General features: G+C 63.6%; 54 protein-coding genes (1 of these 54 running past the window's edge). 18 read left to right on the top strand and 36 right to left on the bottom strand.

Annotated features, from left to right (window positions below):
- Positions 1-139 precede the first annotated feature (139 nt).
- The 12 genes from MB84_RS02360 to MB84_RS02305 all read right to left on the bottom strand — a co-directional run bounded on the left by MB84_RS02360 (position 140) and on the right by MB84_RS02305 (position 13,522).
- The gene (locus tag MB84_RS02360; protein WP_046293321.1) at positions 140-1,489 is read right to left on the bottom strand and encodes a sigma-54-dependent transcriptional regulator; all 1,350 of its coding nucleotides are present in this window, start codon (positions 1,487-1,489) and stop codon (positions 140-142) included.
- Positions 1,489-3,489, bottom strand: coding sequence for a sensor histidine kinase (locus MB84_RS02355; protein WP_046290613.1), 2,001 nt, complete (start codon positions 3,487-3,489; stop codon positions 1,489-1,491). The genes MB84_RS02360 and MB84_RS02355 overlap by 1 nt, the downstream gene beginning before the upstream one ends.
- A gap of 209 nt (positions 3,490-3,698) precedes the next feature.
- Positions 3,699-4,985, bottom strand: coding sequence for a dicarboxylate/amino acid:cation symporter (locus MB84_RS02350; protein ID WP_046290612.1), 1,287 nt, complete (start codon positions 4,983-4,985; stop codon positions 3,699-3,701).
- Positions 4,986-5,029: 44 nt separating this feature from the next.
- Positions 5,030-5,824: an ABC transporter ATP-binding protein gene (locus MB84_RS02345; protein ID WP_046290611.1), complete on the bottom strand. Its 795-nt coding sequence runs from the start codon at positions 5,822-5,824 to the stop codon at positions 5,030-5,032.
- Positions 5,825-5,834: 10 nt separating this feature from the next.
- The gene (locus MB84_RS02340) at positions 5,835-6,671 is read right to left on the bottom strand and encodes an ABC transporter permease (RefSeq protein WP_046290610.1); all 837 of its coding nucleotides are present in this window, start codon (positions 6,669-6,671) and stop codon (positions 5,835-5,837) included.
- 14 nt (positions 6,672-6,685) lie between these two features.
- A complete protein-coding gene (locus tag MB84_RS02335; protein ID WP_039395321.1) occupies positions 6,686-7,654 on the bottom strand; it encodes an ABC transporter substrate-binding protein in 969 nt (322 codons plus the stop codon).
- Between the two features lie 409 nt (positions 7,655-8,063).
- On the bottom strand, positions 8,064-8,843 hold the full coding sequence (locus MB84_RS02330) for an IclR family transcriptional regulator (RefSeq protein ID WP_046290609.1): 780 nt from the start codon (positions 8,841-8,843) through the stop codon (positions 8,064-8,066).
- 1 nt (position 8,844) lies between these two features.
- Complete coding sequence (locus tag MB84_RS02325; RefSeq protein ID WP_046290608.1) at positions 8,845-9,729, bottom strand: N-formylglutamate amidohydrolase; 885 nt, start codon at positions 9,727-9,729, stop codon at positions 8,845-8,847.
- 467 nt (positions 9,730-10,196) lie between these two features.
- Positions 10,197-11,204 (bottom strand): lipoyl synthase, encoded by a 1,008-nt coding sequence (gene lipA, locus MB84_RS02320; RefSeq protein WP_039402093.1) that lies wholly within the window; start codon positions 11,202-11,204, stop codon positions 10,197-10,199.
- Between the two features lie 24 nt (positions 11,205-11,228).
- A complete protein-coding gene (lipB, locus tag MB84_RS02315) occupies positions 11,229-11,942 on the bottom strand; it encodes a lipoyl(octanoyl) transferase LipB (RefSeq protein ID WP_046290607.1) in 714 nt (237 codons plus the stop codon).
- Between the two features lie 109 nt (positions 11,943-12,051).
- Positions 12,052-12,987, bottom strand: coding sequence for a DMT family transporter (locus tag MB84_RS02310; protein WP_084009569.1), 936 nt, complete (start codon positions 12,985-12,987; stop codon positions 12,052-12,054).
- 214 nt (positions 12,988-13,201) lie between these two features.
- Entirely contained in the window at positions 13,202-13,522 is a 321-nt protein-coding gene (locus MB84_RS02305; protein WP_169834974.1) for a DUF2917 domain-containing protein, read from the bottom strand.
- A gap of 112 nt (positions 13,523-13,634) precedes the next feature.
- Between MB84_RS02305 and MB84_RS02300 the strand changes: the two genes are divergently transcribed.
- Positions 13,635-14,675: a transcriptional regulator GcvA gene (locus MB84_RS02300; protein ID WP_046290605.1), complete on the top strand. Its 1,041-nt coding sequence runs from the start codon at positions 13,635-13,637 to the stop codon at positions 14,673-14,675.
- A 64-nt stretch (positions 14,676-14,739) separates the two neighbouring features.
- On the opposite strand, the gene MB84_RS02295 is transcribed toward MB84_RS02300, so the two are convergent.
- From MB84_RS02295 to MB84_RS02245, 11 genes are all read right to left on the bottom strand, one after another.
- Positions 14,740-15,009, bottom strand: coding sequence for an HP0495 family protein (locus tag MB84_RS02295; protein WP_046290604.1), 270 nt, complete (start codon positions 15,007-15,009; stop codon positions 14,740-14,742).
- Positions 15,006-15,854 carry a D-amino acid aminotransferase gene (locus MB84_RS02290; RefSeq protein ID WP_046290603.1) on the bottom strand — a complete coding sequence of 283 codons (849 nt, stop codon included), beginning with the start codon at positions 15,852-15,854 and terminating at the stop codon, positions 15,006-15,008. Before MB84_RS02290 ends, MB84_RS02295 begins: the two co-directional genes overlap by 4 nt.
- A 19-nt stretch (positions 15,855-15,873) precedes the next feature.
- Entirely contained in the window at positions 15,874-17,061 is a 1,188-nt protein-coding gene (locus MB84_RS02285; protein WP_157122617.1) for a D-alanyl-D-alanine carboxypeptidase family protein, read from the bottom strand.
- A 258-nt stretch (positions 17,062-17,319) separates the two neighbouring features.
- Positions 17,320-17,958 carry an alpha/beta hydrolase gene (locus MB84_RS02280; RefSeq protein ID WP_046290602.1) on the bottom strand — a complete coding sequence of 213 codons (639 nt, stop codon included), beginning with the start codon at positions 17,956-17,958 and terminating at the stop codon, positions 17,320-17,322.
- 83 nt (positions 17,959-18,041) lie between these two features.
- Positions 18,042-18,374, bottom strand: coding sequence for a (2Fe-2S) ferredoxin domain-containing protein (locus MB84_RS02275; protein WP_046290601.1), 333 nt, complete (start codon positions 18,372-18,374; stop codon positions 18,042-18,044).
- Between the two features lie 155 nt (positions 18,375-18,529).
- The gene (locus MB84_RS02270; RefSeq protein WP_084009568.1) at positions 18,530-20,071 is read right to left on the bottom strand and encodes an MFS transporter; all 1,542 of its coding nucleotides are present in this window, start codon (positions 20,069-20,071) and stop codon (positions 18,530-18,532) included.
- A gap of 275 nt (positions 20,072-20,346) precedes the next feature.
- On the bottom strand, positions 20,347-21,519 hold the full coding sequence (locus tag MB84_RS02265) for a VanZ family protein (RefSeq protein WP_046290599.1): 1,173 nt from the start codon (positions 21,517-21,519) through the stop codon (positions 20,347-20,349).
- A gap of 15 nt (positions 21,520-21,534) precedes the next feature.
- Entirely contained in the window at positions 21,535-22,356 is an 822-nt protein-coding gene (locus tag MB84_RS02260) for an ABC-type transport auxiliary lipoprotein family protein (protein WP_052652873.1), read from the bottom strand.
- The gene (locus tag MB84_RS02255) at positions 22,353-23,318 is read right to left on the bottom strand and encodes an MlaD family protein (RefSeq protein WP_046290598.1); all 966 of its coding nucleotides are present in this window, start codon (positions 23,316-23,318) and stop codon (positions 22,353-22,355) included. The genes MB84_RS02260 and MB84_RS02255 overlap by 4 nt, the downstream gene beginning before the upstream one ends.
- The gene (locus tag MB84_RS02250) at positions 23,308-24,243 is read right to left on the bottom strand and encodes an ABC transporter ATP-binding protein (protein ID WP_245725466.1); all 936 of its coding nucleotides are present in this window, start codon (positions 24,241-24,243) and stop codon (positions 23,308-23,310) included. The genes MB84_RS02255 and MB84_RS02250 overlap by 11 nt, the downstream gene beginning before the upstream one ends.
- Complete coding sequence (locus MB84_RS02245; protein WP_046290597.1) at positions 24,243-25,364, bottom strand: MlaE family ABC transporter permease; 1,122 nt, start codon at positions 25,362-25,364, stop codon at positions 24,243-24,245. Before MB84_RS02245 ends, MB84_RS02250 begins: the two co-directional genes overlap by 1 nt.
- A 228-nt stretch (positions 25,365-25,592) precedes the next feature.
- On the opposite strand from MB84_RS02245, the gene MB84_RS02240 reads away from it, so the two are divergent.
- The 5 genes from MB84_RS02240 to MB84_RS02220 all read left to right on the top strand — a co-directional run bounded on the left by MB84_RS02240 (position 25,593) and on the right by MB84_RS02220 (position 29,874).
- Positions 25,593-26,609: a biotin--[acetyl-CoA-carboxylase] ligase gene (locus MB84_RS02240; protein ID WP_046290596.1), complete on the top strand. Its 1,017-nt coding sequence runs from the start codon at positions 25,593-25,595 to the stop codon at positions 26,607-26,609.
- A 65-nt stretch (positions 26,610-26,674) separates the two neighbouring features.
- The gene (locus MB84_RS02235) at positions 26,675-27,724 is read left to right on the top strand and encodes a type III pantothenate kinase (RefSeq protein WP_425415898.1); all 1,050 of its coding nucleotides are present in this window, start codon (positions 26,675-26,677) and stop codon (positions 27,722-27,724) included.
- Position 27,725: 1 nt separating this feature from the next.
- Positions 27,726-28,430 (top strand): SPOR domain-containing protein, encoded by a 705-nt coding sequence (locus MB84_RS02230; RefSeq protein ID WP_046290595.1) that lies wholly within the window; start codon positions 27,726-27,728, stop codon positions 28,428-28,430.
- Positions 28,431-28,462: 32 nt separating this feature from the next.
- Positions 28,463-29,683: an ISL3 family transposase gene (locus tag MB84_RS02225; protein WP_046289972.1), complete on the top strand. Its 1,221-nt coding sequence runs from the start codon at positions 28,463-28,465 to the stop codon at positions 29,681-29,683.
- On the top strand, positions 29,680-29,874 hold the full coding sequence (locus MB84_RS02220) for a hypothetical protein (RefSeq protein WP_046290594.1): 195 nt from the start codon (positions 29,680-29,682) through the stop codon (positions 29,872-29,874). Before MB84_RS02225 ends, MB84_RS02220 begins: the two co-directional genes overlap by 4 nt.
- 111 nt (positions 29,875-29,985) lie before the next feature.
- Here MB84_RS02220 and MB84_RS02215 read toward each other — a convergent pair whose 3' ends face one another.
- From MB84_RS02215 to MB84_RS02200, 4 genes are all read right to left on the bottom strand, one after another.
- A complete protein-coding gene (locus MB84_RS02215; RefSeq protein ID WP_046290593.1) occupies positions 29,986-30,993 on the bottom strand; it encodes an asparaginase in 1,008 nt (335 codons plus the stop codon).
- Positions 30,990-31,493 (bottom strand): D-glycero-beta-D-manno-heptose 1-phosphate adenylyltransferase, encoded by a 504-nt coding sequence (gene rfaE2 / locus MB84_RS02210; RefSeq protein ID WP_046290592.1) that lies wholly within the window; start codon positions 31,491-31,493, stop codon positions 30,990-30,992. Before rfaE2 ends, MB84_RS02215 begins: the two co-directional genes overlap by 4 nt.
- Before the next feature lie 204 nt (positions 31,494-31,697).
- Entirely contained in the window at positions 31,698-32,567 is an 870-nt protein-coding gene (locus MB84_RS02205) for a ferritin family protein (RefSeq protein WP_174984604.1), read from the bottom strand.
- 580 nt (positions 32,568-33,147) lie between these two features.
- A complete protein-coding gene (locus MB84_RS02200; protein WP_046293183.1) occupies positions 33,148-34,170 on the bottom strand; it encodes an IS110 family RNA-guided transposase in 1,023 nt (340 codons plus the stop codon).
- A gap of 641 nt (positions 34,171-34,811) precedes the next feature.
- Here MB84_RS02200 and MB84_RS02195 point away from each other — a divergent pair.
- The 3 genes from MB84_RS02195 to MB84_RS02185 all read left to right on the top strand — a co-directional run bounded on the left by MB84_RS02195 (position 34,812) and on the right by MB84_RS02185 (position 36,499).
- Complete coding sequence (locus tag MB84_RS02195; RefSeq protein WP_046290590.1) at positions 34,812-35,321, top strand: chalcone isomerase family protein; 510 nt, start codon at positions 34,812-34,814, stop codon at positions 35,319-35,321.
- Positions 35,322-35,345: 24 nt separating this feature from the next.
- Positions 35,346-35,783 (top strand): nuclear transport factor 2 family protein, encoded by a 438-nt coding sequence (locus tag MB84_RS02190; RefSeq protein WP_046290589.1) that lies wholly within the window; start codon positions 35,346-35,348, stop codon positions 35,781-35,783.
- A 128-nt stretch (positions 35,784-35,911) separates the two neighbouring features.
- Positions 35,912-36,499, top strand: coding sequence for a LysE family translocator (locus MB84_RS02185; RefSeq protein ID WP_046290588.1), 588 nt, complete (start codon positions 35,912-35,914; stop codon positions 36,497-36,499).
- A 29-nt stretch (positions 36,500-36,528) separates the two neighbouring features.
- On the opposite strand, the gene MB84_RS02180 is transcribed toward MB84_RS02185, so the two are convergent.
- The 7 genes from MB84_RS02180 to MB84_RS02150 all read right to left on the bottom strand — a co-directional run bounded on the left by MB84_RS02180 (position 36,529) and on the right by MB84_RS02150 (position 44,627).
- Positions 36,529-37,395, bottom strand: a complete 867-nt coding sequence (locus MB84_RS02180; protein ID WP_046290587.1) for an AraC family transcriptional regulator — start codon at positions 37,393-37,395, stop codon at positions 36,529-36,531.
- Positions 37,396-37,455: 60 nt separating this feature from the next.
- Positions 37,456-38,742, bottom strand: coding sequence for a patatin-like phospholipase family protein (locus tag MB84_RS02175; RefSeq protein ID WP_046290586.1), 1,287 nt, complete (start codon positions 38,740-38,742; stop codon positions 37,456-37,458).
- Positions 38,743-38,819: 77 nt separating this feature from the next.
- Positions 38,820-39,815, bottom strand: a complete 996-nt coding sequence (locus MB84_RS02170; RefSeq protein WP_046290585.1) for a PhaM family polyhydroxyalkanoate granule multifunctional regulatory protein — start codon at positions 39,813-39,815, stop codon at positions 38,820-38,822.
- An 87-nt stretch (positions 39,816-39,902) separates the two neighbouring features.
- Positions 39,903-40,724 (bottom strand): enoyl-CoA hydratase/isomerase family protein, encoded by an 822-nt coding sequence (locus MB84_RS02165; RefSeq protein ID WP_046290584.1) that lies wholly within the window; start codon positions 40,722-40,724, stop codon positions 39,903-39,905.
- Between the two features lie 25 nt (positions 40,725-40,749).
- A complete protein-coding gene (locus MB84_RS02160) occupies positions 40,750-41,970 on the bottom strand; it encodes an ISL3 family transposase (protein WP_046289972.1) in 1,221 nt (406 codons plus the stop codon).
- A gap of 224 nt (positions 41,971-42,194) precedes the next feature.
- Positions 42,195-43,346 (bottom strand): ABC transporter substrate-binding protein, encoded by a 1,152-nt coding sequence (locus MB84_RS02155; RefSeq protein ID WP_046290583.1) that lies wholly within the window; start codon positions 43,344-43,346, stop codon positions 42,195-42,197.
- A 294-nt stretch (positions 43,347-43,640) separates the two neighbouring features.
- On the bottom strand, positions 43,641-44,627 hold the full coding sequence (locus tag MB84_RS02150) for a fumarylacetoacetate hydrolase family protein (protein ID WP_046290582.1): 987 nt from the start codon (positions 44,625-44,627) through the stop codon (positions 43,641-43,643).
- 187 nt (positions 44,628-44,814) lie between these two features.
- Between MB84_RS02150 and MB84_RS02145 the strand changes: the two genes are divergently transcribed.
- The 4 genes from MB84_RS02145 to MB84_RS02130 all read left to right on the top strand — a co-directional run bounded on the left by MB84_RS02145 (position 44,815) and on the right by MB84_RS02130 (position 48,591).
- A complete protein-coding gene (locus tag MB84_RS02145) occupies positions 44,815-45,699 on the top strand; it encodes an IclR family transcriptional regulator (protein WP_046290581.1) in 885 nt (294 codons plus the stop codon).
- Between the two features lie 268 nt (positions 45,700-45,967).
- Positions 45,968-47,053 (top strand): DUF3108 domain-containing protein, encoded by a 1,086-nt coding sequence (locus tag MB84_RS02140; RefSeq protein ID WP_211279336.1) that lies wholly within the window; start codon positions 45,968-45,970, stop codon positions 47,051-47,053.
- Positions 47,054-47,342: 289 nt separating this feature from the next.
- Positions 47,343-48,137: a 3-oxoadipate enol-lactonase gene (gene pcaD, locus MB84_RS02135; protein ID WP_046290580.1), complete on the top strand. Its 795-nt coding sequence runs from the start codon at positions 47,343-47,345 to the stop codon at positions 48,135-48,137.
- 196 nt (positions 48,138-48,333) lie between these two features.
- A complete protein-coding gene (locus MB84_RS02130; RefSeq protein ID WP_039395232.1) occupies positions 48,334-48,591 on the top strand; it encodes a BTH_I0359 family protein in 258 nt (85 codons plus the stop codon).
- 55 nt (positions 48,592-48,646) lie between these two features.
- Here the strand turns inward: MB84_RS02130 and MB84_RS02125 are convergent, their stop codons facing one another.
- Positions 48,647-49,039, bottom strand: coding sequence for a rhodanese-like domain-containing protein (locus MB84_RS02125; RefSeq protein WP_046290579.1), 393 nt, complete (start codon positions 49,037-49,039; stop codon positions 48,647-48,649).
- Positions 49,040-49,183: 144 nt separating this feature from the next.
- Between MB84_RS02125 and MB84_RS02120 the strand changes: the two genes are divergently transcribed.
- The 4 genes from MB84_RS02120 to MB84_RS02105 all read left to right on the top strand — a co-directional run bounded on the left by MB84_RS02120 (position 49,184) and on the right by MB84_RS02105 (position 54,675).
- On the top strand, positions 49,184-50,275 hold the full coding sequence (locus MB84_RS02120; RefSeq protein ID WP_046290578.1) for a homocysteine S-methyltransferase family protein: 1,092 nt from the start codon (positions 49,184-49,186) through the stop codon (positions 50,273-50,275).
- 54 nt (positions 50,276-50,329) lie between these two features.
- Positions 50,330-53,035, top strand: coding sequence for a methionine synthase (metH, locus tag MB84_RS02115; RefSeq protein WP_084009982.1), 2,706 nt, complete (start codon positions 50,330-50,332; stop codon positions 53,033-53,035).
- Between the two features lie 404 nt (positions 53,036-53,439).
- Positions 53,440-54,150 carry an MgtC/SapB family protein gene (locus MB84_RS02110; RefSeq protein ID WP_157122852.1) on the top strand — a complete coding sequence of 237 codons (711 nt, stop codon included), beginning with the start codon at positions 53,440-53,442 and terminating at the stop codon, positions 54,148-54,150.
- Positions 54,151-54,348: 198 nt separating this feature from the next.
- Complete coding sequence (locus MB84_RS02105; RefSeq protein ID WP_157122615.1) at positions 54,349-54,675, top strand: hypothetical protein; 327 nt, start codon at positions 54,349-54,351, stop codon at positions 54,673-54,675.
- A gap of 241 nt (positions 54,676-54,916) precedes the next feature.
- Here MB84_RS02105 and MB84_RS02100 read toward each other — a convergent pair whose 3' ends face one another.
- The gene (locus MB84_RS02100) at positions 54,917-55,234 is read right to left on the bottom strand and encodes a DUF1840 domain-containing protein (RefSeq protein ID WP_046290574.1); all 318 of its coding nucleotides are present in this window, start codon (positions 55,232-55,234) and stop codon (positions 54,917-54,919) included.
- Positions 55,235-55,397: 163 nt separating this feature from the next.
- On the opposite strand from MB84_RS02100, the gene argS reads away from it, so the two are divergent.
- Positions 55,398-57,108, top strand: the 5' portion of a protein-coding gene (argS, locus tag MB84_RS02095; protein ID WP_046290573.1) for an arginine--tRNA ligase. 53 nt of this gene lie beyond the right edge of the window; only the first 1,711 of its 1,764 coding nucleotides appear in the window; it begins with the start codon at positions 55,398-55,400; its stop codon lies off the right edge, out of view.

Here is a 57,108-nt window from a genome sequence, read left to right as displayed (position 1 = left end):
ACTCCTGATGGCAAATTCCTGCCATCAAGAGTACGAAAACTTGTCAAATCCCTCCACGCTATTGCGCGATGAACCTAACTTTTTGGGGTCAGTTCACGCAGGGCGCTTTTTGTTTTCCCGGGCACAAGACGCACAACCGTCAGCGCCCGTCGCCCCCCTCGCCGTGTCCGCGCGTATGCAAGCCATAGCGCTTGAGCTTCTCGTACAGCGTCGCCTTCGGCACGTGTAGCGCCTCGGCCGTCGCCGCCACGTTGCCCTTGCTGTGTTCCAGCGCTTCCTGAAGCACGGCTCGCTCGAACCGTTCCACCTGCTCCTTGAGCGGGAGAGGCGCGAGCGACTCCCCTTCAGGCGCGCTCGCCACACCCAGCACGAGACGGTCCGCCGCGTTGCGCAGTTCGCGCACGTTGCCCGGCCAGTCCGACTGCAGCAACTCTTGACGCATGCGGTCCGACACCACCGGCGCGGGGCGTCCGTAACGCACGGCCGCATCGAGCATGAAATGTTCGAACAGCGGCAGGATGTCTTCCCGACGCTCGCGCAGCGGCGGCAGCGCCAGCGTCACCACATTCAATCGGTAGTAGAGGTCGCGACGGAACGTCCCCTCGCGCACGAGCGCTTCCATATCGTCCTTCGCGGCTGCCACCACCCGGCAGTCGACACGGATCGACTGATTCGATCCGAGACGCTCCAGCACGCCGTCCTGCAACACACGCAGCAACTTCACCTGCAACGCGGCGGGCATGCTCTCGATCTCGTCGAGAAACAATGTGCCGCCCGACGCATGTTCCAGCTTGCCGATACGGCGTTTCGCCGCGCCGGTAAATGCACCGACCTCGTGGCCAAACATCTCGCTCTCGAAGATCGCCTCGGGCAGCGCGCCGCAGTTCAGCGCGACAAACGGCGCATCGCGGCGACGCGACAACTCGTGCAGACTGCGAGCGACCAGTTCCTTGCCCGTGCCGGTGTCGCCATTGATGAGCACCGGGGCATCCGTCATGGCGACGTTGGCGATGAGCGTGCGCAGCGTCTCCATCGACGGGCTGCGTCCGATGATGCGCGAGGCGCGTCCGCCCTGTTCCGCCAGCTCGCGGCGCAGCGCCTGATTCTCCAGCATGAGCTTGCGCGTTTCCAGCGCGCGCTTGGCCGACTCGATCAGACGGTCCGGTGCAAAGGGCTTCTCGATAAAGTCGTACGCACCGTCGCGGATAGCTTGCACCGCCATCGAGATGTCGCCATGACCGGTGACGAGGATGACCGGCACTTCCGGCGCGTGCTGACGCAAATGCGCGAGCAATTCGAGCCCGCTCATGCCGATCAGACGAATGTCCGACACGACAATGCCGGCGAAGTCCGGCGTGATGCGCTCTCGCGCCGCTTCGGCCGAGGCAAGCCCGAAGGCATCGAGCCCGGCAAGTTGCAGGCTTTGCAGCGTGGCACGCCGCACGAGTTCGTCGTCTTCGACAAATAGGATCTGGAGGTTCTTGTACATCATGCGATTGTCGCGCCGGTGCGTTGCACGCGGCGCAGCGTCACGAGAAATTCAGCCCCACCGCCCGGAACGTTGCCGGCGACCAACTGGCCGCCGTTCTCTTGTGCGATGGATGACGAAATTGCGAGTCCGAGCCCCATGCCCTGACCGCCCTCCTTGGTACTGAAAAACGGTTCGAACAGACGCGGCATATGTGCCTCCGAAATGCCCGGCCCGTTGTCGCGCACGTAAATGCGCACCCACAGGTCGTCCGCGTCCACATCGATCCATATCGACGGCGAGGCTTGCGGGTTAGCCGCCCCCACCACGGCGTCGATAGCGTTACCGACCAGATTGATCAACACCTGTTCGAGACGCAAGCCCTCGCACGCCACCTGCACGTCTTCCAGGCCCCTCGCGAAGGTGGTCGTCACCTGGATACCTGCCAGACGTCCACGCAAGAGCATCAGCGTATTGTCCAGCGCGCGTTGCACCGACGCTTCCATGTCGCCACGCCGCGCGCGCCCCGCAAACAGACGCAACTGCCCGGTGATCTTGCCCATGCGGTCGGTGAGCGACGCAATGGCTTCGAGGTTCTCCTGCGCGGCGTCGTACTCCCGGCGCTCGATCAGCACGCGCGTATTGTCCGAGAAGCTGCGCAGCGCGGAGAGCGGCTGGTTGAGTTCATGCGTGATGCCTGCGGCCATCTGCCCCAGCGCCACGAGTTTCGATGCCTGCACGAGTTCGCTCTGTGCCTCGCGCAATTCGTGTTCGGTGCGCGAACGCTCCTGCACTTCCGTCTGCAGACGCTCGTTGGCGGATTGCAGATCGGCGGTGCGCTCAGCCACACGCTCGCCCAGTTCGGCATAGGCGGACTGCAACAACTCGCGGCTCTTGAGCATGTCGCGTACGCGCTGACGCCGCTGATTCCACGCCACGCCCAGCAAACAAGTGAATGCCGCCAGACACGCCGCAGCGACCGCCGCGATCCGTGCATTGGCGATCACCTGATCGAGCGGCGCGAAGTACATGAGGGTCCAGTCCGGCTCGCCCAATTTGCGCTGTACGGCGAGAAAGCGCCGGTTCTTGCCCGCGCCCCTGCCGTCATGCACCGTCACGACCTCGCCGTCGACGTCGAGCCGTTCGTCCTCGCTCCACGCAAGCGGTGTCACGTTCTGGTTGTAATACTGGCGCGTGCTGTCGAGCGCCGCCTTCACGGCGGGGGCGAGCGGCGTGAGCGAACGATACTGCCAGCGCGGCTCGGACGACAGGAAGATCACGCCGTGATCGTCGGCCACGACAACGGGCTCGGAGGCGTCCGCCCCCGCGCGCTGGAACCACTCCAGGTTCAGCTTCACCACGACCACACCGTGGATCTGACCGTCGACGAGAATCGGCTGGGAGACGAAATACCCCGGCTCGCCGGAGGTCGTCCCCACGCCATAAAAGCGGCCGAAAGCGCCTTTGATGGCGTCGATGAAATACGGACGGAAGCGGTACTCCTGTCCGACGAACGTGGCCTTCTCGCGCCAATTGCTCGCGGCGAGCGCCAGACCGTTCGCGTCGATCACATACGCTGCCGATGCCTTGGCGCGTTGATTGACGTCGAACAGATAATCGTTGGCCCGCTGCACGACGGCCTTGTCTTTCGGATTGAGCAACAGGTCGTGCACGTACGGATGCAGCGAGAGCAGATACGGCAGGAATTCGTATCGGTCGACGGTACTACGCAGGCTGCCTGCGTAACGTTCGACACGCGCGCCGGCGTTCACGCGCAAGTCGGCCACACCCCGCTGCCAGCTCAGGGCGTACGTCAACCAGCAAAACAGGACACTCGCCAGCAACATGACGACGATCCATGACCAACGGCGCATCGGGACAGCCCTCGCGAGATCGATGGGGACTTCGTCGCGCCGATGACCTACTGCGTCCTCACGGCTCACGGGCGCAGCGGCACCTTGGGGTGCGTGACTGCCGCGGGCGTGGCGAGCGCGGATCGTGTTGTCGTGCGGGGTGGCCATTGGGGCACAGGGTGTTGCGTGAGGTGCCTAAGGCACCGCAGGGACCACAGGGACCACCGGGCGGCGAAGCTCAGGCGCTATTGTGCCTGTGCCGCGCCGCCCGGTGGCGAACGTACGGTCGAGACAGATGGGCAGGGACCCGGCGAACCGGTTGGCAGTGTTGCGCGAAACACGTCACGCGCAACCCCGCCCGTCCCTACCGCCGGCCGTCAGGCCAGCTCCGGACCCTGCTTGCCGGACATGGCGTCGGCCAGCTTCTTGCGGTCCAGTTCCTTTTCCCATGCCGACACGACGATGGTCGCGACGCCGTTGCCGCAGATGTTCGTCAGCGCACGGCATTCGCTCATGAATCGGTCGATGCCGAGAATCAGCACCATCCCGGCGACCGGAATCGTCGGGATCACGGCCAGCGTTGCGGCCAGCGTGATGAAGCCTGCGCCGGTCACGCCCGAAGCGCCCTTCGAGGTCAGCATCGCCACGGCGAGCAGCGTGAGCTGTTGGCCCCAGGTCAGGTCGATGTTCGTCGCTTGTGCGATGAACAGCACGGCCATCGTCATGTAGATGTTCGTGCCGTCGAGGTTGAACGAGTAACCGGTCGGAATCACGAGACCTACCACCGACTTCGAGCAACCGGCCTTCTCCATCTTTTCCATCAGGTGCGGCAGTGCAGCTTCCGACGAGCTCGTACCGAGCACGATCAGCAGCTCTTCCTTGATGTACGCGAGGAAGCGGAAGATCGAGAAGCCGGTGAACTTGGCGATCAGACCCAGCACGACGATCACGAACAGGAACGACGTCAGGTAGAACGTACCCATCAGCTTGGCCAGCGGCACCAGCGAAGCGATACCGTACTTGCCGATGGTGAAGGCCATGGCACCGAAAGCGCCCAGCGGAGCGACCTTGGTGATGATGTGCACCACGCGAAAGAGCACGCCCGACACGCTGTCGATCCAGCTCGTCACCACGCGGCCACGCTCGCCGATCGCGCCGAGTGCTGCGCCGAACAGGATAGCGATCACGAGGATCTGGAGGATTTCACCCTTGGCGAACGCGTCGGTGATCGTGTTCGGGATCAGGTGCAGCAGGAAGTCGGTGGACGTGTCGCCGTGCGCTGCCTTCGCGGCGTAACCGGCGATAGCCTTCGGATCGAGCGAGTTGATGTCGACGTTGAAGCCAGCGCCCGGCTTGAGCACGTGCGTGGCAATCAGGCCGATCACGAGTGCGAGCGTCGAGACGACTTCGAAGTAGATCAGCGCCTTGCCGCCAACGCGGCCGACCTTCTTCATGTCTTCCATGCCGGCGATACCGGTCACGACCGTACAGAAGATCACCGGACCGATGATCATCTTGATGAGCTTGATGAACGCGTCGCCAAGCGGCTTCATCTCGACGGCCAGATCGGGACGGAAATGCCCGAGCAGAATGCCGACGACAATGGCAAACAGCACCTGCACGTACAGGATGCGGTAAAAGGGTTTTTTGGTCTGGGTTTGCATGTTGTTTCCTCTTCAGGCGGCGGGGCAAGCCACCGCCCTTCTTATTAATCCGCGGTGACGCCGCGAATCTCGCTTTGCGCAAAGCGCATTTGCTCCTCCATCACCATCTGGGCCAGCTCCTTCTTCAATTCGTTGAATTCGCTGCCTGCCGTGTCGCGCGGACGGGGTAGCTCGATGACCACATCCCGCTTGACCGTGCCCGGCCGGTACGTCATGACGACGACCCGGTCGGCCAGATAGATCGACTCCTCGATGCTGTGTGTGACGAAAATGATCGTCTTCCTGAATTCCTCCCAAATGCGCAGCAACTCGTCCTGCAGCGTGCGACGCGTGAGGGCGTCGAGCGCACCGAACGGCTCGTCCATCAGCATGATCGGGCTGTCGAGCGCGAGTACGCGGGCAATCGCCACGCGCTGACGCATGCCGCCCGAGAGATCGCGCGGATAGCGGTCGCGAAACTCGCGCAGGTTGAGTTTGTCGAGCAGCAGGTTCACGCGCTCGTTGATCTCAGCGCGCTTCATGCCCTTGATTTCGAGACCGAACGCCACGTTCTGCGCGACGGTCATCCACGGGAACAGTGCGTATTCCTGAAACACCATGCCGCGATCCGGACCCGGTTCGGCGGCGGCGTCGGCACGACCGTCGATGCGAATCGCACCCGACGTCGGTTGCACGAAGCCGGCGAGTGCGTTGAGCAGCGTCGACTTGCCGCAACCCGACGGGCCGAGCAGGCAGACGAACTCGCCCGCGTTGATGTTGCGGTCGATGTCCTTGAGCGCGTCGACGACGCCGCCGGGGATCGGGAACTGTTTGTTGACGTGATCGATTTGAATCAGCATGTCAGTCGCCTCACTTGGTTTCCAGACCACGGTGCCACTTGAGCAGGTGGTTGTTGAGACGATCCATGCCGAGGTCGATCACCAGACCGAGCAGACCGATGGTCAGCATCCCGGCGATGATCTTGTCCGACCACATGTACTCGCGCGCTTCCAGAATGCGGTAGCCCAGACCGTTGTTCACGGCGATCATCTCGGCCACGATCACGACGATGAACGCCGTGCCGATGCCGATACGCACGCCCGAGAGGATGTAGGGCGTCGCCGCAGGCAGAATCACGCGACGGAAGATGGTGAGCTGACCCGCGCCGAGATTGCGCGCAGCACGCAGATAGATGCCGTCGACGTGACGCACACCCGCAATCGTGTTCATCAGCACCGGGAAGAATGCGCCCAGTGCGATCAGGAAGAACGCGGGGGGATTGCCCAGACCGAACCACAGAATGGCCAGCGGAATGTACGCGATCGGGGGAATCGGACGCACCACTTGCACCAGCGGGTTGAACAGGCCGTAGACACGCGTGCTCGTGCCCATGAGCAGACCGAGCGGCAGCGCAATGCCTGCGCCCACGATGAAGCCCATGATCACGCGGTGAAGACTGTGCGTGGCGTCCATGAGCAATTCGCTCGACTCGAGCCAAGCACTGAAGCCATCGGCCATCACCACGGTCGGTTTGAGGTATTGCCACCACTTCGTCACAACGGCGAGCGGCGACGGGAGAATGATCGGGTTGATCCAGCCCAGGCCGGTGACGATCTGCCAGATCACCACGACCGCTACCGGAATCAGCACGCCGCGCAGCATGCGCGCGGCGCGTGAGGCACCCGAATGGGGGAGCACTGCGGACATCCGTTCGCCTCGCCTTACTTGATGTTCAGCTTGGTTTTCGCCTTGGCGAGCAGGTCGAGCTTGACCCAGTCTCCCGCTTGCGGCACCGGATCCTGCAACTTGCCCACGCCGTACTTCTTCATCAGGTCGGTCGTGAGTTGCACGTGCGAGAGGCTCAGGTCGTAGCTATACGGCGAGTTGCCGATGGCGTCCGTGAAGTCCTGCTCCGTGATCTGGTTCTTGAACATGTCCTCGCGAACGTACTTCTCGGCCGCCTTCGGGTTCTTGATGAAGTAATCGGTCGCTTCCACGAACGCGTACATCAGACGTTGGGCCACGTCCGGCTTTTCTTTATAGAGCTTCTCGGTGATCACGAGCGCACGCACCGGCTCGCCGATGGGCGTGTCGTAAGGCTTGAGCATTTCCACGCCGAAGCCCTTGTTGATGGCTTGCGAGGCTTGCGGCTCCGACTGGCACATCGCGTCGATGCTGCCGGCGGCCAGTGCCTGGTTCAGATCGGCGAAGGCCATGAACATGATCTGCACGTCCTTGCCCGGCTGATCCGACCACGTCAGACCGGCCTTCGCCAGTTCTGCGTACAGAATCATTTCCTGAGCACCGCCACGGGCCACGCCCACCTTCTTGCCCTTGAGATCGGCCACCTTAGTGACCGGCAGCCCCTTCTTCGCCACGAGACGCACGCCGCCCTTGGCGAAACCGGCCACCGCGTAGATCGGTGCGCCCTGAGCGCGACCGGCGATAGCGGCGTCAAGCGCGCTTGCCGACACGTCGATCTGACCGGCCACGATGGCCGGCATGATGTCCACGCCCTTGGCGAACATCCGTTCTTCGATCTTCAGGCCGTACTTCGGTCCGATCACTTTCATGTACGACACGGCGCCGTAGTGGGCGAACTTCAGGTTGCCCAAACGCACCAGATCGTCGGCAAAAGCGTGTAGCGAAGCTGCACATAGCGCAGCGGCGGCAAGGCATTGCTTGAACATAAGGTCTCCTCTCTTATTAGAACGGCTTGCTCTGGGTTTCCGGATTTCCAACAGAAATTCGGAAACGGCGGCAGCACGCGCGTTAGAAAGCAATACTTATGCCAAGGCGACAAGTGCTTGATTTTATTATGGGAAGCTGTGGAAAACCCGATGATCGCTTATACGGAAAACCGGAAAGCAGGCCCGGATTGTTTCTGGTTTTCCGGAAAAACCAGTGGAATTGCGAGATTTCACGCGATGAGGCCGAGAGAGCCTGAGGATCGATGCATCACAACGAACCGTTGAAATTAACAAAACCTCCCTTGAAAGCGCCTACCGGTGGTGGCAGGGCCTTCGATGGGAGGTTCGGATCCCGGCGCAGGCGGGCAACCTCACAGGTTGCCCCTTCCCCCGATCACGCTCAGCGCACTCAGGCGGAAAGCGCTTCGGGGACCGGCGTGTGATAACCCAGAGCGGCCGAAATCTCTGCGGCACAGGCCGACAGGCGCGACGAGATGTCGGGCAGCAACGCACGCGTCATGCGCGACGACGGGCCCGAGGCCGACAGTGAAGCGATCACTTCACCCGACGCGTCGCGCACCGGCACGGCGACCGAGACGGCTTCCGGCGCAAGTTCGCCAAAGCTCACGGCGCAATCCTGACGACGCACATTCAGCAGCTCGGCCGCCAGTTCGTCGCGCTCGATCAGCGTGCCCGCCGTGAAGCGCTTGCGGGGACGACCCAGCACTTGCGCACGGACATCGTCCGACGCGAAAGCCAGCAGCACACGCCCCGACGCGCCGACGTACAACGGGCGACGGTTGCCGACCACACCATGCACACGCAGCTCATGCGTCGATTCCACGCGGGCGACGCACAGCGATTCGAGACCGTCGCGCACGCGCAACTGGATGTTCTCGTTGAGCGCACGATTGAGCGCCTGCAGGTGACGATGGGCGACCTTCACGAGGTTGACCTGTTCATGGCCTGCCACGCCGAGCACGAGTGCCTGCGCGCCCAGCACGTAAGTCACCGGACTGCCCTCGCGCACCACCCAGCGGTGCTGTTCAAGCGTCGCCAGCAGACGAAACGCACGCGACTTGTTCAGGCCTGCGCGCTGCGCCAGTTCCGTCACACCCAATCCGGGGCACTCCCCGACCAGCGACAGCAGCGAAAGCGCTGTGTCGACCGAAGCGACTGTGTAGTCCATCTCAAACTTCCTCGCTATGTTGTTCGGCATAGGCGGCAAGCGCCGCCGCAAATTGGCCAAGTTGCGATTGCAGCGTCGAAAAGGCGTCATGCTTTTCGCCACTGGATTCATTCAGATAAAGCGCCTGATTCAGTTCGATCTGCACGCTGTGACGTCGCTCGGCAGGACGTCCGAAATGACGCACCAGATCGCCTCCTCGATACGGCACGTTGTAGGCCGTACGTAATCCGAGACGGGTGAATTCGGCGATCACCCAGCGCGAAAAAGCTGGGTCTGCGGTGGTGCCGTCGCCGTCGCTCACCAGTACGTCGGGGCGCGCCATACCGGCGTCGGGATCGAGCGCCCCGCCGCGCGAGCGCATCGAATGACAGTCCAGATGCCAGACCACACCGTGACGCTGCCACGCCGCATCGAGTGCGTCGCGCAGCGCGTGGCGGTACGGGAGGTAGTAGTCGTGAATCCGTCGCTCGACTTCGGTCACCGTCAGACGACGGTCGTAGAGCGGTACGTTGGGGGCGGCAAACCGATGCAGCAGTCCGACGCCACGCTCGCTATAGCTCTGCGGACGCGCATCGTGCGGCCACAGGCTCGCCAGCAATTCGGGGTCGATGTCGTGCTCGGCGCGGTTCGGATCGATGTAGGCGCGCGGGAAAAGCGCAGCCACCAGCGTCGCGCCGTGATGTGTCGCGACGGACCAAAGCTCGTCGACGTAGGCGTCGCCGCAAGCGAGGATCGCGGCAGTCGGGGCAATGGTGTCGAAGTCCGGCGGGAACACGTGGCCGCTGTGGGGCGCGTCGATCACCAGAGGCAAGTGCCCCCCGTGGCGCAATGCGCCACCTTGCGGTGCTTCAACGAAAAATCGGCCCTCAGTGACCTGACGGGACATGCTGCCTCCTGGCGTGCATCCGGAACATCCGCTCGCCCAATAACCATGACGCGCGCAGTGTTTTGCCAAGCAAAACAAAGTTTCAATATTCTGGAACAACGCCCCTAGCGCCACAAGGTGACGGTTGTTACAACATATTTCGAGGGAGATGAAGCGGCCGGATGGAGGTAACGCGGGCCATTCGGCGAAGATCGTTGCAAATGGCGGTGCGTATCGTAGGCATTCGAACGCGTTAGTCGGCATCCGGCGATGTCTGCGGCGCGTATCGGCTATTGAACCGGGCGCGACTTGTGACGTCCCGTAAACGAGTAGGGGCGTCCGACTAACGCTTGGGGACGATCATGGGCGGGTTCAGTCCCCGTTCAGCGTGCGAGCACATGGAGGGTACGGACGAAAAAAAACGGACCGTCTTTCGACGATCCGCTTCGGTGATGCTTTCGCCCGGACGGGTGCCGGAGGGATTCCGCTCAGATGGCGTCGGCCACGCCTGCTTCGTGCGCCTGCACGTCGGCGTGATAGCTCGAACGCACCATCGCGCCCACGGCGGCATGCGTGAAGCCCATCTTGTACGCTTCTTCCTCGAACATCTTGAACGTGTCGGGCGTCACGTAACGGCGCACCGGCAGGTGGTGCTCCGACGGTTGCAGGTACTGACCGATCGTGAGCATGTCGACGTTGTGTGCGCGCATGTCGCGCATGACCTGAAGAATTTCTTCGTCCGTCTCGCCCAGGCCGACCATCAGGCCCGACTTCGTCGACACGTCCGGATGCTGCGCCTTGAACTCCTTGAGCAGCGTGAGCGAGTGCTGGTAGTCCGAGCCGGGGCGCGCTTCCTTGTACAGACGCGGCACCGTTTCGAGGTTGTGGTTCATCACGTCGGGCGGTGCGGCATTGAGAATGCCCAGCGCACGATCGAGACGCGCGCGGAAGTCCGGCGTCAGGATTTCGATGCGAGTCGACGGCGACAGCTCGCGCACGTGGCGGATGCAATCGACGAAGTGCTGGGCACCGCCGTCGCGCAGGTCGTCACGGTCCACGCTGGTGATCACGACGTACTTCAGACGCATTGCGGCGATGGTCTTCGCGAGGTTCAGCGGCTCGTCGACGTCGAGTGGGTCCGGACGGCCGTGACCGACGTCGCAGAACGGGCAGCGGCGCGTGCACTTGTCGCCCATGATCATGAACGTGGCCGTGCCTTTGCCGAAGCACTCGCCGATGTTCGGGCAGCTCGCCTCTTCACATACCGTGTGCAGATTGTGCTCGCGCAGAATCTGCTTGATCTCGTAGAAACGGGAGGTATGAGTGGCCGCCTTCACGCGAATCCAGTCCGGCTTCTTCAGGCGCTCGATCGGCACGATCTTGATCGGAATGCGCGCCGTCTTGGCTTGCGACTTCTGCTTCGCGGTGGCGTCGTAATCGCCGTCGATCGTGCGAACTTCCTTGTTCGTGCTGTCGTTCTGAGTCACGGTGGTCATGATGGGGGCTTTCCAGGCGTCCAATCAGGCGGCGGCGTCTGCGCTGGCGGCCGAATTCGTATCGGCCTGCGGCGCGGCAACTGTCGTCGCGGGGTGCTGTTCGAGGTGATGACCGAGTTGCTGCGCCAGTCGCGCGGCCACTTCATCCCAGCGGGGAGCCACGCCGAGCGTGGCCATGTCTACGGTTTGCAAACCGGCGTAACCGCACGGATTGATCCAGTCGAACGGGCGCAGATCCATCGCGACATTCAACGAGACGCCGTGATAACTGCATCCGTTGCGGATTTTCAACCCGAGCGCCGCGATCTTCGCGCCGGCATGCGCCACAGTGCCGTCACCCGGGCTCACATAGATACCCGGCGCGCCGGCATGGCGCTCAACGTCGAGATTATACGCTCCAAGGGTGTCGATCACCGCCTGCTCGATCAGACGCACCATTTCACGCACACCGAGCTTGCGGCGACGCAGGTCCACGAGCAGATAGATCACCACCTGCCCGGGGCCGTGATACGTGATCTGGCCACCGCGGTCGACTTTGACGAGCGGAATACCGGTATTGGCAACGAGCAGGTGAGCGGGATCGCCGGCGAGTCCGAGCGTGTAGACGGGCGGATGCTGGACGATCCAGAGCTGGTCGGGGCCGTGCGAGCCACGCGCATCGGTGTACGCGCGCATGGCGTCGAACGAGATGGCGTAGTCTTCTATGCCGCGCCAGCAAACTTCGATCGGGGAGGTCATGGACGCAATTTTAGCGAAACCACGCCAATCTTGCTCGAAGCCATGCCCGGCGGGGCGCGGCACCCGGTGTTGCCCGAGCGCAACGCTCACCGGCGTCGGATCCTGAGCCTCAGGCCACCTTTCGAGCCGGTGCCGCGCCCAGACCTCGGGCATACCACCCGGCCGCAAGCAGAATCATCGCGCCCCCCAGCCACTGCGTCGGGTGCAGCACGATGCCGAACGCCAGAAAGTCCACCGCCACGGCGACCACGGGATAGACGAAGCCGAATACCGCCAGACTCGACGTCGACGCCTTCTGAAACGCCCCGTAGAGCAACAAATACATGAACGTCGTGTGGAAAAGGCCCAGCGTGACGATGGCGCCGATCTCGCGCGATGCCGACGGCAAGTGCTGGAAGTCCGCCATCCAGACGAAAACGACCGCACCGATGACCATGTGCAGCGCGGCGATGATCTCGGGACGAATCGTCCCGGCCAGCTTCTTGGTGAAAAGCGTGGTCGCGGCGTAAAGCGACGCGGCCGCCAGCGCACTTGCCACGCCGATCAGATAACCCGCGCCATGCACGCCGCCCGGCTCGGCCAAAATCACCAGCCCGGCGAACGCCACCCCCAGACAGCCCAGCGTGGCCAGCGACGGCCGCTCGCGCGTCACGATCATACTGGCGAGCACCAGCAGGAACGGCTGTACGTTGTAGACGACGGTCGTGATGCCGACCGAGGTCAGCCGGTAAGCCGTGAACAGGAAATACCAGTTCGAGACGAGCGTGATCGCCCCCAAGGTCACGTTCAGCACTTGCCAGCGTGTCATGCGCAAGCCGCGCCAGTAACCGCGCAGCGCACACCAGCCGCACAGGCTGAGCGCACCGATCAAGCAACGGAAGAACACCACGTTGAGCGCAGGCTGGCCCGACATCAGCACGAAGTAACCGATGGTGCCGGAGATCACCATCGCGGCGATCATCAGCAATCGCCCGAGGCGTTCGTCGGCTTGCGGGTTCGGTGTGGCGGAGGACGGCATCGATGCGGGGGGCGAAGCTTGGCTCATCGGGGGACGACTTCCCTTGTTTTGACGCGTTATCGTGGCAATTTTGCTTCGATTATTGCGCGTCTTGTTGTGAATTCGATTAACAGCACCCAGGGTCGAAATTCCACGATCCAAACGAAACACGCGCTCGTGCGGCGACTATCGCCATCGAGCGCGTGGGTGTGACGGGCCGTGGCCCGACAACTCGATCTAATCGATCGTACGACGAGTGATATCAGGCTGCGCAGGTGCAGGAATTCGCTTCACGCGCCGCCCGACGGCCAGCCAGCCACTTGCCAAGCAGGCGCATCACCGGAAAGCGACGCGAGACTTCGCGCTCCAGTTGCGCCTCGGCGGGCGTATCCGCTGACACCCAGTAGCGACGCCCCGGCTCGACGGCCAGACGTTGCCCCGGCGCCAGCCAGTAATCGCGCGGATCGCCTGCGCGCGTCACCCAGACCGACGCGCCACGTGCGACGAGCGTATGCTCATGGTGCAGATCGAGCGTGATCACTTCGCCCGGGCGAAGACCGTAGAAGTACTGAATCTTTGTCAAATTGTTTTGCATTTTACGACCCCCACTCAGTGCGAGACAATGACTGAATCATAGGGACTGGCAGGCGCCGTACCAAACGACATATTTTCACGGCCTTGCGAATAGAGCTCACATGGACCTTCGGAGACTTCCCAACCTTAGCGCTTTGCGCGCCTTCGAGGCGGCTGCCCGCCTGGAGAGCTTTTCCCGTGCGGCGGAAGAGTTGTTCGTCACGCACGGCGCGATCAGCCATCAGATTCGGGCGCTTGAGCAGGAGCTGGGCACCACGCTGTTCTCCCGCAACGGCAAGCGCATCAGCATTACGCCTGCGGGGCGTCAGTACGCCGCGTCGATCCGGGCCGCCCTGACCGACATTGCGCAGGCCACGCGCAAGTTGCAGGCGGGCACGCGCAGCGAGCGGCGTCTGGTGCTCACCACCATGCCGTCGTTCGCCAGTCGCTGGCTGACGCCGCGCATTGGCCGCTTCATCGACCGGCATCCGGAACTGGAAGTGGAGTTGCGGTGCAGCGCGCAGTTGACCGATTTCGAACGCGACGACGTCGACGTCGCCCTGCGCATGGGCAAGGGCAACTGGCCGGGGCTGCATATCGAGAAGGTGCTCGACGACGTCTTCTTCCCCGCGTGCAGTCCGTCCTATAACGACGGCAAACTGCCGCAGACTGCCGACGAATTTCGGCAAAGCACGCTGCTGCGCTCGCACGATGAGCCGTGGGCCCCGTGGTTCGCGTCTGCAGGCTTCGATATCCCCGAGCCGATGCAGGGGATGATGTACGAGGATTCCGGCATGCTCTCGCAGGCTGCCATCGTCGGTCAGGGGGTGGCGCTGGTGCGGCGTTCGCTTGCTGTCGGCGACATCATGGCGGGACGCCTCGTGCGGCTGTCCGACGTCGATACGCCATGCGAATGGGATTACTTCTTCGTATGTCCGCTGGGCGCGCTGGAGACGAAACGCGTACAGGCGTTCAGGACGTGGTTTCTGGAGGAAGTGGCGGCGTTCGAGCTGGTGAAGGACACACGGCGGCGTCCGACGCAGCCGAGCCGTGCCGCGCTGGCGGCTGGGATGGCCGCGACGGCCGGCGAGATGGCAACCGATGCCCAACTGGGTCTCGATCCGGCGAAGCTGCCGGACGACGGTGCGCCAACGCATGCCTGATCGATCCGGGGATCGGAGGACACGCGCCTGAGGCAAACTCAGGCGCGTGTCGACACTGCGTCGCTTACAGCACCACCTTCACCATCGGATGGGCCGTCAGCTTGCGGTAGATGTCGTCGAGGTGCGCCTGCGAATGCGCGCGCACCGTCACGGTCAGACCGAGATACTTACCCGTGCTGGACGGACGCATTTCGACCGTGGCGGCATCGAACTCTGCGTCGAACTCGCGCAGCAACTCCACGATGGCCTGCGCGAATCCGTCCTGCGCCTGCCCCATCACCTTAATGGGGAAGTCGCACGGAAACTCGATCAAGCTCTTCTTCTCTTCCGTCATAGTGCCTCCTTGGCGCGTTGATACGCCGCGTAAAGCGCGCGGAAGACGGGACCCGGCTTGCCATCGCCCACCGGCTTGCCGTCGAGCGAGACGACGGCCAGCACTTCCTTCGTGGCAGACGTAATCAGCAGTTCGTCGGCCTCGCGCACTTCCGCTTCGCTCACCGCACGCTCCTCGAACGCGATACCGCATTCCTGCGCGAACGATTCGAGCGCGCCGTAGCGAATGCCTTCGAGAATCCGATTATCGCGCTGCGGCGCGGCCATTGCACCGTGCTTGATCACCCACACGTTGCTCGACGACGCTTCCGTCAGAAGCCCGTCGCGGAACTGGATCGTCTCCTGCACCTCGTGATCGGCCGCGTATTGCGCCATCAGCACGTTACCCAGCAGCGACGTCGACTTGATGTGGCAGTTCAGCCAGCGACGGTCTTCATGCGTGACCGCGCCCACGCCCTGCTCCACCTTCTCTCGGCCCGGCAGCGTGAGCGGCGTGGCGATGCCGAACACGGTCGGCGTGATGTCCTTCGGGAACGTGTGCTGACGCGGCGCGACACCGCGCGTAACCTGCACGTAGACGCTGTGTGGATCGGCCGCACACGTGGCCGACAGACGCGCGAAGAGCGCTTCCCATTCGGCACGCGTGTACGGGTTCGCGATGCGGATTTCCGCGAGACTGCGCTCAAGGCGGTCGAGATGCTGCGCAAGACGGAACGGCTTGCCACGATAGACCGGCACGACTTCGTAGATCCCGTCCCCGAAGAGGAAACCTCGGTCGAGGACGGAAATCTTCGCGTCGGCAAGCGCAATCAGTTCGCCGTTGAGCCAGACGGTGGGGTTGTTCATGATGCGGATGGCTTCCCGGTTACTTCTTCACGAACATCAGACGCAGGGCGTCCCATGCACGGCCGATGAAGCTGGCCTGCGCCACGTCGGCCAGCGCCACGACCGGGAATTCGGCCAGTTGCTTGCCGTCTGCCATGACCTTGACGGTGCCGACCTGCGCGCCGTTGGCGATCGGAGCAATCAGCGGCTCGCGCAGTTCGAGCTGCGGCTTGATCTTGTCGGCGGTGCCCTTGGGCACGGTGATGAAGGTGTCCTTCTTCACGCCGATCTTCAGCTCGCTGTCCTTGCCCTTCCAGACTTTGGGCGTGGCCACGACCTGATTCGCGCCGTACACGCGCAGCGTGTCGAAGTTCTGATAGGCGTAGTTCAGCGCCGAGAGGCTGTCCTGCACGCGCGCGCGTTCGGTCGGCTCGCCCACGACCACCGACAACACACGACGGTTCACGCCCGCTGCGCCCGGCAACGGACGCGAGGCCGTCGACACGAGGCAGTAGCCCGCTTCCTTAGTGTGGCCGGTCTTCAGGCCATCGACCGTCGGGTCGAGCGACAGCAAACGGTTACGGTTCGGCTGGCGGATGTTGTTGTACGTGAAGCTCTTCTCCGAGTAGATCTTGTAGTACTCGGGGAAGTCCTGAATCATGTGCGTCGACAACGTGGCGATGTCGGCCACCGTCGTGTAGTGCTGCGGGTCGGTCAGACCGTCGACGTTCGTGTAATGAGTGTTCTTCAGACCCATGCGCTGCGCGGCGCGGCTCATCAGCTCGACGAAGCCCGGCTGCGAGCCGCCGACGAGTTCGGCCAGCGCGATGGAGGCGTCGTTACCCGACTGGATGATCATGCCCGAGACCAGATCGCGCACCGAGACCGGCTTGCCGGCTTCGATAAACATGCGCGATTCGTCACGACCCACCTTGCGAACCGACTCGCCGGGAATGACGGTCTGGTCCATCGAGATGCGCTTGTCGCGCAGGGCTTCGAAGACCAGATACGTCGTCATGATCTTCGTGAGCGAAGCCGGCTCCACGCGGGCATCCGGGTCAGCGGCGGCGAGCACCTGACCGCTGGTGACGTCGACAATCGTCCACGCCTTGGCCGACATCGGCGGCGGCGGAATCTGTTGAGCACGAGCGGGAAGCGTAGCAAGCGAGCCACAAGCGACAATCGCCGCGGCGGCGGCGGCACGGGACAGCGAAGCGTTGAATTTCATTGGCGATGAGAAAAACGAAGTGAGCGAAGCAAAACTCGGAGGCATCTGCGCTTGAAGGCGCCGTGCAACCCACGCTTTGGCGAGCGCGGCACGGCGAAGAAGACGGCGGCGCCGGAGCGCCGGAGCCATGCCGTACGGGGAAATAGACCCGGCACGGCACGACAAGGTTCAGAGGCGAATTATACCTGTGGCCATCCGACGTCCCCAGCGAAGCCGGTCGCTCTCAGACGAAACGGCCCGAAATTCGGGCCAGATGTATCAATGACGCCACGCATCGACCACGATCTGTTTCAGCAGCGGTAACAGGCCGTGGAAAAAGTGTTCGCCGCCGGGGATTACCACGACGGGCAAGGTCTGCGGACGCGCCCAGTCCAGTACCGATTGCAGCGGCACCGTGTCGTCCTTCTCGCCGTGGACGACGAGCGTGTCGGCCGGCACGGTCGCCACGTCCCAGTTACTCGCGGCTGTGCCGACGAACACCAGACGCTGGGCAGGCGTGCCCGCAGCTTCGAGCGCCTTGGCCACGTGCGAGAGCACGAACGTGCCGAACGAGAAACCGGCGAGTGCGAGCGGTTGCGCTTCCCATCCCGGCTGCTGACGCATCCAGGCGATGACGGCCATCAGGTCGTCGCGCTCGCCAATGCCTTTGTCATGCTCGCCTTCGCTCTTGCCCACGCCACGGAAGTTCGGACGCACCACGGCGTATCCAAGCTGGACGAAAGCACGCGCGAGCGTCTGCGCTACCTTGTTGTCGAGCGAGCCGCCGAACAACGGATGCGGGTGCGCGACAAGGGTGATGCCGCGCAGATTTTCCGGCCCACCGGCCGGACGGTCGATGGCGATTTCGATGGCGCCGACCGGGCCGTCGATGGTGAAGCGTTCAGTCTGAGCGTTCATGAGCGAAGTAGGTCTGGGGTGCGAAGCCGACGCTGGCGTCGACAAAGCGTGTCGACGTCGCGGCTGGCCGGTCGATGAGTCGTTCAGTCGATCAGCAGGCGCTCGACGATCTCGCCTTGCGCCAGATGCTTCTCGACGATTTCGTCGATATCGGTCTCGTCGATGTACGTGTACCAGGTCCCCTCGGGATAGATCACGACGACCGGCCCCAGCTCGCAGCGGTCCAGGCATCCGGCCTTGTTCACACGCACCTGACCGGGACCGGCCAGGCCGAGTTGCTTGACCTTTTTCTTCGCGTATTCCTGCATCGACTGCGCATTGCAGTTCGCACACGACGGACGGTCGGCGCCCGCGTCGCGCTGATTGAGACAGAAGAACACGTGATGCTTGTAGTACTGCGACTGGGTGGTGGCCATGTCGGTGCTTTTATGTGGGGGAATTGGCAACGTAACGACGTGTTGCGGGCATTCTAACCGACCTGCTCAGGCATTGCGGACGGCCCCGGCGGGCGCACTCGGCGCCCGGCGCCGAAGGAATGAGGAAATGCAGATTCCGGGACCCCGGACACCGATCAGCGAAGACGCCGTTGCACCGCCATGAACAACGCGCAGAAGGCAGCCAGACACGCGAAGCCGAAGAACACGTTCACGCACGAGAGCACCAGCGCCTGTTGCGACGCGAGATTGCCCACCCACGCCGACGCCATGTGTGCCGCCGTCGTCGCGTCCACACTCGCACCGAACGTCTGCTGCGCCTGCGAGACGGCAGCGTTGTAGGCGGGGTTAAGCGGTGTCATCGCGGGCGTCAGTTGATGCATGAAGACGGCCTGACGGTCCTGCATCAGCACGGCCATGACGGACACCGACATCGAACTCACCAACTGACGCACGATGTTCTTCGTTTGATAGCCATGCTGGAAGACGTACTCATCCATGCCGCGAAACGTCAGCTCTGCAATCGGAATCATCGCGAACACACCACCGAGACCGCTCAGCACCATCGGCAGAATCAGCCACTGACTCGATACGCCCTGATAGCTCTGCGACAGCAGAAACGCGTAGCCGAGCAGGCACAGATAGCCGAGCAGCACGAATGGCTTGAGCTTCACGAACTTCGGGCGTGCCATCGTGTAAATCACGGCCACCACGAGACTCGTCACCGACGCCACCGCTTGCAGATATCCCGTGTGCTCGACGCTCCAGTTCAGCCCCTGCTGCATGTAGATCGGGAAAAGGTAAGACGTCGAATACGAAAAGAAGTAGTAGACCGCGTACCCGCCCAGCCCGAGCACATACACGGGGTTGCGCACGAGCACGCGAAAGTCGATCAGCGGCTTGTGATGCGAATACTGATGCCACATGTAGCCGATGGCGCAGATCGCCCCGACCAGACAGAGTTCGAGCAGATGCAACGGATTGGAGAAGAAGTCGAAACGCGAGCGCTGCATCATCACTTCGACGAACAGCACGCCCGCCGCGAAGAACACGATGCCGCGCATTTCGAATTCGCCTTCGTCGCGCAGACGTTCGCGAAAATCCGGAATGACGAGCCACGACGCCAGTGCGCCGGCAAGCGCGATCGGCACCATGACGAGAAATATCGACGACCATAGGAAACGATCGACGAGATAGCTCGCGAGCAACGGCGCGGAGATCTGTGCGCCGAAGAAGCCATACGTGAAGAACAGCAGCGCACGCAGCCGCAGTTCGGGCGCGAAACACAGATTGATCAGAATACGGCTCGCCGTGAAGAGCGAACCCGCCCCCAATCCGAGCACGAAGCGCGCCACGGCCAGCTCCACCGGGTTGTGCGCCATGCCGCACAGCCACGCGCCGAACGCCATGAGCGTGAGCGCACCGGTCAGAAAACCGCGATAACCCAGACGCGACGCGAGCCAGCGTTGTTTGAGAATGACGAGAATGCCGGCGACGGCGTAAAGCGTGGAGACGAAGGCGTACTCTTCCGGGGCTGCGCCGACGCCGCCCGCGATGTGCGACGACGCGAACACGAACATGCCGTTCTCCAGCATCTCGATGCCGGTGGCCGCCGCGATCACGGCCATCAGCACGCGCTGCCGTGTCTTGTGCGCAAACACCAACCCCCACGTACTCATCTTCGCTCCCCAATGAAAACCGCCCGGGATCTGCCTGTAGATGCCGGGCGGTCGTGGCGCGCCGAGTATCAGCTCGCCTTACATGAGAGTTTAGGAGGCGGGCGCGGCCCCACCAATGGGCAGATGGCCAATACGCTATTTCCAATTTGGAAACAATGACGTGGGGAAATCGGCCGGAAACGCTTACCTGACGGGCCTTGACGGACATTCCGCCGTTGCGGCGAGCACATCGGCTCGCTCCCAAAAAATGCCGAATTTCCTGACGCGCGTGGGCGTCAGTTCGGCTTGCCGCCGCGACGCGCCGGACCGCGATGGCTCGGGTCGAACATCGCCAGCAGGTAGATCAGCACGAGATACGGCCATGTCCACGCGAGCCAGCGCGCCAGCACGTTGAAGTGCACGTACTGCCCCTGACGCCACGACTGAAGCGCCGCCTCGTAATAGGGATTCGCAGGCAGGAGATTGACGAAGACGAGCAGGACGACCAGCGCCGCCAGCGCAACGGCGCCCCGCAGGAAACGCGGCCCGCGCCCGGCGACGATCAGCACGAGCGAGCCGATGACCAATCCGTAAATCGCGCCTGCCGTCACCCAGTCGAATGCCTGCGCGGGCGAGAACTGCCACGCGGCCGCAATGGCCTTGATCGCGAAGGCGCTGACGAACATCGCGCACAGCAGCGGCACACGCGGTGCCGTGCGACGCATGGCCAGCGTCGCGAGCAACCCCGCGAGAATCGTGCCGCTCGCGGTCACGACCGTCTCCCACAGGGCGTGGCTCGCGACGGCGTCCAGCGCCGACAGATAGTCCTGCAACTCTCCGAGCTTCGGCACCCAGTCGAGGACCAGATCGGTGATATCCGGGTCCTGCCAGAGCCAGATTTGCCGGACGAGGTCGCCGTCGCCAAAGAGAAACTGCTGCGGATACGCCTGCGCCCACGGCCACAGCGCCAGCAACACGAGCAGCAGACTCGCATGACGCTCGAACCATGCGAAGCGCAAATGTCGGAGCCATCCGCGGTCGAGCAACGGGCTGGTAAGGGGCACGGCCATCGCACCGCCAATGAGTGCGCCCAGGGCGTTCGTCGCGAGATCGACGTTCGACGCCACGCGCGTGGGCAGATACGTCTGCAACGCCTCCATGCCGCACGAGAGCAGCGTGCCCAGCACGAACGCCGCAAGCACCGCCCGCGTGCCGCGCCATGCCGGATGCAACGCCCATACGGTCAGCACACCCAGCGGGATGTAGCCCAGCACGTTGGTGACAACGTCGAACGTCGTCATCCAGCGGGGTGGCGGCGCGAACAGGTAGTCGAACGGCCCGACCGCTGCCTGCTGAAACTCAAACGGATACAGGCTGGCGTAGGCCATCAGCAGAATCAGGCACAGCAGCGCCTGACGCGTAAGCGGAGAAGCGCGTCGTTGCCAGGGTTTGACTTCGTGCTCGGGCATCGGCGAGGCGCCCCGCTATCGCGACGGCGCCGAAGCGCTCACCGGCGACGACCCGGCAGACGACGTGGCGGGCAACGCACGCGACTGCGCAGGCGCACGCGTTGTTGCCGAAGGTGCCGGTACACGTCCGGCGAGCCACTGAATCAACTGCTTCTGCACCGCATCGCTCGCGGTGGCCAGCGCACGCGCCCCACCGGCGGCATCCGCCGTGGCAGCGGGGGCCTGAGCGCGCAACGTCGTCTGTGCGAGCAGCTTCGGCCCGTCGAACAACGTCGCACGGACCTGCACCACGCCATGACTGGCCGACGTGCTGTCGAAGTACTGCGCGAATTCCTCCAGATCGACACGCAGCGCGGGGGCCGCCGCGGGGTCGCCTGCAGCGAGCACCACACGGTCGACCGACAGCGACGCACGCAGACGATCCCCAAAGAGCCGGGCGGGCGACGTAAGCCAGCGGCTGTTCGCATACACGCGCGCCTGATCGCCCTCGCTGGCGGGCAAACGGTAATAGATCATGTCCGAGTCGAGCCAGCTCGGTGCATTGACCACGACCTTGAGCGGTGACAGTTGCTGCGCACTGGCGGCCGCAACGTCCGAGGCAGGGGCGTTCGCACCGGCTGCACCGGCTGCACTATTCGCACCGGCCACGGCCGACACAGGCATTGTCGGCGGCCCCAGATCGAAGCGTGCGAGTGCACCCGACGGCGCCGGTGCGGCGCATCCGGCGACCAGCATGGCAGTCCCCAGCACGGCTCCAAAACCGAACAGCCACGTGACGAGGCGACCCTTACCGTTATTCATCTCGTTATCCCCTTGCGTGACGGTGTCGCGCATCATTGACCTCCCCCTGCCCCACCCGGCCACGCGAAACCGGCTTCGCCCGGTCCCGGCGGCGGCGGCGACGTACCGAAGAGCAACGCGCGCGGATTGCGGTTGATCGTCTCAGCGGCTTGCCCCACCGCCTGCGACGTGAAACGCAGATCGTCCGACAGACGATTCAGACGCGGCAGCGCCTCCTGTTGCAGCGAACCTTCGAACGTCTGCATCGTGCCCTGGAACGCTGCGAGGCTCGACGCGGCCTGATCTGCCGCCCGCCCCACGCTATCCAGATTACGCACCAGCGGTCCCTGCGGATCCGTCAGTTGGTTCGTCAGACGATGCGCACCGGCGAGCGTGCCGTTCAATTCGCGCACGGTTTCCGGCAGTTGCTTCGTGACCGGTTCGAGTTGCGTCGCCACGCGGTTCACGCTCTGGGCGGCGGTCTTCACGCTATTGATCGAATCGACGATCGCCTGCCGATTCTCGGGGTCAAGCAACTTGTTGACCGACGACGTCGCTTCCTCAAGCTGATGTACGAGGTTGTTGCCGCGCCGCTGAAGTTCGTCGACGAAGCTCGGACGCAAACGCAATTGCGCGACCTGCGTCTCGGACGACGGCAGCAGCGTGCGGTCGTGTCCGTCGTCGTCGAGTTGCACGAAGGCCAGCCCCGTCACGCCCTGATAGCTGAGCGTGGCGAACGTCGACTTGGTCATCGGCGTGCCTTCGTTCACGAGAATGCGAATCAGGATCTGACCCGGCGTGCGGCGATCGAATTTGATCGACTCGACTTTGCCGACGCTCAGACCGCGATAACGCACGGCCGACTCCGGATTGAGGCCCGTCACGTTGGTGCGCGAGACCAGATCGTAGGGCACACGCACGCGGTTGTCGCGATTGAACCAGTACACCGAAGCGGCGACGGCGGCGAGCAATACCAGTGTGAAGAGGCCCGCCATGAAAGCGTGCGATTTATTTTCCATCGTCGAGTAACTCCGAAATCTTGGCGCGCCGTGCCGCAGGCAAAGCCAGCAACGCGCGTCTGCCGCGCTCACCGAGGAAGAAGCTGTGAATGAACGGGTGATCTACACGCACCACGTCTTCGACCGGCGCGTTCACGAGCACCTTGCGATCGGCCAGCACCGCCACACGGGTCGCCAGCATCATGACCGTATCGAGATCGTGAGTGACCATCACGACCGTCAGGCCGAGCGAGCGATGCAGGCCACGCACCATGTCCACGAACTCGTCCGACGCCTGCGGGTCGAGCCCGGCCGTCGGTTCGTCGAGGAACAGCAGTTCCGGCTCCAGTGCGATGGCGCGCGCAATGCCGACACGTTTGATCATGCCACCCGACAATTCCGACGGCATGCGATTGGCCATGCGTCCCGACAACCCGACCATCTCCAGCTTGTACATCACCACATCGCGAATCAAATCTTCCGAAAGCGTATGCAGCTCGCGCAGCGGTTGCGCGATGTTGTCGAACACGGTCATCGCAGAGAACAGCGCGCCGCGCTGAAACAACATGCCCGAGCGACGGCGCAGCAAATGCGCCGTGCGGCGGTCGATCATCGTGATGTCGTGCCCGAAGATGCTGATATGGCCGCTGATCGGCCCCTCGAGACCGATGATCTGCCGAATCAGGGTGGTCTTGCCCGACCCCGACCCGCCGACCAGCGCAATGATCTCGCTTTGACGCACCGTGAGATCCAGATGTTCATGAATCGTGTGCGTGCCGTAGCGCTTCGTGAGATCGCGAACTTCGATGACCGGCTCGGCTTCGCCCGGCAACGTCGACGACACCGGCGGGCACCCCGCCGAAGCCCCGTACAGCACGTCGCTCTGAACCGGCGGCGACAAGAGCGCAGCGGTGTTGTCAGGATCGCGCACGATAGGGTCGCTCATCAGCCGATCCCCACGCTGCGGAAGAGGATGGCGAAGACGGCGTCCGCCAGAATCACCACGGTGATCGACGTGACGACCGATTGTGTCGTGCCCTCGCCAAGGCTCTGTGTGTTGGGTTTGACGCGCATGCCGAAGTGACACGCCACCAGCGCAATCAGCATGCCGAAGACGACCCCCTTGCCCAGACCGATCCACAAGTTCGCGATACGAACGGCGTTGGGCAGCGTCGTGAAGAAATAGTGCAGTCCGATACCGAGTTCGTACTTCGCCGCGATGGCGCCGCCGAGCAGCGCGACGATGTTCGTCCACATGACGAGCAACGGCATGGCGATGGCCAGCGCAATGACCTTCGGCAGCACGAGTCGCAAGCCGTGCGGGATGTCCATTACACGCATGGCATCGAGTTCTTCCGTCACGCGCATTACACCCAGTTGCGCGGTGATCGCCGATCCTGAACGCCCCGCGACGAGAATTGCCGAAAGCACCGGCCCCAATTCCCGGATCACCGACAGGCCGAGGATGTTCACGATAAACGTACTTGCCCCATACAACTTCAGTTGCTGGGCAGACAAGTAGGACAGAACGATGCCGATCAGGAACGCGACCATCGCCGTAATGCCGAGCGCCTTCGCCCCGGCACTGTAGATGTTCGCCGACATTTCCAGCCATGGCGCGCGCGCAGGATGGCGAACGACACGGCCGAGGTCGATCACGAATCGGCCGAACATCGTAATGCCGTCGCGCAGATGCTCACCCAGGGTGAACAGCGAATAGCCCAGTTGGCTGACGGGATCGACGCGGCGCTTCGGTACCGGAGTTTGACGCGTGCGGTCGAATTCGGCGAGGTGATCGAACAGCGCGCGCTGCGTGGCGGTCAGCGCGATACGCTGAGGGTACTTGCGTTGCCAGTAGCGCCACAGCGCCTGCGCCCCGACGTGATCGAGGCGCTCCACACAAGTGAGGTCCCACGCCAGCTCACCGTGAGGCAAAGCACGCACCAGCCCTATTAGCGTCTTCTTGCGCTGAGAGAGCGCCAACGCCGTCCACAGACCGCGCAGCATGACCACCGGGCCTTGTGCCGAGGTGGTCAGCTCGAGAGTGGGTACGGCATCGAGGTTCAAAACTGGGGATCTCCTGACAACAAACTCGCCGAAATTCGGCATGGATCCAGCAAAATGCGCGGCAAAACGCGGTCATTGTACGGTACAGGCGCGGCCATATGATGGCAACCCGGTGGCGACTGAAAACCTGCCGGAATTGTCCGATGCGCGCCTCGGATGATGCCGAAATACGGCCTTCCACGCAGAACAGCCCGGCGCGGCGCCGACCTCGCCGCTACAATAGCAGCCATGAATAACGCCGCACCTTCTTCGTCCAACGCTCCGCTCGACGCCACGGCCGCCGGTTCGCCGGAAAGCCGCTCTGGCGCGGGTGCAACGTCCGCTCACGGCACCGCCACGCGTCGGCTCGACGGTGAGCGCATTCGCTCGCGTCTGGCAGCGGTTTGCCGCGACTGGCAGATCGAAGTCGTCGACACCACGGGCTCCACCAATCTCGACTTGCTCGCGCGCCTTCGTGAAGACCCATCGTGTGCGCCGGTCGTGCGCGCCGCCATGCATCAGAGCGCCGGTCGCGGCCAACGCGGGCGCGCATGGCAGAGCTTGCCGGGCGACAGCCTGACGTTCTCTCTGGCTTACGTGATGTCCGGTGGTCCGGCACAACTGGCCGGATTGTCGCTGGCGACGGGCGTCGCCGTGGTGGAGGGATTGTCGGATCTGCCGGTATCCGCCCCACAGGCGCTCGGCCTCAAATGGCCCAACGACGTCCTGCTGCGCGGCGGCAAGCTCGCGGGCATTCTGATCGAGACGGTCCCGGCGGGGCCGGGACGTATCGGCGTCGTCATCGGCATTGGCGTCAATCTTCGTCATGCGGGCGATGTGGCGACGCGCATCGACAGCGCGGCGGTTCACAGCGCAACGACGGCTGCGCACGGCACCGCCCCGCCAGCGGTCCCTGCCACGCCGCCCGCTGCGCTCGAATCGGTCCTCCCGGATCCGGATATGTCGTCGGTCCTCGTCGCCCTGATTCAGCGACTTGCGTCCATGCTCGCGCGTTTCGACGCGCAACGCTTCGACGCGTTCCGCGAAGACTGGGAAGCGATGCATGCCTACGGCGGGTCGTCGATTCGTGTGATCGAACATGGACGCGACGTGTTGCACGGCGTTGCACTCGGCGTCGATTCGCAGGGCTGCCTGCGTGTCGCGACGACCGAAGGTGAGCGCACCATCGCCAGCGGCGAAGTCTCGGTGCGGTTGCTCGATACGTCTACCGCAGCGGCGCTTCCCGGAACGCAGGGAGGCCGCTGATGTCCGCACCCCGTAAAGCGTCGTCAGCCTCACCGAGATCCGCAAGCATGCAGGGCACGGACGGCATGCCTGCGGCATCGAACGGCAACGTCAATGACGGTGCCGCCCCATGGCTATTGGTCGATGCCGGGAACAGCCGCATCAAGTGGGCATTGGCACCGGCTGTGCGACCGGCACACTGGCGCGCCGCCTCGCCGTCTTTCCTCGCCAGCGGCGCGGTCGATCACGCCGAGTGGCGCACACTGGCGACACAAATTCGCGCAGGCTGGTCGGCACTGACGGCGGATACTTCCGGGTTATCAGATGCCGAGGGCGGGGGGAGCCAAACCGGCGGTCGACACTTCGCACCCAACGCAGCGCCGCTCGCCATCGGGCAGGGCGGGCAACAGGACGGATTCATCTGCCCGGCCCCCGCCGGGGTCTGGCTCACCAATGTGGCGGGTGAAGCCGCCGAACAAGCCGTGCGCATGACGTTGCAGACGCTGTGGGGCATGGCGTCGTCCGACTGGCTTCAGGTGCTGCGTGCGAGCGACGCACGGGCGGGCGTGCGCAACGGCTATCACACGCCTTCGCAGCTCGGCAGCGACCGCTGGGCCAGCCTGATCGGCGCGCATGCCGCATGGCCGGGCGAACACCTCCTGATCGTGACACTGGGTACCGCCACGACTGTCGAAGCGTTGCGCGGCGACGGCGACTATCTCGGCGGGCTGATCGCCCCGGGCCCCGCCCTGATGCTGCAATCGCTTGCGCAGGGCACCGCACAGTTGCCGACGCTCGACGCCACGATGTCTTCGGGTGGTCAGGCATTCGCACGCAGCACGACCGATGCCATTCTTCGCGGATGTGCTGCCGCACAGGCGGGTCTCGTCGAACGCAGCTACGCACAGCTCGAAGCACAGCTCGGCGCACCCGTGCGCTGTGTGCTTTCCGGCGGTGCGCGTCACGCACTCGCACAAACGCTTGCATTGCCCTTTACCGAGCACGATCAGCTTGTGCCGGCAGGACTCTATGAAGTCGCGTTACACGCGGCTAAATCGTCGGCGGCAAAAACCACCGAGATCCCTACCCCGGCAGAGGCTTCACGCGCTGCCGGACAAGCACGAGGAGGCGTCTGAGATGTTGCGCGCGTTGTTGCTCGTCATGTTTCTCGCGGCAAACGCGGCACTTGCGGCCGTGCAACTGGGCTGGCTGAAATGGCGTGACGTGCTGCCGGAAACCGGCCGCGAACCGGCCCGCGTCAAGACGCAACTCGACCCCACACACATCCGGCTGACGGGCGCGGACATTAGTGGCGGGATGCCGGTACGCGCGTCGTCGGTGTCGGCACAAGCGCCGGACAACGCAAGCGCAAGTGCCGCGTCATCGGCAGCCGCAACGGCAGCGACGCAGGCGGTGGCTCCCGCGACGCCAAGCGCTGTCGCGAGCGATGCCAGCGCGGCTCAGGCGGTGGCCGCCGCAGCAGCGTCGACCTGCCTCGATATCGGCCCGTTTGCCGCAAATGACGCACAACAGGCGCGCGGCCTGCTGCTCGCCGCACTGCCCGCAGGTCAGGGCGACATCCAGTCGGTCGCCGTCGACAAACGCTACTGGGTGCATCTCGACCCGGTGCCGAACAAGGCCGCGGCGGATAAACAGGTGGCGCAATTGCGCTCGGCGGGCGTGACCGAATACTTCCTGCTCAACGACGAGGGCTCGAATATCGTCGTCTCGCTTGGGCTGTTCAACGACAAGGATCGCGCGACGCGTCTGATGGCGGTCGCGCAAAAGAAAGGTTCATCGCGCAATAGCGTGGAGGGATTTGACAAGTTTTCGTACTCTTGATGGCAGGAATTTGCCATCAGGAGTGCGTGGAGATGCTGGATCGCAAGCTGCTGGAGTCGCTGGGAGGCTGGCAGGGCTATGCCGTCGAACGCGTGGAGTGGCCCGAGGGCACAGGGCGCACGCTGTCGATCTATTTGAAGCCAACCGCCAAGGTGATGCTGTGCGAGCAGTGCGGCGCACGATGTCGCCAGGTCCATGAGACCACGGTGCGCCGGGTGCGAGATCTGCCGTTATTTGAGTACCGGGTTGTTCTTCATGTTCCACGCCGGCGCTTGTTGTGTGAGCAATGCGGTGGCCCGCGCCTGGAGCGGCTTACTTGGCTGGGTCGCTACCAGCGGGTGACGGATCGGCTTGCGGCGGCCTGCAGCCAATTGCTGCAATCGAGCAACGTGCAGGCGGTGGCGAGGTTCTTCGAGCTGGGTTGGCATACCGTCAAGACGCTGGACAAGGCCCGGCTCCGAGCGTCAGTGCGCGAACCGGATTGGTCCAGGATCGAGTATTTAGCGATGGACGAGTTCGCCCTGCATAAAGGGCATCGGTACGCGACGGTAGTCGTCGATCCGATCAGCAGGCAGGTGCTGTGGATCGGCCCAGGACGCTCACGCGAGACGGCTCGGGCGTTCTTCGAGCAATTGCCGCGTGGGGTCGCCCAACGCATCAAGGCCGTAGCCATCGACATGACTACGGCCTACGAGTTAGAAATCCAGGCCCACTGCCCACGGGCGGAGATCGTCTATGACTTGTTCCATGTCGTGGCCAAGTACGGACGAGAGGTCATTGATCGGGTGCGCGTGGATCAGGCCAACCAACTGCGCCAGGACCGTCCCGCGCGCCGGGTCATCAAATCGAGCCGCTGGCTGTTATTGCGCAACCGCGACAAGCTAGACCGGCAGCAGGCCGTCCGGCTCGACGAATTGCTGCAAGCCAACCAGCCGCTGCTGACGGTCTATGTCCTGAGGGACGAACTCAAGCGGCTCTGGTTCTACCGAAGACCTGCCTGGGCAAAACAAGCCTGGCACCACTGGTGCGAGCAGGCCGAGCAAAGCGGAATAGCCCCCTTGAACACCTTCGCTCAGCGTCTGAAAGGCTATCTGCATGGCATCCTGGCCAGATGCCGACATCGTCTAAACACCAGCATCGTTGAGGGCATTAACAACACTATCAAGGTCATTAAGCGGCGCGCCTACGGCTACCGAGACCAGGAATACTTCTTCCTCAAAATCCGCGCCGCCTTCCCCGGTAATGCTCAATGAACCAAAAGAAAGGCCTGACGCCTCAGTTGAGCGAGAGGCCAAATGCCAAGAGCCGGATCATCTATCGCATTGCCGGTATCAATGCGAACGCGGCAACGCAGGTGCGTGGCGTCGTCACGCAGCAATGGTCGGCACAACTGGTAAAAGCATGCCCGTCACCGGCAGGAAGTCCGCCCGCCGGGGCGCATTAGCAGGCGTGCGCGAGTCTACCGTCTCTCGCGGAAAACGGCGGAGGGGAGTCGCGCAGTGGCGAGCGCCGCGCATGTCGGGCAGACGCGTCGCCTCCGCCGTTCGTCAACGCGTCAACTCACCGGCTTCAAGTCAACGACAGCCCGCACAACGCCGGTTTGCGTACCCCGTGCGTTCTTGACGACAGGCGATACCCACGGGGCAAGACCGGTAGCCTCCGGTGCATCGACGAGGCCCAGTGCTTTGAGAACCGCCACCGCTGCGGTGTAAAGCGCACGCATGTTGCCGTCGACCACCTTGATGGCGATGCCCAGGCCAGCGGAGCGAACGCCGATGGTCTGCACACCGTCCGCGCCGATTTTCGCCACCCAGTCGCCGGGCGCCATGCGCATGAAGGCGAGGTCGTTGCGTGCGGTCCCCGACACCATCTCCGGTTGCTGCGTCATCGCGTCGAACAGAGTCGATAGCGCCGCGTCGTCACTCGCCGCAAGACGTGCGTAGGCCGCCGCCAGCTTGTCGAGCGGCAACGCGTAGTTCGGTGCGGAGCAACCGTCGATGCCCAGCGGAAGTGCTTCGCCCGCAACGCCGACCACGTCGCCCACACGAGCGCGAATGCGCTGCTGCAATGGGTGCGAAGGATCGAGATAGGTGTCGAGAGGCAAGCCGTGTTGCGCGCAGTACGCGAGGAAGCCCGCATGTTTGCCCGAGCAGTTGTGGTGCAACGGCGTCGGCTTCAGATCCGCCGGTGCGCGCTTGCCTGTGGCCGAATAGAACGTCGGCACATGGCATCCGCACTGCAAATGATATTCGTCGCACCCGGCTTTGCTCAACAGGCTTTTCACGCCGTCGACGTGAAACGACTCGCCGGAATGGCTCGCGCACAGCAGCGCCAGCTCGGGTTGCGTCAGACCGAAGTGCGCCACGCCATCGCCTTCCACGAAAGGCAGCGCCTGGAACGGCTTGAGCGTGGAGCGCGAGAACGTGAGGAACGACGGATCGCCTGCGGCATACCGCACGCGCCCTTGCGCATCGACGACAGCAACCGAACCGTAATGGATGCACTCGACGGTATCGATACCGTTGGCGCCGCGCGTGACTTCAACGAGAGGGGCGAGACTCACGATTGGGCTCGCACTTTCTTGAGCAGCGACGTCGTCGAGCGCTGATGTTCGAACGGAATGGCCACGGCCTTGCCGCCCCAGCCGCGCACCAGCGTCGACTCCGGCAACTTGTCCATGTCGTAGTCGCCGCCCTTTACCAGAATGTCGGGGCGCACCGCTGCGATCAGCGCTTCGGGCGTCGTTTCGCCGAACGTGACCACGTAATCGACGCTTTGCAATGCCGCGAGCAAGGCCGCGCGATCGTTCTCGTTATTGATCGGGCGATCGTCGCCCTTACCGAGGGTGCGCACCGAAGCGTCGGTGTTCACGCCGACGATCAGGCATCCGCCGAGCGCACGTGCTTGCGCCAGATAGGTCACATGACCGCGATGCAGAATGTCGAACACGCCGTTGGTAAACACCAGCGGGCGCGGCAGCGTCGGCGCCAGCGCAGCAAGCGCGTCGCGCGAGAGGATCTTGGCCTCGAAATCGGCCGGAGGAATGACTTGGGGAGTTGACATGACGCTCGATCGAAGTGGACACGCTATTCGCGAAGATGGCCGCTATTGTCCCACGAGCGGCTACGCGAGGGTCGTCGTCGCGAAACGTCGTGACCACGTACGGCATCGCGATCGGCACACACGCATGACCGTCTGATGGCACCCCAAACAAAAAAGGGGCCGAAGCCCCTTTCTTGCTGATACCGCGAAGTGCGTCTGTGCTGATTACGCAGACGCCGCGACCGGTGCCGGTGCGGTCACGGCCGCGAGGCGGACCGTGATTTCCTTGCGGTAACGGTTCAGATCCTGCGCCGTGGCGAACGTGCGCTCGAACAGCAGCGACATGTTGTGCAGAATGCGCTCGACCACCTTCTTTTCCCAGCTGTCGTCGAACTTGATTTGCTCGTCGAGCCAGTGTTCGAGCCATTCCGGCTCCGGCAGACGCGACTGCACCGTATCGTTCGGGAACAGTTCCTTGTTCACGTGCAGATTGGTCGGGTGCAGCGGCTTTTCCGTGCGACGCGCCGCAGCCATCAACACGCCGATCTTCGCGAACGCAGCACGGGCGTTGTCGCCGAAAGTCGTCATGGCCTTCTTCATGTAGCGCAGGTAAGCGCCGCCATGACGCGCTTCGTCGCGCGAAATGACTTCGTAGATGTGCTTGATGACCGGCTCGGTGTGCCATTCGGCTGCACGGCGATACCAGTGGTTCAAACGGATTTCGCCGCAGAAGTGCAGCATAAGCGTCTCGAGCGGCGGCGCCGGGTCGAACGGGAAACGCACAGCGTGCAGTTCGGCCTCCGTCGGCACGAGTTCCGGGCGGAAGCGGCGCAGGTACTCCATGAGCACCAGCGAGTGCTTCTGCTCTTCGAAGAACCACACGCTCATGAAAGCGGAGAAATCGCTGTCGTCACGGTTGTCGCGCAGGAACATCTCGGTAGCCGGCAGCGCCGCCCATTCCGTGATGGCATTCATCTTGATGGTGCGCGCCTGATCGTCGGTGAGCTGGCTGGCGTCGAATTTGTCCCACGGAATGTCCTTCTCCATGTTCCAACGCACTGCCTCCAGCGACTTGTACAGTTCGGGATACAGCATTTCGGTCATTTCAATTACCCCCAAGGTCGCGAGACCTTACACCAGGACTCAAGATAGTATTGTGAAAGTTTACGCCGAATTTCGACAGACAAAACGGTGAGCGGGTCTCGGTCGGCCCCCGCCGTCCGGTTCCACGTCTTGAACCCTGCCGTCGCATAAGGACGGCGATTTCACGCCTGTTATCTGGCCGCATCCTGGCAAAATGGCTCAAGAGCAACCCTACTAAAATATGGGCAAACTCTTGAATCATAACATAATTCTCCTTAATTACCGTGACGTTTGACACTCACGTGACGGTAATGCGTCGTAATTTTGACGCCTTATATGAACGCCGCCCGGCTTGCAAGGTAATATCGTTGTGACATTGGACGAGAATTTGGTTGCAGGCTTATATCCGGCGTCTGCAGGCCAGCCTGCGCGCCCTGATGGAATTCGCCAAGAACGACCTCTACTGTCTAGCGCGCTCGAAGCGCACAGCGTCAATCAGGCTTACGTTCTTGCGGACCAACCTGTCTCGCCATCACATCGTTATCGACCTTCGCAACCTGTCTGCGTGACTCGTGCTCGATACCCCTGCTTTTCAGCTAGCCCTTTGTGCTGCGTAGTCTGTCTGGTAAGTTTTGTCGTGCGCGAGTAACGACCACGCTGTTCGCGCCATCTTGTTTGCCAGCGCGACGGCAACCACATTCGTAGGCCGACGCAGGGACAGTTGCTCGCTCCAGGCGCCCTTGCTCCTGCTCTTGAACATGACCGCTCGTGCACCGTGAATCAGTAGCATGCGTATATAGCTGTCGCCGCGCTTGCTTATGCCGCCCAACCGTACCTTGCCGCCTGTACCGCTTTGCCTGGGAACCAGGCCGAGGTACGCGGCAAGCTCACGTCCGGATTTGAATGCAGCAGGATCGCCGATCGTCGCGACCAGGGCTGTCGCCGTCAATGGTCCGATACCTGGAATCGTAGCGACCCGCTGACATGCCGCCTCCTGTCGTTGCCAGGCAACGATCTGTCTCTCGAGTTTCCTGATCTCGCCGTCGATCCGCTCGATGTGCTGAAGCTGGTCGCGCAGCGCATCGAACAACGTGCCCGGAACGACCTCTTCGATTTCATGTAGTCGCTCGCGGACCTCGGCAAGGCCGGCGACGCGACCCGCTTTGAGCGTCACGCCAAATTCGTACAGCAGGCCGCGCAACTGGTTGACTTGCATGGTACGTGACTTGACTAGCAGTGAACGCATGCGATGCAGGGCCAGCGTGGCCTGCTGATCCGCTGTCTTCGGTGCTACCGAACGCATGCCGGGTTGCTGTGCTGCCGTCCAGATCGCACGAGCGTCCGTCGCATCGGTCTTGTTATTCTGGACGAACGGGCGGATGAATCTCGCATGCAGCAATACGACTTCATGACCCAGCGCTACGATCTTGCGTGCCCACCAGTGCGCACTTCCGCAGGCTTCCAAAGCCACCCGTCCGGCCGGTCGCTGGCCAAGAAATTCTATAACCTGTTGCTTCGTGAACCGCCGGTTCACAATCTCTCCCGTTTCCGTTTCGACCCAATACATCTGGAAAGCCCGCTTTGCAATGTCGAGCCCGAACGTCGTAGTATTCATGATGGTCCCTCCGTTCCTCAAGTGGTCGCGACACCTCCACTTTGGCACATTGATGCCGTTCGGTTCTGGAGGGACCCAACACTTCCAAAGTCACTTCCGTGTCCGGGGCCTGAATCCAGCGCGAAGGGAGGGCGGCGTTCATACCATCTGTCAAATTGTCACGCAAACCTCCTAAGCTGGAGGGGCGAGAGACTTCCCAACACGCACCTCCCGATAGACGGTTGCACGCCGCCGATGCTTACCCCGCCCCGGTTGTTCCGAGGGCGATTTCCGGTGAGATGTCAGGGTATGTCCTTGTGCCACGGGCCTGCGTAGGCGGCGTCCATGGTCTACGCTAAAAGCAATCGTTCCGAATTTGCGACGCCATCGCCTCATTATCGCGTCAGGCCGGCCCGGCACCTGCCGTTCGCCACGCCTCGTTTTGAGGATAGTTCTCAGTCGCAATTACGCAACATGTATGATGGGCAGACGCACCGGCAGAACGAGCCGGACGCCGCCAATGGGCCTACCGACTCGACTTAATCCTTGATCCCTTCACCGATAGGGAGCCGAGCATGGCACTTCGAGCACATCGGGCAAACCGGGCACGTACAGTTCACCGTCCCCACTTTGCCACCTGGCTGCGCACCGCCTGTTTTTTGATGGCAGTGGCGACAGCGCCTGGCGCTCTGGCGTTCGACGCCGGGCAACTCGCCTCGCAGGAAATCCCGTCCGCGCATCTCGTCGGGCAGGGATCGTTCTCGCGCATGGGCTTCCATCTTTACGACGCCGCCCTCTTCTCCGGTGCGAACCACCTCAGCGCCAACTGGAGTACGCATCCGCTTGTGCTCGACGTGCGCTACGCGCGGAGTTTCAAGTCCCAAACGCTCGTGAAACGCAGCCTCATCGAGATGAGCAAGCTGCAAGTGGGGACCGACGCCGAGCGCCAGCACTGGGCGGAAGAGCTTGCGCGCATCTTGCCCGACGTCTCGGCAGGGCAGCACCTCACCGGCGTCTTCCGCCCGGGTGACGGCACACGCTTCTTCTCGGACGGCAAGCTCATCGGTCAGATCGCAGGCGACGCCTTCGGACGCGCCTTCTTCGCCATCTGGCTGGACCCGCGCACCAGCGCGCCCGACCTTCGCGCGGAACTGATCAGCGACGCCCGCTGAGCCCGCGCCCGGATACGCGTGCCTATGGACATCGATCACGCTGCCGCGCTCACGCGCCTGACCCACTACTTCGAGACGCTGACTCGCCAGAGCGTCGGGAATCTGGGGGAGTTCTACACCCCCAACGTCTACGTCAAAACACCGCTGCATGAAGTCCGCAGCGCCGCCGAGGTCGCGTCGCTCCTCACGCATCTGTTCGAGCGCCTCGACGTGCCGCGCTTCGAAATCACGGCGCAACTGCTCCAGCACAATCAGGCGTTACTCGTCTGGAACCTCCACTTTCACGCCAAACGCTGGCTCGACGACGAACAGGTCATCCATGGCGCGTCGCATCTTCGGCTCGCGGTCGACGGTCGCGTCGCCTATCAGCGGGATTATTGGGATGCGACTGAAGACGTCTACCTGAAACTCCCTTTTCTGGGACTGCTTATACGCTGGCTGCGTAAGCGCATGTTTCTTTGAGCCGCCGCGCCCGAGATAGAGCAGTTTTCTTCAATACACCGCGCAAGCCTCCCCCTACAGTCGGAACCTCGCACACGCCGTCATCTGACGGACGTGATGTGACGAACCAGTTTGCAGTGAGGATTCCGATGACCGTTTTCTATTCGATGGCCGCGTTCGCGCTGGCGGCCTCCATCACGCCCGGCCCCGTCAACGTCGTAGCCCTCGGCTCGGGCGCGCGCTATGGACTCGTACCGAGTCTGCGTCATGTGACGGGGGCAACCGTCGGCTTCGTCGCGCTGCTCGTCGCAGTGGGTTTCGGCGTGTACGAGCTACTGCAACGCGTGCCGGTGCTCCTGCATGCGATCCAGTGGTTCGGCGTGGCGTTCCTGCTGTTCATGGCGTACAAGCTCGCCGTCGACAACGGTGAACTGGGCGACGCCAGCACGCAACGGGGCCCGACGCTGTCGCACGGCGCCGTCATGCAGTGGCTCAATCCGAAGGCGTGGCTCGCGGCGCTGGCAGGCATGGGCGCTTACACGGGCGGCGACCCCGTACGCATCTGGCAATTTGCCGCGATCTACTTCGTCGTGTGCTGGTTGTCGGTCGGATGCTGGGCGGCGGCGGGTGCGATGCTGCGCCATCACATGCGCGATCCGAAGCGGGTGCGGCGGCTCAATCGCGCGATGGCCGCGCTGCTGGCGGGAAGTGCGGTGTATCTGGTCGCGGCGGGATGATGCGGCGGGATGTGGCCGCAGGACGACGCTCACGCCACACGCGGCTCGCGGTAATGTCCCGGTGTTGCGGCGAGAAACTGCTTGAAGGTCCGCTGGAAATGCGCCTGATCGGCAAAGCCCGCATCGAGCGCGACCTCGGCGATAGCGTGTCCGCGCCGCAGGCGCGCCCGCGCATACTGAATGCGCTGATTCATGAGAAACGCGTGTGGCGTGAGACCGAACTGCGCACGGAATGCCCGCGTGAGGTAGGACGCCGACAAGCCCGCCGCCGCACTGATCTGCGCCAGCGTCAACGCCTCGCAGCAATGCGCGCGAATGAAGTCGGCGGCGTCGCGCAGTTTGTGCGAGTCGTCGCGCATCGGCTTCGGCGCAGGATTCAGCCGCTCGTGCACGTCGATGAAAAACTGTTGCACGACGCTCTCGCGTTCCAGCCGGTCGCGCGACGCGTCGGTGCAAACGTCGTAAAGTCGGTTCAGCCCGTCATACAGCGCAGCGTCGGTCGACGACATCGGGTCGAAAAGATGCAGATCCTGCCCGTGTGCAAACCCCAGTTCCCGCTGAAGATCGCCCAACCACGCCGTGTCGACGAACAGCATGCGATAGGCCCATGCCTCGTCGCCGATGGGATTGCAGGCGTGTACCGCGTCCGGGTTCATCACGACGACGCTGCCGCGCCCCACCGTCTCACGTGCGTGTCCATTCAGGTAGGTACTGCGACCGCCCGTCACCGCGCCGATGGAAAACGTCTCGTGACTGTGCAGCGCGTAGCACACGCGCCGCCCGTCGAGCACTTCGCGGGCTTCGAGAAACGGCAACGACGGGTCGCGCCAGAACGTCGACGGGTATGGACATTTAACAGCGGGGCATGCAACGGCAGAACGGGTCGATTTCGACATACGCGACTCAGTGAAGACGGCAATGATAGCGGGACGGGGAAGAGGAGGCGTCCATGCGCTTCATGCCGCTGGCTTTCCGGTATCCGCCACGGTGTCGGGATCGATCGACAGCGGCGAGTTGGCCGGTGGCTCGGCACCGCCGACCGCCCCCGCTTCGACGTCGTCGAGCGGGCTGGTGCCATCGGCCTCGGCCACGAGCCACGCGGCAATCGCGTCGCGCTGCGCGTAGGCGTCCGCCTCGCCGAGTGCGATCAGCTCCTGCGTGTAGGACGACTCGAACAGCAAGTAACTCGCAAACGCCGCACCACGCTCGGCATCCGCGCCGATCGCACCCAGCATCGTCCGAACGGCGCGCGGCAGTTGCTTCAGATGCCGCGCCGCAATCGGTTCCAGACGCTGGCTCGGTGAAATCAGCAACGTCTCGATGGGACGCCATCCGCTCGACTCGCGCTGTGCCTCCGGCACGTATCGCAGCACATTGTTGATGTGCTGCAGACGCTCCAGATCCGCCGACAACCCGTCGATGAACACGCTCGCCAGCGCCTGACCGCCGATCTGTGCGAGGCTCGGATAGCCGCCGATCCGCTCGCCGCTGCTGTCGAGTCCGTACTGTCCGTGCGACGCTCCGATGATCAGCACGCGCGAAGCCCCCAGATGAATCGGGGGACTGAGCGGCGCGATCTGACGCATCGAGCCATCGCCGAAATACTCGGACTGTCCGTCGAGATCGAGTTCGATGGCCGGAAAAAGAAACGGGATCGCGCTCGACGCGAGCAGGTGCTCGACCGTCAGCGGCACCGTGCGTGCAAGCCGTAACGAACGCTTCCATGCCTGAATCGGCTCGGCGCTCTGATAGAAGGTGACGTGTTTGCCCGAGGAGTACGACAACGCAGTGACCGACAGGGCTTCGAGCGCGCCGGAGGCGAAAACGTCGGGTAACCGATCCAGACGAATCGCCTGGCGCAGCATGTCGGCCAGCGGGGACCAGTCGAACAGCGAACGTGGCGAGCGGCGCAAGGCCCAGCCGAGCGAGATGGCCGCGAGCCAGCGCGCACCGGTGCCGGCCATGCCCAGCGAATCGGCGCGAAACACCTGACCGGCATGGAACTGACGCCAGACGGCGTCGAGCTTCATGACGCCATGCTGGAAATCGTCTGCATGCGAGGCGAGTGCAGCGGCATTGATCGCACCCGCCGATGTCCCGCAGACGATCGGAAACGGGATCGCCCGCCGCGACGGCAGGACCTCGCGTTGTATCGCGGCAATCGCCGCGAGCACGCCGACCTGATACGCGGCGCGTGCGCCTCCGCCCATCAGGACGAGACCGGTACGTTCGCCTGAGATCATGGGGGGCCTCCTCTGCCTTCGCAGTCGTTATTCTTCCCCCGCCGTCAGCCGTCCGGGCATGCGACCGAAGTCGCGCCCTACCACTTCCAGGCGGATTGCTTCCCTGTGCTGCCCGATGCGCGGCCCTTGGCCGACGCCTGGGCCGGGGTGTCGCCATCGGCTTTGACCGACGACGTGCGTCCCGTAGTTTTCGCCGATGTCTTGGCCGAGGTCTTGGCCGCAGCGGATTTAGTCGCCGTTTTGGCGGGCGCCTTCTTGCTGGCAGATGCGCGTTTAGCCGCCGTCTTCGGTGCCGTCCTCGCGCCAGGCGCGGCGCGCTTTGCGGGTGCTGCCTTCTTGTCCGATGCCTTCGCTGCGGACGGTGCTGCGGCCTTGGTTGCCTTCGTTGCCTTGGCCGCCGCGTCGGACATTTGCGTCGCCGCAGCCTCGGTCATCTGCGCCGCTGAAATGCCCGCCGCCTGCGCAGCAGCGGCAATCTGGTCGAACTGCGCGCGCATGGCGTTGAACCACATCGACGGGTCCAGCGCGCCATAGGCACTGCTCGCCTGCGCAAAAGGCGATGCCGACGCGCCCGCCTCGTTCTCTGCACCGGTATGCGCCGTCGCTTCCGACTCGGCTTCGGGTTCGGCCTGCGGCTCCGGTTCGGGCGCACTCGCCTGCGGTTCCGGCTCGACGTCCTGCGCTGGCTCGGCAGCAGCAAATGGCGAACGCCAGAAGTTGGCAGCGGCCGCCTGGCCGAACGGGGATGCACCGGCGTCTGCGGCCCCGGTGTCGCTCGCGCCCGCCGCACCGAAGCTGCCCGTGCCGAACGCGCGCAGCGTCGCGTACGTGGCGCGCTGCACTTCGAAGGCCTGAATCGTCGAGCTCAGCACGTTCAGGTTGAGCGTGAGCCACTGCTCCACCGCCCGCATCTCGGCAATGCGATTTTCGATTTCGTCGGGATCGAGCAACGGCGCGGCGCTTTGCATCAACTGCGTCAGCGGCGAGGTGAATGTCGCGGGCGGACTGAACGCCTCCCACATCTTCTTGAGAATGTCGAAGCCGTTAGGCATGGCACTCGTCGAATCGCTCATTACAGTCTCCAGTCGGGCACGGACGGCAGGTGAAGCACACAGGGCGTATGGCTATCGATCATACGCCGAGCCAGCGCCAGCGGTGTGTCAAAACGGGGCGTCGCCGCCGAAGTCCGGCGCGCGGCGATCCCGCAGCGACGCCAGCCCCTCGCGCACGTCCGGCCCGGAGAAACCCATAAATTCGAGCGCCAGCGACGCGTCGAACGCCGGTCCGGCGCTGCGCAGCCAGTTGTTCAGTGCGTACTTCGTCCAGCGAATCGCCGTGCTGGAGCCGCGCGCGAGTTTGTCGGCCACTTCGAACGCCTTGGGCAGCAGGTCCGCCTCGTCCACGGTGAGCGACACGAGTCCGATGCGCTCGGCCTCCTCGCCGGTCACCGGTTCGCACAACAGCAGGTAGTACTTCGCTTTCGCCATGCCGCACAGCAGCGGCCAGACGATGGCGGCATGGTCGCCCGCTGCCACGCCCAGACGCGTATGGCCGTCGATGATGCGCGCCGTCTTCGCGGCAATCGAGATGTCGGCCAGCAACCCGGCCACCAGCCCCGCGCCGACCGCCGGGCCGTGCATCGCAGAGACGATGGGCTTGCTGCAATTGATCACGTTGTAGACCAGATCGCGCGCCTCGCGCCACACCCGCGCCCGAACAGTGAAGTCGTCGGCCATGTCTTCGACGAGCGACAGATCCCCACCGCCGGAAAAGCCCTTGCCTTCACCGCGAATGACGACGGCGCGCGTCTGGGCATCTCGGTCGATCTCGCGCCACACGTCGGCCAGTTCCTGATGCATGCGGTGGTCGGCCGTCGACAGACCGCTCTTGTTCGCGCCGGCGCCCATGATGAGTTCGAGCACGCCATTCGGATGCCGCTTGAATTGCAGCGACTGGTAGTGTTGATACGGGTCTTGCGACATGGCTTACCGCTCCAAAAAAATAGGTTCATTGAGCATTACCGGGGAAGGCGGCGCGGATTTTGAGGAAGAAGTATTCCTGGTCTCGGTAGCCGTAGGCGCGCCGCTTAATGACCTTGATAGTGTTGTTAATGCCCTCAACGATGCTGGTGTTTAGACGATGTCGGCATCTGGCCAGGATGCCATGCAGATAGCCTTTCAGACGCTGAGCGAAGGTGTTCAAGGGGGCTATTCCGCTTTGCTCGGCCTGCTCGCACCAGTGGTGCCAGGCTTGTTTTGCCCAGGCAGGTCTTCGGTAGAACCAGAGCCGCTTGAGTTCGTCCCTCAGGACATAGACCGTCAGCAGCGGCTGGTTGGCTTGCAGCAATTCGTCGAGCCGGACGGCCTGCTGCCGGTCTAGCTTGTCGCGGTTGCGCAATAACAGCCAGCGGCTCGATTTGATGACCCGGCGCGCGGGACGGTCCTGGCGCAGTTGGTTGGCCTGATCCACGCGCACCCGATCAATGACCTCTCGTCCGTACTTGGCCACGACATGGAACAAGTCATAGACGATCTCCGCCCGTGGGCAGTGGGCCTGGATTTCTAACTCGTAGGCCGTAGTCATGTCGATGGCTACGGCCTTGATGCGTTGGGCGACCCCACGCGGCAATTGCTCGAAGAACGCCCGAGCCGTCTCGCGTGAGCGTCCTGGGCCGATCCACAGCACCTGCCTGCTGATCGGATCGACGACTACCGTCGCGTACCGATGCCCTTTATGCAGGGCGAACTCGTCCATCGCTAAATACTCGATCCTGGACCAATCCGGTTCGCGCACTGACGCTCGGAGCCGGGCCTTGTCCAGCGTCTTGACGGTATGCCAACCCAGCTCGAAGAACCTCGCCACCGCCTGCACGTTGCTCGATTGCAGCAATTGGCTGCAGGCCGCCGCAAGCCGATCCGTCACCCGCTGGTAGCGACCCAGCCAAGTAAGCCGCTCCAGGCGCGGGCCACCGCATTGCTCACACAACAAGCGCCGGCGTGGAACATGAAGAACAACCCGGTACTCAAATAACGGCAGATCTCGCACCCGGCGCACCGTGGTCTCATGGACCTGGCGACATCGTGCGCCGCACTGCTCGCACAGCATCACCTTGGCGGTTGGCTTCAAATAGATCGACAGCGTGCGCCCTGTGCCCTCGGGCCACTCCACGCGTTCGACGGCATAGCCCTGCCAGCCTCCCAGCGACTCCAGCAGCTTGCGATCCAGCATCTCCACGCACTCCTGATGGCAAATTCCTGCCATCAAGAGTACGAAAACTTGTCAAATCCCTCCACGCTATTGCGCGATGAACCAAAAAATATCCCCGCACAGGCGGGGATGGGAAACAGCGGCACCGGACATGCCAGCGCCGCCGACGGTCAACGGGTCAAATGCGGGGTCGATGCAGGGCGGACGTGATGGACACGACGTCCCGCATTCGGAAGTTTCGGCAATTACGGGGCGATCACCCATTTGCCGTTGTCGATCTTGACCATCACGCGGGCGCGCTGGTCGAGGCCGAGGTGATCGGTCGGGCTCATGTTGGTGATGCCGTTCGAGACGTGGACGTCCTTGGTCGTTTCCAGCGCGTCGCGCAGCGCCTTGCGGAATTCCGGCGTTCCCGGCTTGGCGGTCTTCAGTGCGATCGGGATCGCGCGCTCAAGCAGAATGCCAGCGTCCCAGGCATACGAGCCGAAGGCCGCCACCTTGCCCGCGCCGTACTTGGCGTCGAACTTCTTGATGTAGTCGAGCGCGACCGCCTTGGCCGGATGATCGTTCGGCAGTTGCGCCGCCACGAGCACCGGACTGGCCGGCAGGTACGTGTTGTTGCAGTCCTTGCCGCACACGCGCAGGAAGTCGTTATTGCCCACGCCGTGGTTGTGATACACGAGGCCCTTGTAGCCGCGCTCGGCGAGCGCCTTCGGCGGCAGCGCTGCCGGGGTACCGGCGGCACCCACGACGACGGCGTCGGGGTTGGTCGCCATGATCTTCAGGATCTGGCCGGTCACGCTCGGGTCGGTGCGTGCGAAGCGCTCGCTCGCGACCATCTCGATGTGATTCACCTTGGCGAACTTGGCGACTTCTTCATAGAACGCCTCGCCGAGCGCGTCACCCTGACCGATGAAGGCCATCTTCTTCACCCCATGACGCGAAGCGTGGGCCACGATAGCGGAGGCCATCTGCGCGTCGGTCTGCGGGGTCTTGAACATCCAGTAACGCTTGGCGTCGACCGGCTCGATGATGCGGGCGGACGAGGCGAGCGAGATCGTCGGGGTGGTGCCAGCAGCAATCACATCGAGCATCGCCAGCGTGTTCGGCGTGATCGACGAGCCGATGATGGCGTCGACGTGACTCTCCGAGATGAGCTTCTTGGTGTTCTGAACGGCCGTCGTGGTGTCCGACGCGTCGTCCAGCACGATCCAGTCGACCTTCTGTCCGCCGATTTCCTTCGGCAGCATGGTGACGGTGTCGCGCGCAGGCAGGCCGAGCGAGGCCGCCGGGCCGGTGAGCGAGATGTTCACACCAATCTTGACCTGAGCGGCAGCGCCGCCGGCCAACGCCAGCAACATCGCACCCAGCAGGGCAGTGCGCACGGGGTTTCGCATGGAATTCTCCTGGTCTGGCCCGCGCTTGATTTTTTAGAACACGGATGCCCCGGGACGGACACCTCGCGCCGCGCCGGCGAAAGTAACGGCCGGTGCGCGAACCTGCCAGGCGCGCGCACCGACTCAAGGAGACAAAGAATAGCGGAGGCAGAATTCCCCGCCATATCCGGGTTCACCCTATGGACGTATCGTCCGACACCCCGTGAAGGCACGCCGGGTATGGCTTGCAGCCCTCTTCACTTTTCCCGTCCGCGCGGTCAGCCGTACCCGTTGGCTGTACCGTTCGGACTACGATCACTCGTCCAGCGGCGCCACCGACTGATCGATCGCCCCGAAGATCGTCTTGCCCTGCGCGTCGAACATCTCGATGCGCACGCGGTCGCCGTAACGCATGAACGCGGTCTCGGGCGCGCCCTTCTCGATGGTCTCCAGCATGCGCTTCTCGGCGATGCACGCGCTGCCACGGCTGCGATCCTTGTTCGAGATGGTGCCGGAACCAACGATGGTCCCGGCGCGCGCGTTACGCGTCTTGCACACGTGCGCAACCAACTGACCGAAGTCGAACACCATGTCTTCGCCGCACTCCGGTGCGCCGAACTTCTTGTCGTTCCATTTCACCGTCAGCGGACGATGCACACGACCGTCGCGCCAGGCGTCGCCCAACTCGTCCGGCGTGATGGCAACCGGCGAGAATGCGCTCGCCGGTTTGCTCTGGAAGAAGCCGAAGCCCTTGGCCAGTTCGGCCGGGATCACGTTGCGCAGGCTCACATCGTTGACCAGCATGAGCAGACGCACGCCTTCGAGCGCACGCGCCGGGCTCGCCCCCATCGGCACGTCCGACGTCACCACGGCAACCTCGGCTTCGAAGTCGATGCCGAAGTCTTCCGAGGCGCAGACGATGTCGTCCGTCGGCCCGATGAAGTCGTCGCTGCCGCCCTGATACATCAGCGGATCGGTCCAGAATTCGGGCGGCATTTCCGCGCCGCGAGCCTTTCGCACCAACTCGACGTGGTTCACATACGCCGAGCCGTCGGCCCATTGATACGCGCGCGGCAATGGCGCCATGCATTCGGCCGGGTCGAACGCGAAGGTGTTGCGCGCGCGGCCGTGGTTGAGTTCGGTGTAGAGCGAGTGCAGTTGCGGGGCGTAGAACGTCCAGTCGTCGAGCACGCGTTGCAGCGTGGGGGCGATGGCGTCGGCGATGCAGGCGGTCGACAGGTCGCGCGAGACGACGATCAGTTGACCGTCGCGCGTGCCGTCCTTACGGGTAGCGAGTTTCATGTGGTGGCGTCTGCAGGCAGTTACGGCAGTTTTAGCGGATTCGGATAAAGCGGATTCCATTTTGAGGCCCGACGATTTTGGCCCGATAGAATGGCGCTTGACGCCGACGATTCTACCCGAGGGCATCGACCGGGCACGGGTCGAGCCGCACCCCGGCAAGCGGCCATGACAATTATTCAAGAGACACATGACAGCGCCTGAACATCACAACGAGAGCGAGAGCGAGAGCGAGACCGAGATCGAGCGCGAGAAGGACGGCAGCGCAGCCCCCGACGAGGAGAAGACCCGCTCGGGCATTCAGTCCATCGAAGTGGGCTTCCGTCTGATCGAAGTCCTCACCGAAGCGTCGAACGCCATGATGCTGCGCGACCTCGCGCACGCGGCTGGCATGAACCCCGCCAAAGCGCACCGCTACCTCGTGAGCTTTCAGCGGCTCGGACTCATCGTCCAGGACCCGGTCAGCGGACGTTACGACCTCGGTCCCTTCACGCTTCGCATGGGACTCGCGCACGTCGCGCGCATCGACGCCTTCAAGGCCGCACGCTTCGCCATGTCGGAACTGCGCGACGCGATCGATCAGACCGTGGGGCTGGCCGTCTGGGGCAATCAGGGGCCGACGGTGGTGCACTGGCTCGAATCGACGTTCCCGATGCGTGTGCCGCTGCGGCTGGGCGACGTGATGCCCATGCTCGAATCGGCCGCCGGTCGGCTCTTCGCCGCTTATCTCCCCGAGCGTCAGACCGCCCCGCTCATCGACGCCGCACTCGCCGCTTTGCAACACGCGTCGCGCCATCATCTGCCCGCGACGCGCGCGGAGTACGAAGCGGTGCTCGACGATGTGCGCGCGCATCGGGCAGCACGCGTCGAAGGCACGGTCCTGCCGTCCGTCAACGCGTTCTGCATGCCAGTGTTCGACGCGACCGGACAACTCGTGATGGGTCTCATGGCGCTCGGCCCCGAGAGTCGTTTCGACGCGCGCTGGGGCGGCCCCATCGACACGGCCTTGCGCACGCTCGCTCAGAATCTCTCCGCCGACCTAGGACACGCGCAGGCGCCCGGGGCGAAACGCTGAATATCGCGAAGGAACGCCGTCTGCCCGGGGTGACGGCGTTGCGCGGTATTTTCGGGACGTCAGCTGAAGACCGAAAGCCCGGAATGCCCGGTCTGCCGACGATGAACGGCACGCAGCAGGTGCTGTCGAACCGGGGTCATCGCAATATGAGATCCTGAGCCTCCGACGTTCCGATCGATTCCATCTCGTGTCTTTGCGCCATCCCGGTACTCCTCGCCAAGCGACATCCGACATGCCTGCAGCCCCCGATGCATCGGAGGCCTCGGGCGTGACTGACGCCTTTGGGCAAACGCCGGACGGACCGTCAGGCACCCGGAGACAGGGCAGACGCTGGGCGTTGTGGGTCGCGGTGCTGGCGGCGGTGTTCGGCGCACACGTGTTCATCGCGTTTTGGGTCGCCGTCCATCGCACAAAGCTCGACGACACGCCGATCCCCAGCATTCCGATCACGCTGATCCCGCTCAAGCCGGTCGCACCGCCCGAGCCACCCGCACCTCCGCCTCCCAAACCCAAGCCGGTCGCCCAACCGCGTCCGCCCGCCCCCGCGCCCCCGGATACGCTCGCCGCCCCGGTTGCGACGGATACGCCGGGCCCGGTGGCCGCGTCGGAAACGGTGGCGGGCGAAGGCGATACACCCGGCGCGAAGGCGTCGGAGGCCGCGGCCGCACCCGCCTTGCCGCTGACGGCCGCCGCCGCAAACGGCGACAAGTTCGATCCGCCGCCCTCCGTCACGCTGACTTACGACGCGCTCATGAACGGCGTGCGCAACCAGACAGGACAGCTCCACTGGGTCAACGAGAATGGGCATTACACGCTGCGCGTGGCCGTGCCGATCATCTTCTTCGGCACGTTCGAGTTCAACAGCGAAGGCGGCTACGATGCGAACGGCATCGCGCCGTCCCGTTATGTGGAAAAACGCGGGCGGCGCGCGGAATACGTCACCGATTTCCATCGTGACGCCACACCCACACTCCACTTCTCCCGCTCCGGCCAGTCGGGGCCGCTTGCGCCCGGCGCACAGGACCGGTTCAGCGTGATGATGCAACTGGCGAGCTACGCGCGAGGCAATCCCGAGCGCTATACCCAGGTCGGCGTGACGCACGAATTCACTGTGGTCGACACCGATAGCAGCGAGGTGTGGCCGGTGCAGTACGTCGGCAGCGAAACGATGGCCACGCGCAACGGTTACGTCGAGACGCGCCATTTCACGCGTCTGCCGCGCAAGGCGGGCGACGAGCGACGCGTGGATATCTGGCTCGCGCCATCGCTCGACTGGCTGCCGGTGCGCGTGAAACAGACGGAGCCGTCCGGCAACGAGTTCGAGCTGATCTTCACGGAGAAATCGGCTCCGTGAGGAAGCACGCGGGCCGAACCGACGACACACCGCGAACGCGGTCGATGCACTGTACTGCGTCGTACTAGACCCCTCACGAGACATGGGTTTCCCGTCTCGAAAATCGACGCAAGAGTCCTTAGAACTTTGAGGGATTCAGGCGGCATGCGGGTGGGCGGCGAAGTGTTGCCCAACTACGACGAAACGGTCTGCAAGATCCCGATGTTCCTGACATAATCAGAAACATCCCAGTGCATCGACGCCCGTCGACATCACCGCGCAACGCATCGACGAACCCAGGGGGCCGCCCATGAAAGTCAGTGCCAACGGAGCATCGATTCATTACGCGGTCGACGGCCACGGTCCGTGGCTTACGCTGGCGCACCCTTTGGGTGCGGATCTCACCGTATGGGACGACCTCGTCCCCGAACTGACGGCCCATTTCCGGGTACTCCGATACGACAGCCGTGGCCACGGCCGCAGCGATATCACCCACGGCCCTTACTCCATCGAACAACTGGCTGCCGACGCGACCGCCCTGCTCAGTTCGCTAGAGATCCCCTCGACGCATTTCGTCGGCATCTCGATGGGGGGTGCGGTGGCGCAGCAAGTGGCGCTGGACGCCCCCGAACGCATCGCCAGCCTGACGCTGATCGATACCACGGCCGGTTACGACGAGGCCGATGCCAGGACGTTTCTGGAGCGGGCTGCGACGGCTCGGGCGCATGGCATGAAGGCGCTTGCGGCAGGGACGCTGGAACGCTGGCTGGGCGCGCACTTTCGCAAGCATCACCTCGCGCAGGCCGAGCGCATTCGTGCCCTCGTCGCGCAGGCCGCCCCGGAAGGGTTCGCGGCGTCCTGCGAGGCGCTCGCGGCGTTCGACGTGCGAACACGCCTGTCCGAGATCGACGTGCCGACGCTGGTGCTGGTCGGGGAAAACGACCCGTCGACCCCGCCCGCCGTGGCGCGCCGGATCGCCGACGGCATTGCGGGCGCGCGGCTGGAGATCGTGCCCGACGCCGCGCATCTGTCGATCGTCGAGCAGAAACAGTTCGTAACGAATGCCCTTGCAACATTTTTGCTCGGGGCCGCCTCTAACGTCTGAACCCTGCAAAAAGAACGACTTGCAGGGGGTGTTTGCAGGACTTGTAGCGTGACCTTTACAAAAGGAGGGCCAAAACCATTGAATTCGTCAGCCGGTGTGCCGATAAGCGAATCATGGGGCGTTGCCTCTTGAAATCGCGCCGCGTCGCCCCTATGTGGGTTACTCAGGACCATGCAGGAACACCAGGAGAGTTGCCATGCTCATGATTTACAACAGCCCGAACTACTGTGTCGTTGAGTTTGCCGCGGATAACGGCAATCACTCGCTGTCCGCTGGCGGCTATGAAATCGTGGACAAATCCGCCGGCCGCGAGATTTTCCTCGACGGCTCGCTTGCCCGGCAATTCCGTGAAGAAGTGCAGAAGTTGATCGCCAGCGAACCCTCCGAGGACGAAGTCGACGAATTCCTCGGACAGTTCGACACCTTCATGACGAACCCGGTTGTGCTCCACTGATACCGACATCCATTCGGTAGTCCCGCAAAAAACCCTCGCCAAGGCGAGGGTTTTTTTAACACTGCTGCCACGGCAGACCGTCGAAGCGCCAGCCGTTCACGGCGTTTCGGTGATGCGAGGCGTCCAGATCGCCCTCGAAGCCGTGTAACACCCCGTAGACGTTCAGGAAACCGGCCGCCTCCAGCGCCTCGCCGGCCGCCGCACTGCGGTTGCCGCTGCGGCAGATCAGCAGCACGGGGCGCTCACCGCCCGCGCCTGCGAGCTTGCGTACGCTCTGCACGAAGTGCGGATTGACTTCCCAGTCCGGGCCGTCGTTCCAGGCGACGTGGATCGCCCCGACCGGGTGCCCCACGAACAGATGCTCGATTTCACTGCGGCAATCGACGAACAGCGCGTTGGCGTTGGCTTGCAGGAACTTGTGTGCGGCGCTCGGGAGCAGGAATTCCATGTTGTTTGGCGAACACTGGCAAGAAATTGGCAGAAAAGTGGCGAATCGTCCGACAGCCCCGCCCATCCGGCGGCGGCGCAAGGCGATACGCACGAAAACCATTACAATTATAGGTTTTCCGGCCACTCCAGGGCGACGTCCGTCATGACCACCGCAACCCCACCCGCCTCGATCGCACGACCGGCACTGCAATACACGCGCGCCCAGGCGCTGCCCGCACTGCTTGAGAAGCGCATCCTGATTCTGGACGGCGCGATGGGGACGATGATCCAGCAGTACAAGCTGAACGAGGCGCAGTACCGTGGCGAGCGCTTTGCCGACTTCGCCCACGACGTGAAGGGCAACAACGAGTTGCTCTCGCTCACGCGCCCCGACGTCATCAGCGAAATCCACCGCAAGTATCTGGCCGCCGGAGCCGACATCCTCGAGACGAACACCTTCGGGGCGACGACGATCGCGCAGAGCGACTACCACATGGAGCACCTGGCCGACGAGATGAACCGCGAGTCGGCGCGTCTCGCGCGCGAAGCCTGCGCGGCGTTCAGCACGCCGGACAAGCCGCGCTTTGCCGCCGGGGCCATCGGCCCGACGCCCAAGACCGCGAGCATCAGCCCGGACGTGAACGACCCCGGCGCACGCAACGTCGACTTCGACCAGTTGCGAGACGCGTACTACGCACAGGCGAAATCGCTGTTGGAAGGCGGCGTGGATCTGTTCCTCGTCGAAACCATCTTCGACACGCTCAACGCCAAGGCCGCCCTCTTCGCCATCGACGAACTGTTCGAGGACACCGGCGAGATTCTGCCGATCATGATCTCCGGCACCGTGACGGACGCCTCCGGGCGCATTCTGTCCGGCCAGACGGTCGAGGCGTTCTGGAATTCGCTGCGTCACGCCCGCCCGCTCACGTTCGGCCTGAATTGCGCGCTCGGCGCGACGCTCATGCGCCCGTACATCGCCGAGCTGGCCAAGCTGTGCAACACGTACGTATCGGTCTACCCGAACGCCGGTCTGCCCAACCCGATGAGCGACACGGGCTTCGACGAGACGCCCGACGTCACGTCCGGTCTGCTGCGGGAGTTCGCGCAGGCGGGTCTGGTGAATCTGGCGGGCGGCTGCTGCGGCACGACGCCGGAGCACATTGCCGAGATCGCCCGCGCATTGTCGGACGTCAAGCCGCGCCGCTGGCCCTCGCAGTACCGCCATGACGCCATCGACGCCGACGCGAACATCTAATACAGAACGGATTGCCCCATGAGCCAAACGTCTCTCAATGCGCCGGTCCCGCCGATGCGCCTGTCCGGCCTCGAGCCTTTCAACATCGGCGAAGGCACGCTCTTCGTGAACGTCGGTGAGCGCACCAACGTCACCGGTTCGAAAGCGTTCGCGCGCATGATCCTGAACGGCCAGTTCGACGAAGCGCTCGCGGTCGCGCGCCAGCAGGTCGAGAACGGCGCGCAGGTCATCGACATCAACATGGACGAGGCCATGCTCGACTCCAAGGCCGCGATGGTTCGCTTCATGAACCTGATCGCCTCCGAGCCGGATATCGCGCGCGTGCCGATCATGATCGACTCGTCGAAGTGGGAAGTGATCGAAGCAGGTCTGAAGTGCGTGCAGGGCAAGGCCATCGTCAACTCGATCTCGCTCAAGGAAGGCCACGAAGCGTTCGTGCACCACGCGAAGCGCATCCGCCGCTATGGCGCAGCCGCCGTCGTGATGGCGTTCGACGAGCAGGGGCAGGCCGACACTTACGCGCGCAAAACGGAAATCTGCGCGCGCAGCTATCGCGTGCTGGTCGACGAAGTGGGCTTCCCGCCCGAGGACATCATCTTCGACCCGAACATCTTCGCGGTGGCCACCGGCATCGAAGAACACAACAACTACGCGGTCGACTTCATCAACGCCACGCGCTGGATCAAGGCGAACCTGCCCGGCGCGAAGATCAGCGGCGGCGTGTCCAACGTCTCGTTCTCGTTCCGTGGCAACGACCTCGTGCGCGAAGCGATTCACACCGTGTTCCTGTACCACGCGATTCAGGCGGGCATGGACATGGGCATCGTCAACGCCGGTCAGCTCGGCGTGTATGAGAACCTCGATCCCGAGCTGCGCGAACGCGTGGAAGACGTGGTGCTCAACCGTCGCGAAGACAGCACCGAGCGTCTGCTGGAAATTGCCGACCGCTTCAAGGGCGGCGCGGCCAAGCGCGAGGAGAATCTGGAGTGGCGCAATCAGCCGGTCGAGGCACGCCTCGCCCACGCGCTGGTGCACGGCATTACGACCTTCATCGTCGAAGACACCGAGGAAGTGCGTCAGAAGATCGCCGACGCGGGCGGCCGCCCGATTCAGGTGATCGAGGGCCCGCTCATGGACGGCATGAACGTCGTGGGCGATCTGTTCGGCGCGGGCAAGATGTTCCTGCCGCAGGTGGTGAAGAGCGCGCGCGTGATGAAGCAGGCCGTGGCGCATCTGGTGCCGTTCATCGAAGAAGAGAAGGCGCGCATGGCCGCCGCCGGTGAAGACGTCCGCTCGAAGGGCAAGATCGTGATCGCCACGGTCAAGGGCGACGTGCACGATATCGGCAAGAACATCGTCACCGTGGTGCTTCAGTGCAATAACTTCGAAGTCGTCAACATGGGCGTGATGGTGCCCTGCGCCGAAATCCTCGCCAAGGCGAAGGAAGAAGGCGCGGACATCATCGGTCTGTCGGGCCTGATCACGCCGAGTCTCGAAGAGATGGCTTACGTCGCCGCAGAAATGCAGCGCGACGACTACTTCCGTCTGCGCAATATTCCGCTGCTCATCGGCGGTGCCACGACCTCGCGCGTGCACACGGCCGTGAAGATCGCACCGAACTACGAGGGCCCGGTGATCTACGTGCCGGACGCGTCGCGTTCCGTGTCCGTAGCGTCGAATCTGCTCTCCGACGAAGCGGCCGAGCGCTACCTCGCCGAGGTGAAGACGGATTACGAACGCGTACGTCAGCAGCACGCGAACCGCAAGGCCACACCGATGGTGTCGCTCGCGAGCGCGCGAGAGAACAAGTACAAGATCGACTGGTCGAGCTACGTGCCGCCCAAACCGAAGTTCATCGGCCGGCGCGTGTTCAAGAATTACGATCTGGCCGAGCTGGCCGAATTCATCGACTGGGGTCCGTTCTTCCAGACGTGGGATCTTGCCGGTCCGTACCCTGCGATTCTCAAGGACGAGATCGTCGGCGAGTCGGCGCAGCGCGTGTTCGCCGACGGCCGCGAGATGCTCGATCGCCTGATCAAGGGCCGCTGGCTGACCGCCAACGGCGTGATCGCGATGCTGCCCGCGAACGTCGTGAACGACGACGACATCGAGATCTACACGGACGAGTCACGCTCGGAAGTGGCGTTCACGTGGCACAACCTGCGTCAGCAGACCGAGCGCCCGGTGGTGGACGGCGTGCGTCGCCCGAACCGATCGCTGGCCGACTTCGTCGCCCCCAAGGACAGCGGTGTGGCCGACTACATTGGCGTGTTTGCAGTGACGGCGGGCCTTGGCGTCGACGCCAGGGAAGCGGGCTTCCTGGCCACGCACGACGACTACAGCGCAATCATGCTCAAGGCGCTGGCCGACCGTCTGGCCGAGGCGTTCGCCGAATGCATGCACGCGCGTGTGCGCCGCGACTTCTGGGGCTACGCGAGCGACGAACAGCTCGATAACGATGCGCTCATCAAGGAACAGTACGTCGGCATCCGCCCGGCGCCGGGCTACCCGGCCTGCCCCGAGCACTCGGTCAAGGGGCCGATGTTCCACTATCTGCAAGCGCATGAAATCGGCATGAGCGTGACGGAATCGCTCGCGATGCTGCCAGCAGCGAGCGTCTCGGGCTTCTATCTGTCGCATCCGGACAGCACGTACTTCAGCGTCGGCAAGATCAGTCCCGATCAGGTCGAAGACTTCATGGAACGCACCGGCGTGGACGAAGCGACGGCACGGCGTCTGCTGGCACCGCAACTGTCGTAAGTCAGACCCCCGTCTATCGGTGCACCGTCGGCACAGGCCGGCCATCGTCAGTCGTCTCGATGCATGGCCGGTCGGTCACCCCATCCCCCTTTCAGGCAGCCAATCTCCTGGCTAAGCGTGTCGCTGAATGGCACGCCTTCCGTCCGCCCGTTCCTGGTGCCATAATGCGGCGGCGCAACATGACCGCTGCCCGGCACGCCCTTCATAGGCCTCACAGGCCATGCGCCGCCCATCGGTGTCATGCCCCTGTCGTACGCCCAGCGTAGGGTCGCGCCCCGTAATGTGCCCAAACCGAGTCCGAACGACATGCCTTTGCTCGGTTCGAGGCCGCTGACCGTCAAATCCCCGGCTCGTCGCATCCCGCCCATGCCAGCCGGCCCACGTTGAGACGTTCCATGCAAGCACTGCACAGCATCCAGAATTTCCAGCTCCTCCCGCTGCTCAACACGCTCATCTCGCTCGCCGTCGCGTTCGTGCTCGGCACGATCATCGGTGTGGAACGGCAGGTGCGTCAGCGTACGGCGGGTTTGCGTACCAACGTGCTGGTGGCCGTTGGCGCGGCGGCCTTCGTCGATCTGTCGATGCGGCTCATGCCGGGCGATACGCGTGTGATTGCGTATGTGGTGTCGGGCGTCGGCTTCCTCGGCGCGGGCGCGATCATGAAGGACGGCGCATCGGTGCGCGGGCTGAACACCGCCGCCACGCTGTGGGGCTCGGCCGCCGTGGGGGCCGCCGCCGGCGCGAGCCTGATCGTCGAAGCGGTTGTCGTAGCGTTGTTCGTGCTGGCCGCCAACACGCTGCTGCGCCCGGTCGTGAACCGCATCAACCGCGCGCCGATCAACGAGGCAACATCGGAAGCCACCTATGCGCTGTCCGTCATCTGCGCCCGCACGACGCAGCGCGAAGTGCTCGACAAGGTGGAAGCGTGGCTCGAAGCGTCGAACTATCCGGTACGCGCGCTCGACATCCATCCGTTCGGCGAAGCCGAGGTCGAAATCGAAGCGCTGCTGCTGCCGACCGCTGTCAAGGCGGGCGAACTCGACGCCCTTACCGACCATCTCGAAACGCTGCCCGGCGTGAATCAGGTGTTCTGGTCAAGTCGTTCGGATGACTAATCAATAAGCGAAAAATGTGGGACGTTTCCGGCGCACCTGTGCAGGAAACGTCCTAGAAAAAAGCCGAATTACATTCAATTACAAACCCTTACAGCACCGCACGTCTGAGCTTCTTAGACTGGAATCTCACTAACGCAAGTGATGCCTGCACTCAAGACGTTCCTATCCAGTGCAACGCAAAGCAAAGGAGTCCATCTGATGAAGAAGCTGATTATTTCGGTTGCTGCCCTGACCCTCGCCGGTGCTTCGGCACTGAGTTTCGCTCAAGGCTCTGCAGGCGGTGGCGCTGCCGGCCCTGGCGGTGGCACGACGACGGACCCGTCGGCCCCGATGCCCAGCCAGGCCAACCCGGATGCGCGTCAGGCGGCCCCGACGCCGGGCGCACAAACGATGACGCCGTCGGATCCGCACCCGAATTCGAAGGCCCAGAAGCCGCGTCACAGCACCAAGAAGACGCCGAACAACGGCAACACCGGCAACGGTGCGACCAACGCGCCGGATAACGCGCCGGGCAAGGCGCAGTAACCGGTAATTTGCGGGACCGACGTCGCAGTTCAGACGCCGCGCCAAACGGACCGGCAACCGCGCCGCCACTGCTCAGGTCCTCACGGCCTGATTCAACCCCTCGCCCGGGGGCGGCCCGGTCCGCTCGTTTCCCGCAGCACATAAAAAAAGCAGGCTCGCGATTCCGCGGCCTGCTTTCTTGCTTCTGGTTGGATCAGATGAGGTATCTCTCTGGGGCCGACACGCGGCCCCCGCCCCGAGATCAGGCCTCCCACCTCACGGGACTACCCTCGGCATTCGCCTCACGGAGCATGTTCAACAGCGGGTACGCCCGAACCGACAGACGCAGACTGTCATTTTCGTACCGCTCGTCGGAACTCTTCCCTTCGTTTTCCTTCGCGCCAGCCGCTTTATCCTCGGCAATCGCCGCTTCGAGCTTTGCAATGGCCGCCCCCGTCTCGTCCGACCCGATTGCCCCGCGCTCGCCAAGCCTTTTGCCCACAATGCCGAGCAGGAACTCCGCCAGACTCTCCAGCATGATGATGTCCGGTGAGGCGTGTGACGAGAATTTGATCATCATGGTTATCTCCCTATTTGACTTGTTTCCACCCTCACGTCCCGGCGAGTTACGCAACGAGCGGCATGGGCGGGCACCGTGACTTCATCATACACCTGTTAAAATCCGGTGCTGACGATTCAATTGCCTGTCCGGACGCGTCCGGACGCACCCGAAACACCCGCCAATGCTACCCGCACAAAAGAATGCTCTCGTCGCGCTGATCGGCGATGTCGTCGCCGGTTTGATGCCTGCGGACGGCACCGCGCCTGCCGCGCCCGTCATCCTGCTCGAACGCCCCAAAGTGGCCGCCCACGGCGATCTGGCCTGTAACGTGGCCATGCAGCTCGCCAAGCCGTTGCGCGCCAACCCGCGCGAACTGGCGCAGAAGATTGCCGACGCAATCCTCGCCGACGCCCGCGCCAAGGGCCTCGTCGACGTCGTCGAAATCGCCGGTCCCGGCTTCATCAACCTGCGTCTGGCCAATGCCGCCAAGCAATCGGTCGCGCGCGTGATCGTGACCGAAGGCGCGGCCTTCGGCCGTCGCGCCGCCAGTAACGTTGCCGCCCCGGTGCTCGTCGAGTTCGTCTCGGCCAACCCGACCGGCCCGCTGCACGTGGGTCACGGCCGTCAGGCCGCGCTCGGAGACACGATCTCGGCACTGCTCGGCACGCAAGGCCGCCCGGTGCATCGCGAGTTTTATTACAACGACGCCGGCGTGCAAATCCAGACGCTCGCCACTTCCGTGCAGGCACGCGCGCGCGGCTTCAAGCCGGGCGACGCCGAATGGCCGGAATCGGCCTACAACGGCGACTACATCGGCGACATCGCGCAGGATTTCCTCGCGGGCAAGACGGTGCAGGCCTCCGATGGCGCACCCGTCACCGGTAGCGGCAGCGTCGAAGACATCGACTCGATCCGCGCCTTCGCCGTGGCCTATCTGCGCCGCGAGCAGGACATCGATCTGCAAACGTTCGGTGTCATCTTCGATCAGTACTACCTCGAATCGTCCCTGTACGCCGACGGCAGCGTCGAGCGCACGGTGCAGGCGCTCATCGATGCAGGCGTGACGTACGAGCAGGAAGGCGCGCTGTGGCTGCGCACGACCGACTACGGCGACGACAAGGACCGCGTGATGCGCAAGTCCGACGGCACCTACACATACTTCGTGCCGGACGTCGCTTATCACACCCGCAAGTGGGACCGTGGCTTCCATCAGGTCATCAACGTGCAGGGCTCGGACCACCACGGCACCATCGCGCGTGTGCGCGCCGGTTTGCAAGCACTGGGCATCGGCATTCCGAAGGGCTACCCCGACTACGTGCTGCACAAGATGGTCACCGTCATGCGCAATGGCGAAGAGGTGAAGATCTCCAAGCGCGCAGGCAGCTACGTGACGGTGCGCGATCTGATCGAATGGTCGGGCGGCATTACGGCAGAAACGCCGGTGACGGATCCCGCCGAGCGTGAAGACGCCCTGCGCCGTGGTCGCGACGCCGTGCGATTTTTCTTAATTTCGCGCAAAGCGGACACGGAATTCGTGTTCGACGTGGATCTCGCGCTCAAGCAAAACGACGAGAACCCGGTGTACTACGTGCAGTACGCCCACGCGCGCATCTGCTCCATCCTTACGCAGTGGGCGGGTGACGAAGCGTCGCTGGCAAACACCGACCTCGCCCCCCTCGATAGCGAACGCGCGCTCGCGCTGCTGCAACTGCTCGCCGAGTACCCGGACATGCTCACGCGTGCCGCCGAGGAACTTGCGCCGCACGCCGTGGCGTTCTATCTGCGGGATCTGGCCGGCGCGTTCCACTCCTTCTACAACTCGGATCGCGTGCTGGTCGACGACGAGACCGTGAAGCATGCGCGTCTGGCGCTGCTCGCGGCGACGCGTCAGG

It is taken from the genome of Pandoraea oxalativorans (assembly GCF_000972785.3).
Classification (GTDB): Bacteria; Pseudomonadota; Gammaproteobacteria; order Burkholderiales; family Burkholderiaceae; genus Pandoraea; species Pandoraea oxalativorans.
This window is presented reverse-complemented; position numbering and strand designations above follow the sequence as displayed.

Coding starts and splice junctions, on each gene's coding strand:
- MB84_RS02255 (WP_046290598.1), bottom strand. CDS start 23,318: ATGGAAAATAAATCGCACGCTTTCATGGCGGGCCTCTTCACACTGGTA.
- MB84_RS02165 (WP_046290584.1), bottom strand. CDS start 40,724: ATGTCGCAAGACCCGTATCAACACTACCAGTCGCTGCAATTCAAGCGG.
- MB84_RS02270 (WP_084009568.1), bottom strand. CDS start 20,071: ATGAGTACGTGGGGGTTGGTGTTTGCGCACAAGACACGGCAGCGCGTG.
- MB84_RS02220 (WP_046290594.1), top strand. CDS start 29,680: ATGAACCAAAAGAAAGGCCTGACGCCTCAGTTGAGCGAGAGGCCAAAT.
- MB84_RS02180 (WP_046290587.1), bottom strand. CDS start 37,395: ATGTCGAAATCGACCCGTTCTGCCGTTGCATGCCCCGCTGTTAAATGT.
- MB84_RS02120 (WP_046290578.1), top strand. CDS start 49,184: ATGACCACCGCAACCCCACCCGCCTCGATCGCACGACCGGCACTGCAA.
- MB84_RS02100 (WP_046290574.1), bottom strand. CDS start 55,234: ATGATGATCAAATTCTCGTCACACGCCTCACCGGACATCATCATGCTG.
- MB84_RS02230 (WP_046290595.1), top strand. CDS start 27,726: ATGTTGCGCGCGTTGTTGCTCGTCATGTTTCTCGCGGCAAACGCGGCA.
- MB84_RS02170 (WP_046290585.1), bottom strand. CDS start 39,815: ATGAGCGATTCGACGAGTGCCATGCCTAACGGCTTCGACATTCTCAAG.
- MB84_RS02330 (WP_046290609.1), bottom strand. CDS start 8,843: ATGGACTACACAGTCGCTTCGGTCGACACAGCGCTTTCGCTGCTGTCG.
- MB84_RS02160 (WP_046289972.1), bottom strand. CDS start 41,970: ATGCTGGATCGCAAGCTGCTGGAGTCGCTGGGAGGCTGGCAGGGCTAT.
- MB84_RS02290 (WP_046290603.1), bottom strand. CDS start 15,854: ATGAACAACCCCACCGTCTGGCTCAACGGCGAACTGATTGCGCTTGCC.
- MB84_RS02335 (WP_039395321.1), bottom strand. CDS start 7,654: ATGTTCAAGCAATGCCTTGCCGCCGCTGCGCTATGTGCAGCTTCGCTA.
- metH (WP_084009982.1), top strand. CDS start 50,330: ATGCGCCTGTCCGGCCTCGAGCCTTTCAACATCGGCGAAGGCACGCTC.
- MB84_RS02105 (WP_157122615.1), top strand. CDS start 54,349: ATGAAGAAGCTGATTATTTCGGTTGCTGCCCTGACCCTCGCCGGTGCT.
- MB84_RS02260 (WP_052652873.1), bottom strand. CDS start 22,356: ATGATGCGCGACACCGTCACGCAAGGGGATAACGAGATGAATAACGGT.
- MB84_RS02145 (WP_046290581.1), top strand. CDS start 44,815: ATGACAGCGCCTGAACATCACAACGAGAGCGAGAGCGAGAGCGAGACC.
- MB84_RS02200 (WP_046293183.1), bottom strand. CDS start 34,170: ATGAATACTACGACGTTCGGGCTCGACATTGCAAAGCGGGCTTTCCAG.
- MB84_RS02355 (WP_046290613.1), bottom strand. CDS start 3,489: ATGGCCACCCCGCACGACAACACGATCCGCGCTCGCCACGCCCGCGGC.
- MB84_RS02360 (WP_046293321.1), bottom strand. CDS start 1,489: ATGTACAAGAACCTCCAGATCCTATTTGTCGAAGACGACGAACTCGTG.
- MB84_RS02195 (WP_046290590.1), top strand. CDS start 34,812: ATGGCAGTGGCGACAGCGCCTGGCGCTCTGGCGTTCGACGCCGGGCAA.
- MB84_RS02285 (WP_157122617.1), bottom strand. CDS start 17,061: ATGAAATTCAACGCTTCGCTGTCCCGTGCCGCCGCCGCCGCGGCGATT.
- MB84_RS02185 (WP_046290588.1), top strand. CDS start 35,912: ATGACCGTTTTCTATTCGATGGCCGCGTTCGCGCTGGCGGCCTCCATC.
- lipA (WP_039402093.1), bottom strand. CDS start 11,204: ATGACCACCGTGACTCAGAACGACAGCACGAACAAGGAAGTTCGCACG.
- pcaD (WP_046290580.1), top strand. CDS start 47,343: ATGAAAGTCAGTGCCAACGGAGCATCGATTCATTACGCGGTCGACGGC.
- MB84_RS02175 (WP_046290586.1), bottom strand. CDS start 38,742: ATGATCTCAGGCGAACGTACCGGTCTCGTCCTGATGGGCGGAGGCGCA.
- MB84_RS02295 (WP_046290604.1), bottom strand. CDS start 15,009: ATGACGGAAGAGAAGAAGAGCTTGATCGAGTTTCCGTGCGACTTCCCC.
- rfaE2 (WP_046290592.1), bottom strand. CDS start 31,493: ATGTCAACTCCCCAAGTCATTCCTCCGGCCGATTTCGAGGCCAAGATC.
- MB84_RS02125 (WP_046290579.1), bottom strand. CDS start 49,039: ATGGAATTCCTGCTCCCGAGCGCCGCACACAAGTTCCTGCAAGCCAAC.
- MB84_RS02300 (WP_046290605.1), top strand. CDS start 13,635: ATGGACCTTCGGAGACTTCCCAACCTTAGCGCTTTGCGCGCCTTCGAG.
- MB84_RS02340 (WP_046290610.1), bottom strand. CDS start 6,671: ATGTCCGCAGTGCTCCCCCATTCGGGTGCCTCACGCGCCGCGCGCATG.
- MB84_RS02190 (WP_046290589.1), top strand. CDS start 35,346: ATGGACATCGATCACGCTGCCGCGCTCACGCGCCTGACCCACTACTTC.
- MB84_RS02205 (WP_174984604.1), bottom strand. CDS start 32,567: ATGCTGTATCCCGAACTGTACAAGTCGCTGGAGGCAGTGCGTTGGAAC.
- MB84_RS02265 (WP_046290599.1), bottom strand. CDS start 21,519: ATGCCCGAGCACGAAGTCAAACCCTGGCAACGACGCGCTTCTCCGCTT.
- lipB (WP_046290607.1), bottom strand. CDS start 11,942: ATGACCTCCCCGATCGAAGTTTGCTGGCGCGGCATAGAAGACTACGCC.
- MB84_RS02155 (WP_046290583.1), bottom strand. CDS start 43,346: ATGCGAAACCCCGTGCGCACTGCCCTGCTGGGTGCGATGTTGCTGGCG.
- MB84_RS02275 (WP_046290601.1), bottom strand. CDS start 18,374: ATGGCCACCACCCAGTCGCAGTACTACAAGCATCACGTGTTCTTCTGT.
- MB84_RS02280 (WP_046290602.1), bottom strand. CDS start 17,958: ATGAACGCTCAGACTGAACGCTTCACCATCGACGGCCCGGTCGGCGCC.
- MB84_RS02130 (WP_039395232.1), top strand. CDS start 48,334: ATGCTCATGATTTACAACAGCCCGAACTACTGTGTCGTTGAGTTTGCC.
- MB84_RS02325 (WP_046290608.1), bottom strand. CDS start 9,729: ATGTCCCGTCAGGTCACTGAGGGCCGATTTTTCGTTGAAGCACCGCAA.
- MB84_RS02350 (WP_046290612.1), bottom strand. CDS start 4,985: ATGCAAACCCAGACCAAAAAACCCTTTTACCGCATCCTGTACGTGCAG.
- MB84_RS02240 (WP_046290596.1), top strand. CDS start 25,593: ATGAATAACGCCGCACCTTCTTCGTCCAACGCTCCGCTCGACGCCACG.
- MB84_RS02235 (WP_425415898.1), top strand. CDS start 26,675: ATGCCTGCGGCATCGAACGGCAACGTCAATGACGGTGCCGCCCCATGG.
- MB84_RS02150 (WP_046290582.1), bottom strand. CDS start 44,627: ATGAAACTCGCTACCCGTAAGGACGGCACGCGCGACGGTCAACTGATC.
- MB84_RS02345 (WP_046290611.1), bottom strand. CDS start 5,824: ATGCTGATTCAAATCGATCACGTCAACAAACAGTTCCCGATCCCCGGC.
- MB84_RS02250 (WP_245725466.1), bottom strand. CDS start 24,243: ATGAGCGACCCTATCGTGCGCGATCCTGACAACACCGCTGCGCTCTTG.
- MB84_RS02310 (WP_084009569.1), bottom strand. CDS start 12,987: ATGAGCCAAGCTTCGCCCCCCGCATCGATGCCGTCCTCCGCCACACCG.
- MB84_RS02225 (WP_046289972.1), top strand. CDS start 28,463: ATGCTGGATCGCAAGCTGCTGGAGTCGCTGGGAGGCTGGCAGGGCTAT.